60 protein-coding genes (2 of these 60 only partly in view) are annotated in these 57,671 nt (G+C 45.0%); 23 read left to right on the top strand and 37 right to left on the bottom strand.

Annotated features, from left to right (window positions below):
* On the top strand, window positions 1-769 hold the 3' portion of the coding sequence (gene serS, locus ACXAH1_RS04735) for a serine--tRNA ligase (RefSeq protein ID WP_475194317.1). 521 nt of this gene lie to the left of the window's left edge; only the last 769 of its 1,290 coding nucleotides appear in the window; its start codon lies beyond the left edge, outside the window; its stop codon occupies window positions 767-769.
* 516 nt (window positions 770-1,285) lie between these two features.
* Entirely contained in the window at window positions 1,286-1,456 is a 171-nt protein-coding gene (rmf, locus tag ACXAH1_RS04730) for a ribosome modulation factor (protein WP_010384607.1), read from the top strand.
* A gap of 78 nt (window positions 1,457-1,534) precedes the next feature.
* Here rmf and fabA read toward each other — a convergent pair whose 3' ends face one another.
* A complete protein-coding gene (fabA, locus tag ACXAH1_RS04725) occupies window positions 1,535-2,050 on the bottom strand; it encodes a bifunctional 3-hydroxydecanoyl-ACP dehydratase/trans-2-decenoyl-ACP isomerase (RefSeq protein WP_010384707.1) in 516 nt (171 codons plus the stop codon).
* A 360-nt stretch (window positions 2,051-2,410) separates the two neighbouring features.
* On the opposite strand from fabA, the gene ACXAH1_RS04720 reads away from it, so the two are divergent.
* From ACXAH1_RS04720 to ACXAH1_RS04700, 5 genes are all read left to right on the top strand, one after another.
* On the top strand, window positions 2,411-3,265 hold the full coding sequence (locus ACXAH1_RS04720) for a 6-carboxytetrahydropterin synthase (protein ID WP_475194313.1): 855 nt from the start codon (window positions 2,411-2,413) through the stop codon (window positions 3,263-3,265).
* Between the two features lie 31 nt (window positions 3,266-3,296).
* On the top strand, window positions 3,297-4,106 hold the full coding sequence (locus tag ACXAH1_RS04715; RefSeq protein ID WP_475194449.1) for a M23 family metallopeptidase: 810 nt from the start codon (window positions 3,297-3,299) through the stop codon (window positions 4,104-4,106).
* Window positions 4,103-4,534: an acyl-CoA thioesterase gene (locus ACXAH1_RS04710; RefSeq protein WP_049864149.1), complete on the top strand. Its 432-nt coding sequence runs from the start codon at window positions 4,103-4,105 to the stop codon at window positions 4,532-4,534. Before ACXAH1_RS04715 ends, ACXAH1_RS04710 begins: the two co-directional genes overlap by 4 nt.
* 244 nt (window positions 4,535-4,778) lie before the next feature.
* The gene (locus ACXAH1_RS04705) at window positions 4,779-5,291 is read left to right on the top strand and encodes a GNAT family N-acetyltransferase (protein WP_475194310.1); all 513 of its coding nucleotides are present in this window, start codon (window positions 4,779-4,781) and stop codon (window positions 5,289-5,291) included.
* Between the two features lie 8 nt (window positions 5,292-5,299).
* On the top strand, window positions 5,300-6,211 hold the full coding sequence (locus tag ACXAH1_RS04700) for a hypothetical protein (protein WP_475194307.1): 912 nt from the start codon (window positions 5,300-5,302) through the stop codon (window positions 6,209-6,211).
* A gap of 66 nt (window positions 6,212-6,277) precedes the next feature.
* Here ACXAH1_RS04700 and ACXAH1_RS04695 read toward each other — a convergent pair whose 3' ends face one another.
* The 5 genes from ACXAH1_RS04695 to ACXAH1_RS04675 are packed head-to-tail and all read right to left on the bottom strand — an operon-like array spanning window position 6,278 to window position 11,800.
* The gene (locus ACXAH1_RS04695; RefSeq protein ID WP_475194304.1) at window positions 6,278-7,615 is read right to left on the bottom strand and encodes a Na+/H+ antiporter family protein; all 1,338 of its coding nucleotides are present in this window, start codon (window positions 7,613-7,615) and stop codon (window positions 6,278-6,280) included.
* A gap of 4 nt (window positions 7,616-7,619) precedes the next feature.
* Window positions 7,620-9,566, bottom strand: a complete 1,947-nt coding sequence (locus tag ACXAH1_RS04690; RefSeq protein WP_475194301.1) for a transglutaminase TgpA family protein — start codon at window positions 9,564-9,566, stop codon at window positions 7,620-7,622.
* The gene (locus tag ACXAH1_RS04685; RefSeq protein ID WP_475194299.1) at window positions 9,556-10,470 is read right to left on the bottom strand and encodes a DUF58 domain-containing protein; all 915 of its coding nucleotides are present in this window, start codon (window positions 10,468-10,470) and stop codon (window positions 9,556-9,558) included. The genes ACXAH1_RS04690 and ACXAH1_RS04685 overlap by 11 nt, the downstream gene beginning before the upstream one ends.
* 38 nt (window positions 10,471-10,508) lie before the next feature.
* Complete coding sequence (locus ACXAH1_RS04680; protein WP_475194296.1) at window positions 10,509-11,420, bottom strand: AAA family ATPase; 912 nt, start codon at window positions 11,418-11,420, stop codon at window positions 10,509-10,511.
* Window positions 11,417-11,800 (bottom strand): response regulator, encoded by a 384-nt coding sequence (locus tag ACXAH1_RS04675; protein WP_046004429.1) that lies wholly within the window; start codon window positions 11,798-11,800, stop codon window positions 11,417-11,419. Before ACXAH1_RS04675 ends, ACXAH1_RS04680 begins: the two co-directional genes overlap by 4 nt.
* A gap of 495 nt (window positions 11,801-12,295) precedes the next feature.
* On the opposite strand from ACXAH1_RS04675, the gene ACXAH1_RS04670 reads away from it, so the two are divergent.
* Both ACXAH1_RS04670 and ACXAH1_RS04665 read left to right on the top strand, forming a co-directional pair.
* Window positions 12,296-13,099, top strand: coding sequence for a substrate-binding periplasmic protein (locus tag ACXAH1_RS04670; RefSeq protein ID WP_475194293.1), 804 nt, complete (start codon window positions 12,296-12,298; stop codon window positions 13,097-13,099).
* Between the two features lie 106 nt (window positions 13,100-13,205).
* Window positions 13,206-13,988, top strand: coding sequence for a PhzF family phenazine biosynthesis protein (locus ACXAH1_RS04665; RefSeq protein ID WP_475194291.1), 783 nt, complete (start codon window positions 13,206-13,208; stop codon window positions 13,986-13,988).
* A 116-nt stretch (window positions 13,989-14,104) separates the two neighbouring features.
* Here the strand turns inward: ACXAH1_RS04665 and ACXAH1_RS04660 are convergent, their stop codons facing one another.
* The 7 genes from ACXAH1_RS04660 to ggt form a co-directional block, all read right to left on the bottom strand.
* On the bottom strand, window positions 14,105-14,677 hold the full coding sequence (locus tag ACXAH1_RS04660) for a MiaE family protein (protein WP_475194289.1): 573 nt from the start codon (window positions 14,675-14,677) through the stop codon (window positions 14,105-14,107).
* A 137-nt stretch (window positions 14,678-14,814) separates the two neighbouring features.
* Entirely contained in the window at window positions 14,815-15,453 is a 639-nt protein-coding gene (locus ACXAH1_RS04655) for a sulfotransferase (RefSeq protein ID WP_475194288.1), read from the bottom strand.
* Window positions 15,453-15,827 (bottom strand): MAPEG family protein, encoded by a 375-nt coding sequence (locus ACXAH1_RS04650; RefSeq protein WP_475194286.1) that lies wholly within the window; start codon window positions 15,825-15,827, stop codon window positions 15,453-15,455. The genes ACXAH1_RS04655 and ACXAH1_RS04650 overlap by 1 nt, the downstream gene beginning before the upstream one ends.
* A gap of 48 nt (window positions 15,828-15,875) precedes the next feature.
* Window positions 15,876-16,574 carry an SIMPL domain-containing protein gene (locus tag ACXAH1_RS04645; RefSeq protein WP_475194284.1) on the bottom strand — a complete coding sequence of 233 codons (699 nt, stop codon included), beginning with the start codon at window positions 16,572-16,574 and terminating at the stop codon, window positions 15,876-15,878.
* 91 nt (window positions 16,575-16,665) lie between these two features.
* On the bottom strand, window positions 16,666-17,481 hold the full coding sequence (locus tag ACXAH1_RS04640; RefSeq protein WP_475194281.1) for an ABC transporter substrate-binding protein: 816 nt from the start codon (window positions 17,479-17,481) through the stop codon (window positions 16,666-16,668).
* A 316-nt stretch (window positions 17,482-17,797) separates the two neighbouring features.
* Entirely contained in the window at window positions 17,798-19,492 is a 1,695-nt protein-coding gene (locus ACXAH1_RS04635) for an NAD-dependent malic enzyme (RefSeq protein ID WP_475194279.1), read from the bottom strand.
* 173 nt (window positions 19,493-19,665) lie between these two features.
* The gene (ggt, locus tag ACXAH1_RS04630; protein ID WP_475194275.1) at window positions 19,666-21,429 is read right to left on the bottom strand and encodes a gamma-glutamyltransferase; all 1,764 of its coding nucleotides are present in this window, start codon (window positions 21,427-21,429) and stop codon (window positions 19,666-19,668) included.
* An 82-nt stretch (window positions 21,430-21,511) separates the two neighbouring features.
* Between ggt and rrtA the strand changes: the two genes are divergently transcribed.
* Window positions 21,512-22,084 carry a rhombosortase gene (rrtA, locus tag ACXAH1_RS04625; protein WP_475194272.1) on the top strand — a complete coding sequence of 191 codons (573 nt, stop codon included), beginning with the start codon at window positions 21,512-21,514 and terminating at the stop codon, window positions 22,082-22,084.
* A gap of 42 nt (window positions 22,085-22,126) precedes the next feature.
* On the opposite strand, the gene ACXAH1_RS04620 is transcribed toward rrtA, so the two are convergent.
* From ACXAH1_RS04620 to ACXAH1_RS04600, 5 genes are all read right to left on the bottom strand, one after another.
* On the bottom strand, window positions 22,127-24,601 hold the full coding sequence (locus tag ACXAH1_RS04620) for a S9 family peptidase (RefSeq protein WP_475194270.1): 2,475 nt from the start codon (window positions 24,599-24,601) through the stop codon (window positions 22,127-22,129).
* Between the two features lie 305 nt (window positions 24,602-24,906).
* Window positions 24,907-25,848 carry a YeiH family protein gene (locus ACXAH1_RS04615; RefSeq protein WP_475194267.1) on the bottom strand — a complete coding sequence of 314 codons (942 nt, stop codon included), beginning with the start codon at window positions 25,846-25,848 and terminating at the stop codon, window positions 24,907-24,909.
* Between the two features lie 63 nt (window positions 25,849-25,911).
* Window positions 25,912-27,060 (bottom strand): 5-(carboxyamino)imidazole ribonucleotide synthase, encoded by a 1,149-nt coding sequence (locus tag ACXAH1_RS04610; RefSeq protein ID WP_475194265.1) that lies wholly within the window; start codon window positions 27,058-27,060, stop codon window positions 25,912-25,914.
* 2 nt (window positions 27,061-27,062) lie between these two features.
* Window positions 27,063-27,545, bottom strand: coding sequence for a 5-(carboxyamino)imidazole ribonucleotide mutase (gene purE, locus ACXAH1_RS04605; protein ID WP_475194260.1), 483 nt, complete (start codon window positions 27,543-27,545; stop codon window positions 27,063-27,065).
* A gap of 106 nt (window positions 27,546-27,651) precedes the next feature.
* Window positions 27,652-27,861, bottom strand: a complete 210-nt coding sequence (locus tag ACXAH1_RS04600) for a hypothetical protein (RefSeq protein WP_054015139.1) — start codon at window positions 27,859-27,861, stop codon at window positions 27,652-27,654.
* A gap of 194 nt (window positions 27,862-28,055) precedes the next feature.
* On the opposite strand from ACXAH1_RS04600, the gene ACXAH1_RS04595 reads away from it, so the two are divergent.
* Entirely contained in the window at window positions 28,056-28,577 is a 522-nt protein-coding gene (locus ACXAH1_RS04595; protein ID WP_475194258.1) for a TetR/AcrR family transcriptional regulator, read from the top strand.
* An 86-nt stretch (window positions 28,578-28,663) separates the two neighbouring features.
* Here the strand turns inward: ACXAH1_RS04595 and ACXAH1_RS04590 are convergent, their stop codons facing one another.
* From ACXAH1_RS04590 to ACXAH1_RS04580, 3 genes are all read right to left on the bottom strand, one after another.
* Entirely contained in the window at window positions 28,664-30,277 is a 1,614-nt protein-coding gene (locus tag ACXAH1_RS04590; RefSeq protein ID WP_475194256.1) for a PepSY-associated TM helix domain-containing protein, read from the bottom strand.
* Complete coding sequence (locus ACXAH1_RS04585; protein WP_475194253.1) at window positions 30,274-30,585, bottom strand: hypothetical protein; 312 nt, start codon at window positions 30,583-30,585, stop codon at window positions 30,274-30,276. Before ACXAH1_RS04585 ends, ACXAH1_RS04590 begins: the two co-directional genes overlap by 4 nt.
* 352 nt (window positions 30,586-30,937) lie before the next feature.
* Window positions 30,938-31,414: an HPP family protein gene (locus tag ACXAH1_RS04580; protein WP_475194251.1), complete on the bottom strand. Its 477-nt coding sequence runs from the start codon at window positions 31,412-31,414 to the stop codon at window positions 30,938-30,940.
* Window positions 31,415-31,507: 93 nt separating this feature from the next.
* Here ACXAH1_RS04580 and ACXAH1_RS04575 point away from each other — a divergent pair, with 93 nt between their 5' ends.
* From ACXAH1_RS04575 to ACXAH1_RS04560, 4 genes are all read left to right on the top strand, one after another.
* The gene (locus ACXAH1_RS04575; RefSeq protein WP_475194248.1) at window positions 31,508-32,074 is read left to right on the top strand and encodes a TetR/AcrR family transcriptional regulator; all 567 of its coding nucleotides are present in this window, start codon (window positions 31,508-31,510) and stop codon (window positions 32,072-32,074) included.
* An 80-nt stretch (window positions 32,075-32,154) separates the two neighbouring features.
* Window positions 32,155-33,495: an oligosaccharide flippase family protein gene (locus tag ACXAH1_RS04570; protein WP_475194247.1), complete on the top strand. Its 1,341-nt coding sequence runs from the start codon at window positions 32,155-32,157 to the stop codon at window positions 33,493-33,495.
* A gap of 80 nt (window positions 33,496-33,575) precedes the next feature.
* A complete protein-coding gene (locus ACXAH1_RS04565) occupies window positions 33,576-33,794 on the top strand; it encodes a hypothetical protein (protein WP_138552500.1) in 219 nt (72 codons plus the stop codon).
* 193 nt (window positions 33,795-33,987) lie between these two features.
* Window positions 33,988-35,013 (top strand): tetratricopeptide repeat protein, encoded by a 1,026-nt coding sequence (locus ACXAH1_RS04560; protein ID WP_475194245.1) that lies wholly within the window; start codon window positions 33,988-33,990, stop codon window positions 35,011-35,013.
* Window positions 35,014-35,024: 11 nt separating this feature from the next.
* Here the strand turns inward: ACXAH1_RS04560 and ACXAH1_RS04555 are convergent, their stop codons facing one another.
* A complete protein-coding gene (locus ACXAH1_RS04555) occupies window positions 35,025-35,654 on the bottom strand; it encodes a hypothetical protein (protein WP_475194243.1) in 630 nt (209 codons plus the stop codon).
* Between the two features lie 90 nt (window positions 35,655-35,744).
* Between ACXAH1_RS04555 and ACXAH1_RS04550 the strand changes: the two genes are divergently transcribed.
* Window positions 35,745-36,620: a LysR family transcriptional regulator gene (locus ACXAH1_RS04550; RefSeq protein WP_475194240.1), complete on the top strand. Its 876-nt coding sequence runs from the start codon at window positions 35,745-35,747 to the stop codon at window positions 36,618-36,620.
* Window positions 36,621-36,759: 139 nt separating this feature from the next.
* Window positions 36,760-36,945, top strand: a complete 186-nt coding sequence (locus ACXAH1_RS04545) for a hypothetical protein (protein WP_253045144.1) — start codon at window positions 36,760-36,762, stop codon at window positions 36,943-36,945.
* Between the two features lie 69 nt (window positions 36,946-37,014).
* Here ACXAH1_RS04545 and trhO read toward each other — a convergent pair whose 3' ends face one another.
* Entirely contained in the window at window positions 37,015-38,001 is a 987-nt protein-coding gene (gene trhO / locus ACXAH1_RS04540; RefSeq protein ID WP_054015149.1) for an oxygen-dependent tRNA uridine(34) hydroxylase TrhO, read from the bottom strand.
* A 237-nt stretch (window positions 38,002-38,238) separates the two neighbouring features.
* Between trhO and ACXAH1_RS04535 the strand changes: the two genes are divergently transcribed.
* Both ACXAH1_RS04535 and ACXAH1_RS04530 read left to right on the top strand, forming a co-directional pair.
* Complete coding sequence (locus ACXAH1_RS04535) at window positions 38,239-39,570, top strand: DEAD/DEAH box helicase (RefSeq protein ID WP_475194234.1); 1,332 nt, start codon at window positions 38,239-38,241, stop codon at window positions 39,568-39,570.
* A gap of 2 nt (window positions 39,571-39,572) precedes the next feature.
* Entirely contained in the window at window positions 39,573-40,418 is an 846-nt protein-coding gene (locus ACXAH1_RS04530; protein WP_475194231.1) for a CvfB family protein, read from the top strand.
* 107 nt (window positions 40,419-40,525) lie between these two features.
* Here the strand turns inward: ACXAH1_RS04530 and ACXAH1_RS04525 are convergent, their stop codons facing one another.
* From ACXAH1_RS04525 to ACXAH1_RS04515, 3 genes are all read right to left on the bottom strand, one after another.
* Window positions 40,526-41,377, bottom strand: a complete 852-nt coding sequence (locus ACXAH1_RS04525; protein ID WP_475194229.1) for a GNAT family N-acetyltransferase — start codon at window positions 41,375-41,377, stop codon at window positions 40,526-40,528.
* A gap of 117 nt (window positions 41,378-41,494) precedes the next feature.
* Entirely contained in the window at window positions 41,495-42,190 is a 696-nt protein-coding gene (locus ACXAH1_RS04520) for a hypothetical protein (protein ID WP_475194226.1), read from the bottom strand.
* A 75-nt stretch (window positions 42,191-42,265) separates the two neighbouring features.
* Window positions 42,266-42,667, bottom strand: coding sequence for a hypothetical protein (locus ACXAH1_RS04515; protein WP_475194224.1), 402 nt, complete (start codon window positions 42,665-42,667; stop codon window positions 42,266-42,268).
* A 278-nt stretch (window positions 42,668-42,945) separates the two neighbouring features.
* Between ACXAH1_RS04515 and ACXAH1_RS04510 the strand changes: the two genes are divergently transcribed.
* Window positions 42,946-44,757 carry a hypothetical protein gene (locus tag ACXAH1_RS04510; RefSeq protein WP_475194222.1) on the top strand — a complete coding sequence of 604 codons (1,812 nt, stop codon included), beginning with the start codon at window positions 42,946-42,948 and terminating at the stop codon, window positions 44,755-44,757.
* A gap of 69 nt (window positions 44,758-44,826) precedes the next feature.
* Here the strand turns inward: ACXAH1_RS04510 and ACXAH1_RS04505 are convergent, their stop codons facing one another.
* The 6 genes from ACXAH1_RS04505 to ACXAH1_RS04480 form a co-directional block, all read right to left on the bottom strand.
* Window positions 44,827-45,168: a hypothetical protein gene (locus tag ACXAH1_RS04505; RefSeq protein WP_475194220.1), complete on the bottom strand. Its 342-nt coding sequence runs from the start codon at window positions 45,166-45,168 to the stop codon at window positions 44,827-44,829.
* A 178-nt stretch (window positions 45,169-45,346) separates the two neighbouring features.
* Window positions 45,347-45,583: a hypothetical protein gene (locus tag ACXAH1_RS04500; protein WP_475194218.1), complete on the bottom strand. Its 237-nt coding sequence runs from the start codon at window positions 45,581-45,583 to the stop codon at window positions 45,347-45,349.
* Between the two features lie 721 nt (window positions 45,584-46,304).
* Window positions 46,305-46,823: a hypothetical protein gene (locus tag ACXAH1_RS04495; protein WP_475194214.1), complete on the bottom strand. Its 519-nt coding sequence runs from the start codon at window positions 46,821-46,823 to the stop codon at window positions 46,305-46,307.
* Window positions 46,824-47,225, bottom strand: a complete 402-nt coding sequence (locus ACXAH1_RS04490; protein WP_475194212.1) for a VanZ family protein — start codon at window positions 47,223-47,225, stop codon at window positions 46,824-46,826. It abuts the gene before it with no gap.
* Window positions 47,213-47,665, bottom strand: a complete 453-nt coding sequence (locus ACXAH1_RS04485; protein ID WP_475194211.1) for a Coq4 family protein — start codon at window positions 47,663-47,665, stop codon at window positions 47,213-47,215. Before ACXAH1_RS04485 ends, ACXAH1_RS04490 begins: the two co-directional genes overlap by 13 nt.
* A 73-nt stretch (window positions 47,666-47,738) precedes the next feature.
* Window positions 47,739-48,203 (bottom strand): hypothetical protein, encoded by a 465-nt coding sequence (locus ACXAH1_RS04480; protein ID WP_475194210.1) that lies wholly within the window; start codon window positions 48,201-48,203, stop codon window positions 47,739-47,741.
* Window positions 48,204-48,650: 447 nt separating this feature from the next.
* Here ACXAH1_RS04480 and ACXAH1_RS04475 point away from each other — a divergent pair, with 447 nt between their 5' ends.
* From ACXAH1_RS04475 to ACXAH1_RS04465, 3 genes are all read left to right on the top strand, one after another.
* The gene (locus tag ACXAH1_RS04475; protein WP_475194208.1) at window positions 48,651-49,940 is read left to right on the top strand and encodes an EF-hand domain-containing protein; all 1,290 of its coding nucleotides are present in this window, start codon (window positions 48,651-48,653) and stop codon (window positions 49,938-49,940) included.
* Window positions 49,941-50,100: 160 nt separating this feature from the next.
* Window positions 50,101-50,574 carry a redoxin family protein gene (locus tag ACXAH1_RS04470; RefSeq protein WP_475194206.1) on the top strand — a complete coding sequence of 158 codons (474 nt, stop codon included), beginning with the start codon at window positions 50,101-50,103 and terminating at the stop codon, window positions 50,572-50,574.
* A gap of 119 nt (window positions 50,575-50,693) precedes the next feature.
* Window positions 50,694-51,278, top strand: a complete 585-nt coding sequence (locus tag ACXAH1_RS04465; RefSeq protein WP_475194204.1) for a GNAT family N-acetyltransferase — start codon at window positions 50,694-50,696, stop codon at window positions 51,276-51,278.
* 64 nt (window positions 51,279-51,342) lie between these two features.
* Here the strand turns inward: ACXAH1_RS04465 and ACXAH1_RS04460 are convergent, their stop codons facing one another.
* The 5 genes from ACXAH1_RS04460 to ACXAH1_RS04440 form a co-directional block, all read right to left on the bottom strand.
* Complete coding sequence (locus tag ACXAH1_RS04460; RefSeq protein WP_475194203.1) at window positions 51,343-51,630, bottom strand: transcriptional regulator; 288 nt, start codon at window positions 51,628-51,630, stop codon at window positions 51,343-51,345.
* Complete coding sequence (locus tag ACXAH1_RS04455; RefSeq protein ID WP_475194200.1) at window positions 51,623-52,102, bottom strand: hypothetical protein; 480 nt, start codon at window positions 52,100-52,102, stop codon at window positions 51,623-51,625. Before ACXAH1_RS04455 ends, ACXAH1_RS04460 begins: the two co-directional genes overlap by 8 nt.
* A 321-nt stretch (window positions 52,103-52,423) precedes the next feature.
* Window positions 52,424-53,551, bottom strand: coding sequence for a PAS domain-containing protein (locus ACXAH1_RS04450; RefSeq protein ID WP_475194198.1), 1,128 nt, complete (start codon window positions 53,549-53,551; stop codon window positions 52,424-52,426).
* Window positions 53,552-53,743: 192 nt separating this feature from the next.
* Entirely contained in the window at window positions 53,744-55,018 is a 1,275-nt protein-coding gene (locus ACXAH1_RS04445; RefSeq protein WP_475194195.1) for a metallophosphoesterase, read from the bottom strand.
* A gap of 47 nt (window positions 55,019-55,065) precedes the next feature.
* A protein-coding gene (locus ACXAH1_RS04440; RefSeq protein ID WP_475194192.1) for a TonB-dependent receptor crosses the window boundary here: on the bottom strand, window positions 55,066-57,671 show its 3' portion. 184 nt of this gene lie beyond the right edge of the window; only the last 2,606 of its 2,790 coding nucleotides appear in the window; its start codon lies beyond the right edge, outside the window — the gene reads right to left on this strand; it ends in the stop codon at window positions 55,066-55,068.

The following is a 57,671-nucleotide window of genomic DNA, read 5'->3' as shown; positions in this document are numbered from 1 at the left end:
CCGCGCGTTATCACAATTTATGCTGGATACGCACACAGATAAAAATGGTTACACGGAAATGTGTGTGCCTTACCTGGTTAACAAAGCAAGCCTTTTTGGTACCGGTCAGCTGCCTAAGTTTGCAGAAGACTTGTTCCACACTGAGGCACTGAGTGAAGACCAAGACGGCTACAGCCTTATTCCTACTGCTGAAGTACCTTTGACTAACTGTGCTCGAGATGAAATCTTCGATGAAAAAGACTTACCTGTTCGCATGACTGCTTACACGCCTTGTTTCAGAAGTGAAGCAGGCAGCTATGGCCGTGATACCCGTGGTCTTATTCGTCAGCATCAGTTTGACAAGGTAGAATTGGTTCAGCTGGTGAAGCCAGAAGACTCAATGGCTGCGCTGGAAGAGCTTACTGGTCACGCAGAGGGCATTTTGCAGGCGCTGGAGCTACCTTATCGTAAAGTGGTCCTGTGTACAGGTGATATGGGCTTTGGTGCCGCTAAAACCTATGATCTGGAGGTTTGGCTGCCTGCACAAAACACTTATCGGGAAATCTCTTCTTGTTCAAATATGCAGGATTTCCAGGCTCGTCGTATGCAGGCACGTTTTCGTCGTGCAGGTGAGAAGAAGCCAGAATTACTACATACGCTAAACGGATCCGGATTGGCAATTGGCCGCACTTTGGTCGCAATATTAGAAAACTATCAACAAGCAGATGGTTCTATTGTGGTGCCAGACGTGTTAAGACCATACATGGGTGGTCTTGAGAAAATTCAGTAAAGTGCTTAACGCATTGATCTAAGGCCGCATTCCTGCGGCCTTTTTTATTACAAATTAATGAATGTTTTTTTACGCTTAAATTTTAATAAATAAGCCTCAAAAAAGAGTAAAAAAGATAAAATAGCTAAAGAAAAAGGATTTGTTGTATTTATATCTCTTTTCTTTCATTTTCATTATCCTCACTCATCGCCAGCCTGTTGCATGTCAAAACGATATATGATTTATTGTTTTTGAAGGTTTGGCCAATCCTGAATTAGTCGACGTGTGTCTGGCAAAAAAGTGCATTCACAGTCGGCCGTTGTTTAACCATATGCAATAGTAAAAATGTTAGTAGTTAAGTGGAATTCGAGCTATCGGCTGCCAGTCAGCCTGCGGCGAAGCACTGAATCAAATTGTACAGAGGACATTGTCGTGTTTCGTGCGGATTGATATTTACGAATTTATTAACTATTTATTAAATGTGGATGTCGTAACGACGAAAGCAACTTGAAAAATATGAAGGTGAGGAATTTACCTATGAAGAGACAGAAAAGAGACCGTTTAGAAAGAGCACATGCCCAGGGATTCAAAGCAGGTTTAGCGGGCCGGTCCAAAGATTTATGTCCATATCAGCAAGTAGAGCACAGATCAGAATGGTTGGGGGGATGGCGAGAGGCCATAGATAACCGCAACATGTACAAAACCTAAATTCCTATAAATATCTAATGACTAAGCAATGTCGAAAGCCCCTTTAAAGGGGCTTTGTTTTTATAGGCACTTAGGTACTTAGAAGGCGCTAGTGTCTTGGAACAAGCCAACTTTCAAGTCTTTTGCTTCGTAAATAACCCGGCCGTCAACTTCTACTGTGCCGTCCGCCAGACCCATAAACAGCTTACGCTTAATAACACGTTTCATGTCTACACGGTAAGTTACTTTCTTAGCGGTTGGCAAGATCTGGCCTGTGAATTTAACTTCACCCACACCCAGTGCTCGACCAAGGCCCGGACCGCCTGACCAACCCAGGAAGAAACCGACGATTTGCCACATCGCATCCAGACCCAGACAGCCTGGCATGACCGGGTCGCCACGGAAGTGACAGTCAAAGAACCACAGATCAGGGTTAATATCCAGCTCTGCAACGATTTGGCCTTTACCGAATTCACCGCCATCCTCATTAATCTCGATGATCCGATCCATCATGAGCATATTATCGATTGGCAGGCGACAGTTGTTCTCGCCAAACATTTTGCCTTCAGCACAGAGGATCAGTTCTTCTTTTGTATAGCTATTTTTTGGTTCCATAATCTTCAATCTTAGTCTTAAATTGCCGCTACTTTAGCTTACACTTGTACGCCAAACAACTCTGAACAGTTAAAATTTGCTTGCTCTTTAAGCACTTTAACCATTTGGCGCCGAATTCTTTATCAATTACCACTGCTGAGCTTCGTCACTCTAGTACCGCTATTATCCTATATGCGTATATTCACAGAATAATAGCGTTTTTAAAGCGCATCAAACTGGCAGGGTTGAGGTTAATGAATGAAAACCATTCAAATAGACATCTCATATTGATAATTTCTTTGTTTCTCGACCTTTCAGGGCGATTTTTGTGTTAAAAATCTTTATAATTGACTCAGTCGTTTTTAATGTTAACGGAAGTTTATGATCCTTTTTGTAGATGCTTTGACGGTAATTGATTTTTCTTACTTGTGTAGTAAACGCGGCGCCGTCGGCGAGAGCTGGATTGTTGATATGACATTGCATGGCCAGTTAAATGAAGAGTCTATGGTGCTGGACTTTGCCAAGGTAAAGAAACAGATCAAGGCCATTATCGATGACACAATTGATCATAAGCTGGCAATTCCAAGTCAACTGGATTGCAATTTGTCGTCGCAAGACGGCAGAGTGAGGTTTGACGGTGAATTTGGCGGTCATCACCTCGCTATGAGTGCACCTGACGAAGCTGTTTGTATCGTCGAGGGTGACGTTATCAACGAAGACACTGTGATTGCGTTTTTGAAGCAACAAATCTTGCCTAACATGCCTGATAACGTAAAGGACGTCGAAATTGAACTTCGTCCGGAGCCTAGTCGCAGTTTTTACTATCACTACAGTCATGGCCTGAAAAAACATGACGGAAATTGCCAGCGTATTATCCACGGGCATCGTTCCGATCTTGGTATTTATTTAGATGATATCAGTATGCCTCGTTTACAAAAGGAATGGGCTGAGCGCTGGCAGGACATCTACCTGGGCAGTGAAGAGGACCTGATCGACGCAGGTGCGCTGCAATATATCAACGCAAACGATAATGACTATGCCTTTGCTTATACGGCTTCTCAGGGGTATTTCGAATTGGCAATCTGCAAAGCACGGTGTGACTTGATCCCCTGTGATAGTACTGTTGAGTGTATCGCTGAGTACCTTGCAGGGGAGATTAAAGCTCAATATCCAGAGCGCAAAGTGAAAGTGAAGGCATTTGAAGGGGTAGGAAAAGGAGCAATTGCTTATGCCTGATTGGCTGAGTAAAGCAAAAAAAGTGGGCATCATGCTGGCTGGTTTGTTTGTTGGCATGGGCGCGAGTAATGCAGTTGAGCTTAAAGGCTCTCTGACCCAGGGTGGCATGGTAGTTGGCAAGTTGGCAGGTGTGCAATCAGCGCACCTCAACGATAAAGAGCTGGCTATCTCTCCTGACGGTAAGTTCGTATTTGGCTTTGGCCGGGATGCAGACGTGGAGCACACTCTCAGTTGGGTTGATAAAGATGGCAAAACACACACCAAGTCATTACTGATCACGTCCCGAGAGTACGATATTGACCGTATTACTGGCGTAGAGAAAAAGTATGTGTCGCCGCCAAAAGAAGTCCTCGCGCGGATCCGCAAAGAAGGCGCACAGGTTAGCGCTGCCAGAAGTAAACTCAGTACGCTACCGTACTTTGATGACCCTGTGTATAGACCAGCTAAGGGCAGAATATCGGGTGTTTACGGTAGCCAGCGCTATTTTAACGGTAAGCCAAGAAGGCCCCATTTTGGATTGGACATTGCCAATAAAACCGGCACGCCGGTATTGGCCCCTGTATCAGGCAAAGTTGTTTTTGCTAATCCAGATCTCTATTACAGCGGCGGTACCCTGATCCTGGACCACGGATATGGTATTACCTCTACCTATATTCATCTGAACAAGTTACATGTAGAAGAAGGGCAGCTGGTAGAACTTGGCGACCATATTGCCGATATAGGTGCAACCGGCAGGGTAACCGGACCACATTTGGACTGGCGTTTTAATTGGTTTAATGAGCGCTTAGATCCTGAACTTCTAATGATTGATAAACTCGCAACGAAAAGCAGTAAAGAATGACACAAACAGATAAAGACGCAGTAATAGCTCAACGAATTAAAGACTCGCAAACCTCTGTAACTAAGACGGTGTTTCCAGGTCGCACTAACCATCACAATACTTTGTTTGGTGGTGACGCATTAGCCTGGATGGATGAGGTGGCCTTTATTGCTGCAACACGTTTTTGCCGCAAGCCCTTGGTGACCATTTCATCCGACCGGGTAGATTTTAAAGAAGCTATTCCCGCTGGTACATTCGCTGAACTTGTGGCAAAAGTCGCCCATGTTGGTAATACCAGCTTGAAGGTAGAAGTTCACATATATCTTGAAACCATGCATAAAGACGATAAGCATCTTGCTATCTCTGGCAGCTTTACATTTGTAGCCGTTGATGATAACCACAGACCCACGCCAGTAGTTTGTGATCAAATGCTGAATGGCTTTAGCTAACGGACAGTTCGCAATCAGCATCATTTTATATAGGAGTCACAAACACTCCTTTTTATCGTCAAAGAACACATCATACAGTAATTTGAGTTCATATACTTAGCAATGACTGAATAATGTCCCCATTTTTCACCAAACTGCCTTTTATAATCGAGCTGGTTTGCAGTATCATCAATGTGATGGGAAGGCGCTTTTAGCGATGCCCAAAACTTAAAAAGCAGGATAGTGTATTACCTGGAAGGAATTCATGGATTACGACATCTCACCGCATTTAAATCTCACTCCGCTAAACATAAAACAGGCGAGTGTACTACTGGAAGCTGTAGAGTTGAGCAGGGAGAGCCTGGAAACTTACTTGCCCTGGGCAGCGTCTGTTACGGATCTGGATGGCGCCAAAAAGTATATCTCAGAACGTCTAGCTATGTCTGACAGTCGCTATTTTTCTATTATGTATCATCATCAATTTATTGGTGTTTTTGCTGTTAAATCGGTAGAGGCACCCAATACCTGTGAAATCGGGTACTGGCTTTGTGAAAAAGCACGCGGTAATGCAATAATGGATAAAGTTCTCCGCGTGATGTTACCCAGATTACAAGAAGAGCTAGCAATGCGGTATATCGAGTTTCATTGCCTGGATTTTAATGTCGCAAGCATCAAAATCGCACAACGGGCAGGGGCTAAACTGGTCCGGCGCTATGTGGTTCCAATGCAAGATAAACTACCAAAAACTATGTGTATATATACCGCGGACTTGTCATAAAGGGTTGTATGAAAGAGTTACTTAACAAAGGCAAAGTAATGTTGTCTGATATGCCGGAAAAAGTGTCAGCAGAGCTGGCATCAGGCTTTCAGTTTGTAAAAGAAAAAGTGAATGGACTGCCTATTTTCATGTCCGTGGAGAGGACTGCAAGTAACAGCGGCATAAGGTATGATGAGAAGCACTATTTTGTCGTACCCTTTGCCCTCAGTGAACATGGTTTTGCTCTGCATACTCTGAGGAACCTGCCCGAAGCGGTGCCTGAAGTTAATGACCTGCCAAAAAGGCGTGTTTTTCACTTTCCAACCACCCACGCTGAGGCCCAGCTGCGAGAATATATGGTTAACTGTGCTGCACAGCTTGCTATAGAGCGAACCAGCGCAGACCCGGGTTCACTGCATTCCCTGGCTGATCAGATAGACGCATTAGACCGCAAACTAACCTATGGTATGCTTTTGATTGGCGGTGTTGCGGCTTTAACTAACCCCTTGTTGGGGGCTGGGATCGCTGCTAAAGCTTTACTCCCGGGTGTTGCAGGCATAGTCTCAAAATTTACACTCAGGCCAGCTGCGCAGAAGTTGGCCGAGCATAAAGAAGTCGAAGCTATCAGACAAGCAGAAGAAAACATACTTAGAGAGTTCGGCGACGCAAGCACGGTTAAGGTTATCAACCCGATTTTACAACAGCTAGATCTTGCGTTACGTACTACAGAGAATCAGCACGACCCGTTGCTTGATTTTAATTTTAGTACCGCTGAAATAAAGGAGCTTCACGGCGATAAGTGGCAAGTACTAACGGAAATTGCTATGTATCATGTCTACAAAGATGTATATCACGACCCATTATTGTACAAACAAGCACAGCTCGGTCCTGAGGATATTCGTTGGTTTGATGTGCTGTTTAGCGATTTAAAAGACAGCTAAAGGCGTATTGGGCTTTCGCTGATGCCTTAAAAAGAAAAAGTCGACCCAAGGGTCGACTTTTCTTTTTTATAGCACCATTGCCGCAATCCAGCCAAAGATGAGCAAAGGGATGTTAAAGTGAATAAAAGTTGGGACTACTGAATCCCAGATATGGTCGTGTTGACCATCGGCGTTTAAACCGGATGTTGGACCTAAGGTCGAATCAGACGCCGGTGAACCTGCGTCTCCCAACGCTCCTGCAGTTCCAACAAGTGCAACCGTTGCCATAGCAGAAAAGCCCACTTCCATTGATAGAGGTACAAACAGAGTTGCGATGATAGGCACCGTCGAGAAGGAGCTACCAATGCCCATAGTAATGAGCAAACCCACCAGTAAAATCATGGCAGCGGCCAGAGGTTTATTCTCGCCAACAAAATCAGCACACGCACTTACCAGGCTTGCAACATGACCTGTTTCTTTCATTACAGACGCAAAACCTTGTGCAGAGATCATAATAAAGCCAATCATCGCCATCATAGCCACGCCTTTACTAAATACATCCGAACTCTGATCCCACCTAACAATACCGAACAGGCTGAACATCATAACGCCAACCAGACCGCCCAAAATCATCGAGCCACTGACGTTCTGTGCTAGTAAAGAACAGACAATCGCCAGTGTGCCGGCAATGATAACCTTGCGTTTTTCCTGAGCATCATGAGTCATGATACCGGACTGAGACATGTCTGGCTTAACTTCATCATGTGTATATTGACGTTTTTTACGGTAACTGATGAACACTGCAACGATCAGACCAATAAGCATCCCTAATGCAGGGATCACCATTGCATAAGGGACTTGTGTATTGACTATTTCAAGGCCGTTATCAACCAGGTTTTTATGCAGGATTGAGTAAAGGTAGATACCACCAAATCCGTAAGGCAATACCATATAGGATGTTGCCAGACCAAAAGTCAGAATACAGGCAATGGCCCGGCGGTCGATATTCAGCTGATTAAATATCACTAACAGTGGCGGTATAAGAATTGGGATGAAAGCTATATGCACCGGAATAAGGTTTTGTGATGCAACAGAGCAGCCCAGAATAATAACCATAATCAGCATACTTAACAGCTGACTGGAACTTTGCTGATTGCCGTGGACCAGTGACAGCAGCTTGTCGGCCAGGATCTGGGTTAACCCAGATTTAGAAATGGCAACAGCAAACGCACCTAACATCGCATAGCTCAGCGCAATTTCTGCGCCACCGGAGAGGCCGGAATTAAAGGCATTGAGTGTATCGGATAACCCAAGGCCGGCACTTAGCCCGGCAACCATAGCACTGATCGTCATTGCAACAATCACGTTTACTCTAAATAGTGTCAGGCCGAGCATCAGCAAAACACCAATAATGACAGCATTCATAATGTTATTTTTTCGCCTTTTTTATTATTAAACGACCCAGCGCCTTCATCCTTGCAGCTTCCGCCCTGGTTAACGGCGCTCGGGAAAATCTCGATTTTACAAAGTATTGGTTAAACTCTTCCAGCTCCTGCGATAAAGCGGGATATTGAGATTGCAATGCAGACACAGCTTGTGCGGGGGTGACTTTGTGCAGCCCATCTCCTCCAAGACGACACACTGCGTGATGCAGCCTGACAGCCTCAGGTAATTTTACAATTTGTTGTCGTTGTAGGTACCAAAAACGTACAACAAATATTGTGATCAATAGTAAGAACACACTCAGTCCCGGTAATATTTTATGGTATTGCCCGAATAAGTCTCTCAGCAGTCGTGATTGCTTCTGGTGATCAAAATTTAGCACCCAGCGAGTCCATTGGTAATCGAGTTGCTCAATCTGAAGTCTGAGCCAATTTACCAGAGCCAGATTGGAATAAGACATCAAACTCAGACCCAGGTTGTCCTTAAACTCCTCTTCAAGTGCTGTCAATTCAGACAAAGAGCCAGTGAGTCTGTCTGGTGCTACCCAGGCAGTCGGGTCCAGGCGGTACCAGCCTTTTTGTGGCACATAGTACTCAACCCAGGCATGGGCGTCATACTGATAGACGCTATAGTAGCCGCGCTCTTCGTTATATTCACCACCTAAATATCCAGAAACCAGTCGAGCAGGAATTCCCGCTGCACGTAACATAAAGGCGGCCGTTGCGGCGTAGTGGCCACAAAACCCTTCCCGAGTCTGGGTTAAAAACACGTCAATGCTATCTGTAGCATTAATTGCCGGAGGCTTAAGAGAATAACTAAAACTGTTCTGAACAAAGTACTGCTTCATTTGTGCAATAAACTCTGCGGTGTTGTCGGCGCGATTATCCCACTGCTGAGATAGCTCTGTAGCAAGCGGGTTTAATTCGTCTGGCAAGGCGGTATTGACTCGATATTGCCAGTTGACTAGCCCCGAACTTGTTATGTGGATAGGCATAACCTGATATTCAATGCTGCTACTGAGGTGCTTTTGCATAAACAAAGTACCAAAGTGGTTGGTATTAACCCCCCGCGTTGCTGATTTGGCCTGGCCCAGGCTATATAGCCAGGTTTTACCCGATGCTCTGGCGATCACGGTATAGCTTTCACCGACTGCTCTGTAGGGCGCTTGTAGCGGCACATCATGGTGCGGTGATACCCGCCATCGTGTGCCGTCGAATTTATCATGTACTAAAGTGCGCCAGTAAAACGGCGGCTGCATCTGTGTATTATTAGGCAGGATGGCCCTGAACACCAGCTCGTCTGAGCGAGACAGTTCAGAGATCTGAAAAGGATCTATATCCTCAGACAAACCAGTTTGTGTTTTTTTTGCACCGGGAAGTTGCCAAAATGGTGAAACTTTCGGGAGTAAAACAACCATGATGGCAGCCAAAGGGAGGGCAAGTAACAGGTGTTTAGTCGCTTGTTTTGAGGCGCTGCGAAGCTCAATATCATGCTCTATCCAAAGCATTTGAGCCAGGTTCACCACCAGAAGCGCAAGTACGAACAACAGTGACAAAACATTCTGAGAAAAGATAAAAAAACAGGGATAAACAAAAAAGTTGAGCAACTGTACAGACATTGCCTGTTTTTTGCTCTTTGCCTGGATAGTCTTCAGTGCGCACGCGCCTAGTAGCAAGGATACGAACATTTCGACCAGATTTGAAAAACCTATCGCTACAAATACGACCAGTATGATAGTAAAAGCCAGGAGGTTGATCATTGTTTCAGAGGGCCCTTTAACCAGGTCCCGATAGATTGCTACCTTAAACAGCACGATAAGCAGCATGGCACTGGTAAATACAACCCCAAAACTGTTAAACAGCAAGAGGCTGACTAGCCCATACATTACTGTTGTCATTAAGGTTTGTGCACCCAGAAGTTTGTCAGAAGTCACTTAGTGCCTCCAAACACATTTCCCGATGTTTGTCGCCACGATCGACGCCGAGCTGAACCGCATTACTCAGACGTAACGCAAACACATCCCCTTGCTTGTCTGCTTCAAGGATCTGGTAACACAGCTTCGATAACCGGATTTCTTTGTTGCCATCGTGTGCAGCATAATCAAAGGTGTGCTGGGAATAATAACTGTCGCCGCTGTACTGTTTGACCAGCAGTTGCTGGTTTTTAGCAAAGTGTCGCCAGGATATTCTGTTTTTGCTTATGCCCGGTCTAAAGCGCTCCAGGCCGTCAAAGTTTTCATGGCTTTGTGTACTCTGGTGTAAGTATTGCCCTTGAGATTCAGTTGCTTCCTGGGTACTGAATGTCAGTTGGCAGGTGAGTGGAGCAGGGTAGATACAAAATGTTCTGTCTACATTCAGATAGGTCCAGACGCGCACCAAACCGAACGGATAGCGACTGGATAATTTAATTCTGCCAAGCTGATATCGTCCCCTTTGCTCTGGATGTAAAAAAAGTGAGGCGACTGTTGCCCCTTGCTGATAGTTGTTGTTGCTGGTGCTGAAGTCATACTCCTGACTTGCGATATCCAGGGAAAAACAATCATGGGGCGTAGCAAGTTTAATGAGTACTTCAACAGGCTTTGAAGCAAAATTGTTCTTAATATCCAGCACCTGTATCGTCAGGCCATGTAAATTTAGGTACCCATATATCAGTGCAAGTACCAGGATCAGAAGCATAATGTATGCGACGCCGAGTATCAGATTATTCTGGTAATTGCTGCCCAAGATAAAATTAAGGATCACCATACATAGAAAGAACGCGCCTTGCCTTGACGGAACAATATAAATGTTATGATGAGAGAGTGTGATTTGCGCAGCGCTGTGTTTGCGCTTAATCATGTCAGCCAGCCAGGACTGCAGCCAGTCACTGCGCATTGTTACAATACAACCGCGACGTTATCAAAGACGCTCATGATCACATCGTCCAACTCATGTGTAGCGAGATTAAGACGATGACCGGCAACGGCTCCAAATACGGCTTGCACATCATCAGGTAATGCATAATCTCGCCCCAGAGTTAGTGCATAAGCACGAGTTGCCAGCCCTAAAGCGATACTGGCACGTGGTGATAGGGGATCACTAAACTGCCCGCTAAAGCGCGTGAAATTCACCAGGTTGATAATGTATTGCACAACGGAGTCTGACAGGTTGATGGAAAGTACAGCTTGCTGAAGTGCGGCAAGCGCACTCATGTCTAACACGCATGGTATCTCGCTCAAAGCCTGCCTTTGCAAATTGTTGCCCAAAATAAGGCTTTTTTCGGCTTGCTCATCCGGATAACCTAAGCTGATCCGCAAAAAAAATCGGTCGAGCTGCGACTCCGGGAGTGGATGAGTCCCCGATTGATGCAACGGGTTTTGTGTGGCAATGACAAAAAACGGGTCCGGCAAAGGATGTGTCTTACCATCAACCGTGACCTGGCGCTCTTCCATGGCTTCGAGCAATGCGCTTTGTGTTTTTGGACTGGCTCGATTTATTTCATCGGCGAGCAATACCTGACTAAATATAGGCCCAGGGTGAAAGTCAAAGCTTTGTTGTGAGGTATTAAACACACTGGAACCGGTAATATCGGCCGGCAACAGATCACTGGTGAACTGAACTCGTTGGTAACTCAATCCAAGTACGTTCGCAAGACCGTGGGAGAGGGTGGTTTTGCCCATGCCGGGCAAGTCCTCAATTAACAGGTGACCTTTACAAAGCAGGCAAACAACAGCGAGCCTGATCTGCTCTTCTTTTCCCAGTATCAACTCCGAGAGCTGACTGATTATTTCTTCGGTGGTTTTATTCATGCAATCATTTCGAGTCTTTTCATAACTGAATCGACTTTTTTAGCGTTAAAAGGTTTCGCAATAAAGCCTTTTGCGCCCAACTCCCAGGTATTTTGCACGTTTTCGAGGCTATTATGTCCAGAACACATAATGACATGGACATTGGGGTAATTGTCATTGATATATTCCAGAATTTGCGTGCCATCGGTATCGGGTAACTCGATATCCAGGAAAATTACATTGGGAGATTTTTCGGCCATCAAGGGCATTGCAGATTTGAAGTCTTCAGATTCATAGACTTCTTCAAAACCCAGGTTTTCAAGAATGTCTATCAGGTAACTACGTACATCTTCGACGTCATCAATGATCAAAATTGGCTCTAGGGGTCTGACAAGTTCCATATTGTATTTACTTCTTTTGAACGACAAGGCTAATACTAAGACAAGCGTAAAGTGAGCTCAATGGCAATTTATCAATTAACTGTAAATTCATCTTAACGATAAGTTGGCTAGCACATTAATCAGCGTATACGTACTGAAAAATATGACAGGAAATAAGGTGGTAAGTTGAAACGTTATATATCTATATAAATTAAATTCAAGAGTAAAATGTCCGATACCGTCTAGTATAGGACATTAAGAGCTCAAAAGGCACATTCAGTACCACCCTAAGTCCTTCCAAATTTAACATCCTATAATTTACGTTATGTTAAATGAGTTATCTGTGACAAGTTTAGAGTTAATGACTAAGCTTATGCTAAGAAATCTGAGAGTCTGTTAGCAATGGCGTGTGCTTTGTTCTTATATCTTTGTTTTATATTGCTCTATCCACTAAAGAGCCTGGCTAATACACAAGAAGTCAGTGTTACATATCGTGATTATAAAGGCACTCATACCGTGTCTGGTAAAAAAGTCAATGACCACACCTTTCGCTATAATATTCAAGCTGAAAAACAAATTCAGGTAACCACTTTAGAATGGCAACCCTATATTGGTTTGAGCTTATGCAAACAAGGTTGGGTTATGCAGGCCACAATCGCTTTACTGCATAGCCAAGGCTATGGTGCAACAGTGACTTTCTATCCGTGGGCACGTGCCGTCGCGTATGCCGAAAATGGAAAAGTAGATTTGCTGGTGCCAGAGTATTTCATTGAACCTGAGTCGCCTTCGGATACATTTCCTGGCACACGTCGATTGGATCATCTCACTCTCACCGAGGCATTTGGCTGGGGTCCGATCGCACTATACAAACGCAAGGATTATAACACAGATCACTTTACCAGCCTGGCTGCACTTGCTGATGAACGTATTGGCGTTGTCCGTGGCTATCAGAATACACCCGAGTTTGACCGACTCATGGACGCCGGCAAATTTAATGTCATGGAAGCCGTTGATGATGCGCACAATATCAGGTTACTTATGGCTGGTCGTGTCAACCTAATCGTTGGCGATCCTGAAGTTATCAAGATGGAGATAGATTCTTTTGCACAGCATAATGAGACTGAATTGGCGACGATGGCCACCAACTTGGTGATGGTAGAACCTATTTTACAAATGAATGGTCTGTTCTTCGCCGTCTCAAAGCATAATAAATATGGCAAAACTCTGTTGTTTGAACTGAATCAGGCTATAGCTGAATTTAAAAAGCACGGTATCCTGGACGAGATAAAGTACAACACAGCCAATAGTTGCAAGCAGTAGTGATTACCTAACTTTTACAGAAAATTGTAAGCCCCCTGCTGCTCTCTGGCCGATTTCAAACTCCCGTGTTATGTTGAAGCCAAATGATCAATACAGGGAGCATCATGTGAAATTAGATATTTATCAGGTTGATGCATTTGCATCTGCTGTGTTTGAAGGTAATCCAGCCGCCGTATGTCCTCTGCAAAGTTGGCTGTCAGACGACTTACTACAAAAAATAGCGGAAGAAAATAATTTATCGGAAACCGCGTTTTTCGTGCCTGCAGAAAATACTTTTCAGCTACGCTGGTTTACGCCAAAAGGAGAAGTGGACTTGTGCGGTCATGCAACCCTGGCTGCGGCACACGTTTTATTCACAAATTTGAATTTTGATGGTCAGACAATTCAATTCCAAACGCGAAGCGGCTTACTCTCGGTAACAAAGGGGCCACAGGGATACAGTATGGACTTCCCCGCTACACTCCCGCAGCCTGCTGTAACCCCTGAAAATCTGCTGATCGGTTTAGGGATTTCCAGCTTTGAATGTGTATTAGCTGGGTTCGACTACATCGTTGTGCTTAGCAATGAGTCCGAAGTGAGCGCGATTGTGCCTGAATTCGAGAAGCTAGCCCAGCTTGATCTACGAGGCGTTGTTGTTACTGCGCCCGGAGACTCCGTTGATTTTGTCAGTCGCTGTTTTTACCCTAAACTGCGTGTAAATGAAGATCCCGTAACGGGATCGGCTCATTGCCAGCTGGCGCCTTATTGGTGTGAGCGATTAGATAAGAACGAAGTCATAGCACAGCAGCTATCTGAACGAACAGGGACAATACGGTGTACACTTGTCGAAGGCAGAGTCATACTCGAAGGTAATGCTGTAGATTATTTACGGGGTCAGATTTTTATCTAACGATTAATAACGACGGTTCAAGTAAACAAAAAAGGGAGGTCTATCCCCTCCCTTTTAAACTTTGCATTTAATTTAACATAATGAAAGAATGAGGCTTTTTGCCTTGTTTTATACAATTAATGCAATGCGGCGGTAAATGGGATACCTTCGCAGATCTCGGCTTCTGCAATCAGTATTTCTTCCAGGCGTGCGTCGATAACTGCTTTGTCAAAGTACTCGTAGCCCAGCTCGACAAACAGGTTTTTGTGTTTTTCTTCCGACTTGGCAATAGTCACGTAAAAGTCTTTTTCTTTGCCTTCTGGTAAGGCTTCCGCAACCAACGAAAAGCGCTCATGGCCTCGCGCTTCAATCACAGCTGCTACCAACAAGCGATCAATTAAAAATTCATCTGAGCCCTGACGAAATAGCGCACGCATTTTTTTAATATAGGGATCGGCTTTGTCATTGCCCAAAGTCACCTGGCGATCAGTCAGTAATTTAAGCACTTGCTTGAAGTGGATCATCTCTTCAATAGCGAGATCTGCCATCGCTTTAACGAGTTTGATTCGATCTGGGTAGTGGCTCAACATTGACATAGCCATGCCGGAGGCTTTTTTCTCTGCGGCAGCATGATCCTGCAAAAATGTATCAAACTCTGCCATGACTCTATGTGTCCATTCAAAGGGGGTGTGAAATTTTAGCTCAAACATCGGTAATTTATTCTGTTGTCAGTTTGCGGAGTATTTTACCTAAGTACGAAGCTAATATCCAAAATTGCTGCGTGCCCCCTATTCTTGTGTTTACTTAGTCCAGATTAGTTGGTATCGGACATTTTATTCATGCAGAACTAAGATGAGCTATAAAGAAGGCTATCTTTGTCTGCTTTTCCGTATCTGGTAGATTCTACTTTCAGTGGATGATCAATTTGCTTCCACGCTGTCACTTTTCCTCCCTGATTAAGGTTTGGCATGGAACTCACCAAATCAGTTTGAACACCAAGAAAGCCTGTCAGTGTTTGCAAGCTACCGGGTTTCGCTACGTCTAACATCAGGTATGTGTGCTGCTTGCGTTCTAAAAAGCTAAGGCAATCATTGCGATGTTTTAGGTAGATATCTATCAGGTATTGATCGCTTGCGATATTATCTGCGCTTAAGTGTTCAAAGGTATCAAAGTAACAACGTTTTAATGTGTCATTGAATCCACCCTGTTGAGTTTCCAGCCTTGGTAACATACGGGTTAGTAAGCGTCGTATTGAGGGAACCCAGCTTGACATGGCTCTGTCCAGATAGACAAAGCGGCTGTTTGGGTACAACTCTGACAGAGTTTCGTAGTCATTGAAGACAGGGGTATCAGCGATGACCTGAGCTTGAGAAAATGTTTCTCGGGTATAAGCTGTATGTGCCGTTTTAAAACCTAGTTCTAAAAAAGCAGCACATACACTGGTAGTACCGGTTCTTGGTAATCCGGTAATAAAAATTTTTTCCATTAAACAAAATAACAATAAATATTAATAATCGACAGTGCCAGCAGCGATAAAAAGCTTAATGCCATGCCCAAAACGCGTAGCTTTAGATTGGCTTTGTTCAGCGCAAATGAGTGCAAAACCCGACCTGTCAGGTAGGTGCTGCCCGTGATGTATAACCAAATTGCCTGTCCGCCTTGAAATTCCAAAGCAAATAGGAGGATTAAAAGTAATGGCGTGTACTCCATGAAGTTGCCATGGGCGCGGATCGCTCTTTCTAAGGCGGGGTTTCCACCATCACCAAGCGCAACTTTATGTTTGTGACGTAAACCTATGATATCAAAACTGAGTTTGATATAAAAAAGAGTAAATATGGCAGCAAAAAATCCTGTTATCATGACGCAGACCTACTTGTTAGTATTATAAGTAGGTCCAGTATAGAGAGTTTACTCGATAAAATATACCGCATACACTTCAGCACTGAGTGTTGTGTCTCCAGTGTTATAAGCTTGACTGACATCCATGGACTCTGCCGCCATCATCTTGCCGCGAGCATAAGGCTGAACAGGTACGTTCATGGGTGAAAACGACACGGAATATAATCGACCAAGCTCTACGTCAAAGTCATCTGCAAGCTCTCTGGCTGCCGCCTTAGCTTCCTCAATGGCTGATTTTTTAAGCTTTTTCATGTACTCGGCTTTGTCTTCAACGACAAATTCAGTGTTATTAAATTGATTAATGCCACTGTCTACAAAGGCCTGTAGCAGATTTGGGTATTGTGCAAGATCTTTTAGTTTGACGGTAAGACTACGGCTGACTCTGAAGCCGTCGAACTCTTCTTCGTTGTTGGTACGATTGTAACGTGTCTGGCGATGCACATTAAGCTGCTCCGCATGGATATCATTGGTTTTTATATCGAAATCTCTGGCTATCTGAATCGCTTTGGCCATGATTTGATCAACATTTGCTTTTGCATCTGGTAATGACTTGTGTTTTTCAGTTATCGCGACACGAATAATGGCTGCGTCAGGCTGTACTTCCAAAGAAGACATTCCTTTGACATACAAGTGTGGACCTTCGGGCAAACTACCTGCTTGTGCGCTGGTACTGATCGCAAAAATTGCGGCGGCTAAAAGTGAGCGCATGGACGCCTCCTTACTTTAATCAAATGGGATAACGTGGTGTTGAAATTATAAAACCACAACAGGTGCGCCAATTAAAGCACAACTTTGTTAATCAGTGCTGAATGTTATACGCTTTGTGTAAAGAGCGAAGAATAAAGGGTTCCTCTTGCTCAAAGAACAACCCTGTGTGGGCGGTGAGTATCGCTTGCTGTAAATCTGGCCTTTCAAGTGCTGACTGTAATAGCTCGATTGCTTTCTTTCCTTCGTTTGATTTGGCACACGTTATGTAGCCAAAAATAGTCAACCCAGCCTCTTCAATAGCATGGAAACTATAACTGTTGAGTGCCTGTGCTGAAGGATGTTCAGTAATAAAAACCGAGCTGTACTCAATTATTCCGTCCAGCTTGCCCTGGCTCAGCATCGTTCTGAGACGATAAGCACTTTGATTACCTTGTGCTACCCAAAAAGCTGATTGGTTTGCTGCGATAAAATTGTCAATGTCCAGGCCATAAGAACGGCCCTCCGATACTCCAATATTCAGGCCCATTCTGACAACGGTGCCCAGAGAAATGGTATCGGGAATATTAGGTTGATCTTTGAGTATTAAACGATTGGCAGGAAATGACATCAAGGGATAAGGCGTAAATAAAGCCATAGCTTCTCGCTCGGGCGTCTTAACCTTATTGTACAAGCACGCTCTTGGATTACGAACGAGCTCTCGCCACTCTCTTTTGCGACTGGCAGGCATAAAGGCAAGAACTAACTTTCCCTGAAGGGTGTGCTCTAATTTAAGGAGTAGCTGGGTCGCTAGATCGGTGGGGGCTTTATTTGAATCTGGAGAGTAGTCTGAAATAATATCTACGTAGATAGGTTCACTTCTTACAAAAACAGAAGCGAGCAAAAAAACAGCTACGATAGTACAGCGCATTCAGTTCACCTAATTCGAACATCTATGCAAAGCCGGTTTTGCTGGGTTCCTGATTGCAAGCAAAAGGGAGCCGGACCTACACAGACTTTCTATCAGTGCTCCATGCACACCCTAACGCTGAACGAGCAGCGCTGATACTAGTGTGGCTCAAAAAGAAAGAATGTGCCATGGTGGTTTTATCTTTGTTGCTGACTGCACAGGCACGAAGAACAGTTTGCAAGTGACATTCATCACCGATGGAAAACCTGTTCACAATCACTATTGGGGCTGAGTCATAGAAAAAAGGCGCGAATCAGATTCTCGCGCCTCAATTTAATCACACACTACAACGTTTGTAGTTGCGGTACTCTGGTAACCAGTAATTTTTCTCAATGGCTGCCCAGATTAGGTCTTCCGGCATCTCCAGCGCAACGCCTTCTTCCATCGCTTTCTTGGCCACAGCAAATGCGATCCGTTTGCTCAAAGGTTCAATTTCAACCAGCGAGGGAAGCAAACTGCCTTTACCTGTATTAGCCCAGGGTGAAGACTCTGCAAGCGTTTCACTGGCAATCATCAGCATAGACTCTGTGATGCGTGAGGCCTTAGCAGCCAATACACCCAGTCCAATGCCCGGGAAAATGTAGCTGTTGTTACATTGCGGAATCGTAAAGGTTTGGCCGTTAAACTCGACAGGTTCAAACGGACTACCTGTTGCGACGATTGCCTGACCTTCTGTCCATTCAATCACATCTTTTGGATGTGCTTCAACCTGACGCGATGGGTTGCTCAGTGGGAAGATAATTGGACGTTCACAACCGGCATTCATCGCTTTAATAACCTGCTCAGTGAATAAACCAGGCTGACCGGATACGCCAATCAGGATATCTGGTTGAGCGCAGTGCATCACATCAAGTAAAGAAGCAAATTCACCACTGAAGTTCCAGGTTTCAAGCGCCGATTTCGATTGAACCAATGCCGCCTGGAAATCGCGTAACCCTTCCATACCTTCGGTCAGCAGACCATAACGATCGACCATGAATATCTGGCTACGAGCTTGTTCGTCAGAAATCCCTTCGGATACCATCTGTGCAATGATTTGCTCCGCAATGCCACATCCGGCAGAACCTGCTCCAACAAAGACGACCTTTTGCTCAGACAGCTTTGTACCTTTAACACGGCATGCCGCCAACAAAGAGCCAACTGTAACGGAGGCGGTACCTTGTATATCGTCGTTGAAACAGCAAATTTCATCACGATAGCGACTCAGCAAAGGCATTGCATTGGGTTGAGCAAAATCTTCAAACTGGAGTAAAACGTTTGGCCAGCGACGTTTAACGGCTTTGATAAATAGATCCAAGAACTCGTCGTATTCGTCCTGAGAGATACGCTTATGACGTGCGCCCATATACATGGGGTCATTCAGTAATTTTTCGTTGTTCGTGCCTACATCGAGCATAACAGGTAAGGTGTATGCTGGGCTGATCCCGCCACATACTGTGTATAATGCTAGCTTACCAATTGGGATACCCATTCCACCGATCCCCTGGTCACCCAGACCCAGAATACGCTCACCGTCGGTCACCACGATAACCTTAACCTTATTTTTAGTCGCGTTACGTAGAATATCGTCAATTTGATGGCGTTCTTCGTAAGAAATGAATAAACCACGCGAGCTGCGGTAAATGTCGGAAAACTTTTCGCATGCATCACCTACCGTTGGCGTGTAAATGATAGGCATCATTTCTTCGAGGTGATCACGCACTAGACGATAATACAGGGTTTCGTTGTTGTCCTGTATAGCACGCAAATAAATATGCTTGTTAAGGTTGTCGCTGAAACTTGAGAACTGCTGATAACAGCGTTCGACCTGCTCTTCTATGGTTTCAAAACGTGGAGGAACGAGACCCGTCAGGTTAAAGTTTTCTCGTTCGCGCTGACTAAATGCACTGCCCTTATTTAATAGCGGAGTTTCTAAAAGCGTTGGGCCAGAGTATGGAATGTAGAGATAATTGGGATCGGATTGTTTAGTCATATTTACAAGCTGTGACTCGTTAAATTAAGTACAAGGAATTATTATTGCGCAAATGCATTAAAATTCAATGAATTTTAAGCATGTCAGACCAATAAAAAACGGCTCTGTTCAGACATGGTCAATGCGTAAACAGAGCCGTACATTATACGATAAATCGATCTTAAGCGCCAAACTTACTCGCTGGATTCTCCCATTGCCGCGCCTTCCCTACGTGGATCAGCCCCCCCTAATAACAGATCCTCTGTCACTGCGATGGCGTGAATGCCAGAATTCAGGTCTCGGACTCTGACAGTATGTCCCTTTGCTTCCAAAAGTGGCTTTAACTTTGCCACCTCAGTACCTTTTTCAAGCGTGGTGTATTGGTTGCGGTTAGTTACCCTCGGCAGGTCAATAGCTTGCTGCGGTGACATGCCCCAATCCAGTACGCCAATCACTGTTTGTGCCACATAATTGATGATGCGACTGCCTCCCGGTGAGCCAACAACAAGTTTTAATGAACCGTCCTTGTTGAATACCATGACAGGTGACATCGAGCTACGTGGACGCTTGCTGGCTTCCACTCTGTTTGCAACCCAGAGGTCACCAATTTTTGGAGACAGCGCGAAGTCCGTAAGTTGATTGTTTAACAAGTACCCGTTAACCATGACGGTTGAGCCAAAGGCCATTTCAATAGAAGACGTCATAGAAACCGCATTGCCCTGTGCATCCACTATCGACAAATGTGTGGTTGATGGCAACTCGTAGCTGTTGTCCTGTGCGTAAGCCAGCTTGCCCATACTAGGATCGCCAATGGGAACATCTTTATTGTCTTTATCTGTGATAAGTGCCGCTCTTTGCTTCAGGTAAGCGGGGTTCAGCAAGCCCTGAGTTGGCACTTCTACAAAGTCAGGGTCGGCAATATAATAGTTACGATCAGCAAAAGCCAATCGAGAAGCCTGAGTAAATAAATGCAGGGCTTCAGGGTCATTTGGTTTATATTGACTAAGCTTCTTACCCTCGAGTAGTTTCAGGATTTGCAAAACGGCAATCCCGCCACTGCTTGGTGGGGCCATTGAGCACACCCTGTAACTGTGGTAGGTGGTACAAATGGGGGCACGTTCTTTACTGTGGTAATTTTTAAGGTCAGATAATGACAGTACGCCTGGCGCAATCGCTGATTTTTGGACAGCGCGCACTATATCATCGGCATTTTTACCTTCGTAAAACCCTTTCAAACCAAACTCTGCAATTTCTCGGTATAGTCTCGCAAGCTCTGGGTTCTTTAACAAAGTACCCGCTTCCAGCGCTTTGCCTTGGGGATAGAAATATTCTTTGGCTGGAGATAATTTGGTCAACCCCGGGTTGAGCTCTTTTTCTAACAACATATGGAGTCGTGGAGAAACCAAAAAGCCCTTTTCAGCAAGCTCTATTGCAGGCTTAAACAGATGGCGCCACTTCAATTTTCCATACTTATCATGCGCTTGCTTCATTGCGTGTAACACACCGGGTGTGCCTACAGAGCGTCCTCCAACTACCGCTTCTATCCAACGTACGGGTTTACCTTCCTTATCCAAGAACAATGAGGGGGTTGCTGCTTTAGGTGCTGTTTCTCGGCCATCGAACGTAGTCAGATATTCATTTTCTTTGTCGTAGTGAAGAATAAAGGCGCCTCCCCCGATCCCCGAAGATTGGGGTTCAACAAGCGTTAGCACCAGTTGCGCTGCAATGGCGGCATCAATAGCACTGCCACCCTGTTGTAACATAAGCTGGCCGGCTTTGCTCGCATGCGCATTGGCTGCAACGACCATATACTTTTTGGCCGTCTTCTCTTTCTTTAACTGTAATCCGGTTGCAGCTTCGGGCTCTCTGACTTCTCTGGTGTTATTGTCTAGGGCTAAAGAAGTGAATGGTATGGCGGCGCCAAGCGCCAGTGCGGCAAGTGATAGGCGATATTTCATAGAGTCTGGAAATTCTTCTGATAGATGATTGGCATCATAAAAGTAAACAGGCACAATATGCAAAAAAATTCTAAGAAATATTATGTTTGATCTCCCTTTAGCGCCTCGTTACCTTCTTCCCCCGCTCGTTTTAATGTTCTTGTGTACTTTACTGATGATCCCATCAGTCAGGGAAATACTGGTTTTTAACCGAGATCTGATTGATCAGGGCGAGCTATGGCGGATCTGGACCAGTCAGTATGTTCATACCAACTGGATGCATTGGTTACTGAACGTAGTTGGCGTTGTGTTTATCTGGGTACTCCATGCAGAGTACCGCACTCCTAAAGTTTATGCACTTCACCTGTTGATACTTGGATTGTGGACCGGAGTCGGTATCTGGTTATTTTGCCCGGATATTCGTATTTACACGGGGCTCAGTGGCCTGTTACACGGCGTTATAGTCTGGGGAGCAGTAAAGGATATAAAAGTGGGAGAAAGAACCGGTATTCTGCTATTTCTCGGTATTGCAGGCAAGCTGGTGTGGGAGCAATACGCTGGCCCCAGTGAAGATGTAGGTCAACTCATTTCGTCGCGTGTTGCCATAGAGTCACACTTAATTGGTGCCCTCGGTGGGTTGGTATTGGCAGTGCCTCTGTTGTGGCAGAAAAAGTAAATAGTTAACAGCGCAGATCGACTGATCTGCGCTGAACATTAACTATAGATTTTCTTTAAACAATTTGTAGATACGACGGTATTCATCTAACCAACTCGAAGGCTGAATGAATCCGTGTGGCTCTACAGGGTAAATAGCCGTTTCGAAGTTCTCTTTCTCAAGCTCTATCAATCTCTGTACCAGACGCACAACGTCCTGGAAAAAGACATTGTCATCAATCATAGGCGCATTGATCAACATAGGTTTGTTTAGCCCCTCAGCAAAGTAAATTGGTGAGCTACGACGATACGCAATGGGATCATCCGCTGGACGGTTCAGAATATTCGAGGTATAGGGGTCGTTATAATAGGCCCAGTCAGTAACTGGTCTAAGCGCAGCACCCGCCTGGAAGAGCTCTGGCTGAGTAAATAAGGCCATGAAAGTCATAAACCCACCATAAGAGCCACCATAGGTACCAACAGAGTTTTTGTCTACGTTGACGTTTTCGACCATCCAGTTAACACCATCTGCTAAATCTTCTATCTCTGGTTTACCCATATGGCGGTAAATAGCTGTACGCCAGTCTCGACCGTACCCTTTTGAGGCTCGGTAGTCCATATCCATCACGACGTAGCCTTCGCTGGCAAGCAAGGAGTGGAACATAAATTCACGAAAATATACAGACCAGCCCATATGTGAATTTTGTAGGTAGCCGGCGCCATGGTTAAAGATCACGGCTTTGCGTGTTTTGCCCTGCTCCCCTTCCTGATAGTCAGCTGGATAGTATACCTTGGCATAAATCGGTTGCTCGGTATTGCTCGATGGAACAGCCACCACTTTTGGTGCTATCAGTTTTTTATTCAGAAATTCCTGAGACACAGTATGGGTGATTTGTTTTGGCGTGCTGCCTGGTTTAGCATCAGCGATAAATAATTCAGGTGGCATGACAATTTTTGAATGCGTCAGTAGCAGTTTGCTTTCATCAGGGCTCAACACATAATCTGTCATACCATCAAGGTTTGTCAGCGTTTCAACTTCACCTGATTGCAGCGCAACTCGGTAAATTTCATAGATACCAGGGTGCTTGATGTTTGCCTTAAAGTAGATGGACTTGTTATCTTTTGTCGGCGTAAGCTCTGATACCTCATATTTTCCTGAAGTCAGTTGCTTCGCCTCGCCTTCCAACGCTTTGGTATACAAATGACTGTAGCCTGACTCCTCAGACAGGTAATACAGAGTATCTTGATTATTAAGCCAGCCAAAATCATTGTGCGTGTAATTTATCCATGCTTCATCGTGCAAACGATGCTGAGAAACCAGTTTGTTGCTATTAAAGTTAACAGTCGCAATCCAGCGGTCTTTATTGTCCCAGGACTCTAGCATGACAGCTACCTCAGAGCCTTGTGTATTCCATTGAATTGCCGACTGATCCCACGCCCAGTCAAGCATCAGAGTAATATGACGAGGGGATTTCTTGCTGGTATACGTTTTACCAAGTGCCAGCGCATTCTCTTTCCTGACCTGTGCCAATACATCTTCATCGAAACCTGGCAATGTGTCATAAGGCAGCATGCTTTGCTGCTTGCCATTGAGATCTATATAAACAAGGCTGTGCTTGACAGGTTTGTTATCCGCTACGCGGCTGCGTGCTTTAACCGGGTCAATATTACCATCCTGTGACACATAGTTAGGCATGATGTCCTGTTCACTACGCTCAGGAACGTCTTCGGTAAGTGCGACGAGCAATTTATCCCCTGCCGGAGATAAACTGGCTTCAACAATACGCTGGCCTTTACCCAGGTAAAACTGGTTGTTGTCGAGGGTGGCGTTTTGCTCGACTAGCGCTTCTTGGCGGCTCTGTGCGTCTTTTGCGTTTTTATGTTGCAAGGCCACATAGTTAATTAATTTGTGCTGTTCCTGAGCGATATAAGTTTTTGGCTCAGCAATGCCTTCAGGAGCGTCGCTAAGCACCAGCTTAGCCAACTCGGTCGTGAGTCCTGACTCCAAATCAATTTCATAAAAGGTATTACCCGCTAAGTAGGCTAGATTGCCGGATGTCAGAAATTGCAATTGCTTTGCCGTTTGACTGGAGCGTGTTAACTGATGAACCGAATTGGAAGCGACGTCTTTGACAAACACATTGCCCGCAAAGGTATAGGCTTGTCGTTTGCCATCTTGTGAATATACCGCGTTTACAGCACCAATTTGATGCTTGTCAGATAACGCGATTTGTTTAAGCCCGTGCTGACCATATTTGAAAGTATCTCTTAGCTCACTACCCGCTTGTTTTTGTTGAAACAAAACGGATTGACTATCGGCACTCCAAAACTCCTTCTCAGGTTTTCGACCTAGCCAGTCAGGATGAGCCATAGCCTGCTCTAGCGTAATCGATTCAGACCCCGTTACCGCTTTGGTCGTAATCACCTTTGCGGGTTGGGTTTCGTATGAAGTCGATTTGTTTTGACTTGATTGGGTGACCTGACATCCGGCGAGGAACAGCGCTGATGCCACGGCAAGAGAAGTAAGAGATTGTTTCATTATATGAATTGTCTAAGGTTGTTATTGTGGGCTAATTTAAGCAGAAGAATACGGATAATTCGAACAATTTAAGATAAACGACCTAATAGAACGATTATTGCAAAAAAAAGGCCAGTAAAGATACTGGCCAAATACTCTCTGCGCTCACATAGTCGTTGATGGACAACGAGTATGAAATGAGGCCTATCCACGCCTCATAAAAGTAGACCCGACGCTTGCGCAATAAGTTCCAAAAAAAATTCATTTATTTTATTTTTTTGTAATGCATTGATGTCTATATAGAGAGCTCGTTAGGCTTACTTATCTTATAACGAGATCAAACCATCCAGGATCAGTAGTAGCATCACACCGCTGACGATAAACCACAATAAAGAAGCCATCGCAAAGGGTCGCCAGCCACTTTGGCGTAACATTGTCATTGAGACACCACTGCCTATTAAAAACAAGCTCGCTACCAACACTGACTTTGCGCCGCTGTAAAGTACAGCCCACACAGGCTGGTAGTCAGGTAACCAGGTATTTATCATAGCCGCCGCAATAAACCCAACAATGAATAAAGGGATACTGGCCTTTTCGGAAGAGCGCCAAAATACGCCGGCAATGGCAGCATAAGGGACAATCCACATTGCCCGGGTCAGCTTAATCGTTGTAGCCATTGTGAGTGCAACCGGGCCGTAAACTGCGGCGGCAGCCACTACACTGCTGGTATCATGAATCGCCAGCGCACTCCATAATGCGAATTGACTTTCTGTCAGAGAAAAGTAGTGCCCAAGCCAGGGGAAGATAAGTAAACCAAGTGCGTTTAGGGCGAAAATTACACTTAACGAAATGGCGATTTCTTCTTGTTTTGCTTTGATCACAGGCGCCATAGCGGCAATAGCGCTACCACCACAGATAGCCGTGCCAAATGAGATGAGTGTACCCGTATTACGGTTTAGCCGGAATACCTGGCTCAGTATTTCACCCAAGCCAATCGTCGCTGTAATACTGATAATAGTTAATACCACAGAACTGCGACCTACACTCAACACCTCCTCAATATTAACGTTAAACCCCAAACCAATGACAGCCAACTTTAATAACCATTTTGAGCCAGAGTTGGATAAATCAGGACAAGGGTTGCCCAGTAACAGCGCAAACCCAAGGCCAATGAACAGTGCCAAAGAGGCGCTTGCAAAAGGAGATAACGCAAACAAGAAAGCAAACAGAAATAAGGTTCGGTGTAAACCAGGTCGTTCTAATAACATGTTATTGCTCCCCAGCAGTCATCAGGCAAAAAAACGCCGGGTAAACCCGGCGTGATGATAGCCCTAATTGAGGATCAGGGCATGACTTGTCTGAGTAATGCCGGGATAATCCGCTTCGGGGAGGAACTCAGCAAGCTCAGCCAGCCGCTCGCCCAATTCGTGCAGACTATTGGCAGAGACGTTAATATGTCCCATCTTTCTGCCAGGCTTTGCGGTTTTACCATACCAGTGACTGGTAACGCCAGTGACGCTTAACACTTCTGTCGGTATACCACCCTGACCTAGCACGTTAATCATGGCTGTCGGTCTTAGCAAGCTAGTATCACCCGTGGGTAAGCCGGTCACTGCGCGCATATGGTTCTCAAACTGGCTGACATGACAGCCTTGCTGAGTCCAGTGTCCTGAATTGTGCACCCGCGGTGCAATCTCATTAACCAGCAAAGTACCGTTAACGTCAAAAAACTCTATCGCCAGCACACCAACATAATCGAGCTCATCAGCAATAGCAGCAAAAGCGGTCTCTGCTTGTGACTGGATTGCAGACTTCTCTTTGCCTGCTACAGATAACGTCAGTACGCCGTTAGTATGCTGATTCTCTGTCAAAGGATAAATACGGCATTGACCATTGTGGTCCCTGACACCAATTATGGATACTTCGCGGTCAAATGGGATCATTTTTTCGGCAATAATCGCATGTGGTGCAGTGTTCGTACCCGCAGCAAGAAACTCAGACATTTCTTGCCAAATCGCTTCTACTTCGTCATCGTGTTTGACACGCCATTGACCCTTACCGTCATATCCTGCCTGACAGGTTTTAACGACAAGTGGTTTGCCTAGTTTTTCGATAGACGCCAGGAAATGGGCTTTTTCAGTGATCAATGCATAGGGAGCACAGGCCACTTTCGCTTTTTCCAACAGTGCCTTTTCTTTGGCACGATCTCCGCCTGTCAGTATGGCTTCAGCACCGGGGTAAAACCTACCAGTTTTTTGGCATACTGACAGTATATCTGCAGGGATATGTTCAAACTCTGCAGTAATAGCGTCTACATCTGCAATGGCTTGTTCCAGAGTGGCACTATGTGCTTCGAATGTTACTGGATTTATGACCTGCTGGGTCGCCACATCGTAGGCTGAAACCTGAATATCTAAGTGCGTCGCAGACAAGCTCATCATACGAGCTAACTGGCCTGCGCCTAATACTAATACTTTCATTACTACTCTGCTGGGTTAGGGTTTGCCAGAACTGTGTCGGTTTGTGCCTTACGGAACGCCTCTACTTTCTCAAAAATTTCAGACTGCTGACAGCCCAGAATTTGTGCTGCTAGCAAACCAGCATTGGCTGCACCTGCATCGCCGATAGCAAGGGTACCAACAGCTACGCCTTTAGGCATCTGACAGATAGATAATAGAGAGTCTACGCCATTTAAGGTTTTGGATTTAACTGGTACGCCTAGTACTGGCAGGCTGGTAAATGCTGCAGCCATGCCAGGCAAATGGGCGGCACCGCCAGCACCAGCAATGATGACCTTAATACCACGTTCTGCCGCTGAGGAAGCATATTCTGCTAACAAATGAGGAGTACGGTGTGCCGAAACAACTTTGGTCTCGTAATCAATACCGAATTTCTCCAACATTTCCGCTGCATGTTGCATTGTAGGCCAATCGGACTTAGAGCCCATTATGATGCCAACCGTCATAATTATTCCTCAGTTAAAATTGAACGATTTAGGCGCATAGTTATGGGGTGTGCGCCAACTTCATGCGTATTATACCCAAGTGGCGCTTCAAAGCGAATCGACATTTTCATCCTGGCTGGATGCCTTTCTCTTTTGTCGTTTCGGTATTACTTTTAGCATTGCGCCAGTGATGGAAAAAAGCATCAGGTCCCAGAATAAAAAAGAATATAACCAGCCCACCGGGTACCAGCACTGCCTTAAGTGCTGGGCCCAAGACATAGCTGTAGAACACAATGAATGGAATAAACAAGAGATAACCTATCAACCGCTGCAACATAAAGCCTCCTTAACTCATAATTGAGCGCGCTCACATTTTTAAATGAGCACGCTCAATTGTCAATGATTTTTATGACTACAATAAGTTTCGACTAACCTTTTGCTTTTAACAGAACCTTGAACGACTTGATATGTTGTGTGTTACGGTCCCCTACAGACGTGATATAATGACGAAAAGTTTTTAGCTTAGCACTGATGAAAAAAAGAGAAAAAACAAGGCAGTTGATACTAGACGAAAGTTGGCAGCTGTTTATTGCACAAGGCTACAAAGATACCTCAACCCGACAGATAGCCACTGCTGCAGGTGTTGCCGCCGGAACTGTATTTAGTCATTTCCCTAACAAAATCGACATTCTTAAAACAGCCATGCATCAGCAAATAGACAGTGTTATTGCATTAGCCCAAGGCACAGATCAACATCATTCCGCAAGGCTGAAACTCAGACATTACGCCAGTCATTTATTTGCTTTTTATTTGCAACACAGAGAATTTAGTAAAGCTTTGCTGGGAGATCTTCTTTGGCATCAGTCTTACTTTGCAGCGCAACTTGATGCATTCAAACAGCTGCTTTTTGCCGAGCAGGAATACAATGAAACGAAAGCAACAGTGATGATGGATTGTTATTTCATGACCCTGATACAAGGACTATCAGATCCCTCTTCGTGTGAAGAATCGATGCTGCGAGTTCTTACTAATAAGCTGACATTATTATATTAGAGTCACAGTATGATGTGTTCTTAACCAGATATTAAAAGACAGAGTTTATAACTCTGCCTTTTAAAAACTGGCCTTATCTTTCTACATTAAACTGAATGCCTAATCGATATTTCTGAGGTTATAGTGAAGTCCTTTAAATACCAGATACTACCAGGTTCATTTAGTAAGGCTCGGTGCATAACCTGTTTAGAAAGTAACCAAAAGAATACGCCAAACAGTGCCGATATCACCTCCAGCATAAGCGCTTCAAGGCTATTAGGTGCCCAAAGTGCTGTGTCCGGAATAACTGTTGCTATGAATGACGTTGCAGGCACGAATACACACAACAACGACAGGAGTTTAAGTCCGTAAATTGCCGTTCGTGTCGGGCCGTAAGCAAATGCAGATAGCACGACACTAAAAAAGCTCGCATAATAGAGGAACAGATAAGCCTGATTTATGTTCACGGACGTCAAAGTCAGCCACTTATTGCAGGCAAATACGGCGGCAATGCCCGTTAGCGCGCCAAGGCTGACACCGACTGTAAGCGCCCCCATCACTTTATAACTCCGGCTCTGCTGAATTCCTTTCTTACGCCTTTTCTCAAGCCACAAAATATTCCCAGAATAAAATAAACCAGCGCCGGCCAACCCCATTAAAAAGTAAGCCCAGCGACCCAGATCCCCACCGTAACTACCAAAATGCAGACTAAAAAAAGTAGATACGATTTTTGCCCATACATTTTGCTCCGGATGTGCCGCGCTGGAAGAGGCAATTTCGAATGTATAAGGGTTTATAAATACGTAGTCATTTAACGCGCCTCGCATCAGCTGGTCTTCATTCACTACACCTACGCTGGCTGATGCGGCTGGTTTAGTCAGGTTTCCATACCTGATATACGAAACAGTATAACCCGGTGCGTGTGCCTCTACTTGCGCAACTAATTCAGAAACTCTTGGCAAATCCGCTAACTTCCGCTCAACTTTTGAAGGTTCAGTTCCTGGGAACAAAGGCTTATCACCATAAAGTTGCGACAAGCCGCCATAAAACACGTCATGATACGCAAAAACGGTCACGGTAATCGCAATCACAATGTGAAACGGTAAACTCGCAATACCAAGCAAATTATGACCATCCAGCCAAAAACGCTTTCTTTCTCCGTCCCGACGCAGCGCTTGAAAACGCTTAACCAGGGTTGGGAGCAGAAATATCACACCAGAAACTAACGCGATAAAATATGCAAATGCAGCAATACCGAGTACAAAAATCCCAGCCTGATGATGATCGATTTCTCCAATAATACCCGCGGTGCGGTGCAACATATCCAGCATAGCCGAAAGCGTATTTACAGGCACAAGTTGGGTAACCAGCTCACCGTCACTATTCAATGTACCGTGCCACTTAACCTCATCCAGGGCAAGCCCTCTTCCATTACCCTGCTCGTACCAACTTACAGGCGATAACGACTTATCAAAATACAGGGTTACGCTGTCAGCGGCTTTTGGATACGCCTGTAGCACTTTTTGCAGCAACTCATCATAGCGTTCGGCAGCTATTGCAGGCATATGTTTCTCCGGAGATGTCGCCCATCGGTCGATCTCCGGGGCAAACATCACCAATGCACCGGCAAAGAAACCGATAAACAAAAGTAAGCTGGTCGTTATGCCAGTCCAGGTATGTAGTGTTTGATAGGTGCGCAGAATGTCCGCTCTCACTTTCATAACGCATTCCTTAAAACCGCTTGCATCGCGAAACATACCGCACTTGCCAATAACAAATAGCACCAGGCTTGCTTTCCCGTTTTAAACAAAAAAGTCATGCTAAGTATCAGTAGCCAGATAGGCGCAATGATCCACATGTTGAACTGAGTTTTCCATAATAACTCAGAGCTTGTGAGCGTCCCCTTGAGGCCATCCGGACCGAACCATACGATCAGGCCAACAAACGCAAAACTCAGCAGTCCCCCGGCTATAATGCCAGCCAGAGATTTGCTCATCCAATGTGGTTGAATACGTGCCTCGCTGTTCATGACTTCCCCCTTTTGTTACTCATTAATAACGTAACAAAAGGAGCAATCATTAACCCCAGCATGACCACGATAATACTTTGGAAAATCACTGAAGGCCCTTTCATTTGTGAGAAAATAAAGCCATATGCACAGAGCAGTGTCAAATAAGACGCCACTCGGAAGCGGTTACTTAGCTTATTCGGCAGTAGTTGCTGGTTTTTATTGCTGAGGTAAAATAACAAGGTACCTGCAATCAAGAGCAGTACCTGAAATGAATTGAGCACTATCCCTCCCTGTATTTATTTTTACGATAACCCGCGCATTATACACAAACAGAATTGATAATCACTATTATTTACCTTGACAAAATAAACTAACCGCTACGCTCGACCTTTTTGTTTTTATACAGCCCATGAGCACAGATCAGGTGGTAGCCACGGCCAAACAAAACCAGACAAATCGCACCAGTCAATACCGGGAATAGCAAAAATGTCCATCCCTGACCGGTGAGCATAATAAATAATGGATTTGCACCTGCTGGCGGGTGCACCGTTTTCGTATACATCATTAGCATTACTGCTAATCCTGTTGCAGTCCCCAGCGAGAATGCATTTAGTGGGGCAAGTTCAACAAAAACGACCCCTACCAGTGCAGTAATACAATGACCTGCAATCACATTGCGCGCTTGGGCCAGTGGACTTTCGGGCAAGACAAAGATCAGCACGCAAGACGCGCCAAAGGCTGCCATTAAAAGCCAGTACTCTTGCTCATGCTGCCCAACCAGAGCAAGAGCAGTAATTGCCAGCATAGAACCTAATCCAGCAGAAAAATAGACAATCCAGTTTGACACAACATCTCCTTAGGTAGACCAGTCGTTCTATCCAACATGGTAGACAGCTTTGTCTACCCGTGTCAAGATAGACACAAATAATGGGAGGCTGATATGTCAGATAAACGAGAGTTGTTATTAAGCAAAGCACTGGAGCTGTTCTATCAAAAAGGGATCTGTGGCGTTGGAATAAACGAGATCATCTCACACAGTGGGGTTGCGAAGAAAACCCTCTATCATCACTTTAGCTCCAAAGACGACCTGGTGCTTGCCGCATTGTCACTTCGAGATCAACAATATTTGCAGTGGCTAAGAAGCAAATTGTTGGGCGCTGAAAGTAATGCAGCACTCATCGAGATACTGTTTCATGCATTAAGTGACTGGTTTCACGATCGTGCACCTGAGCTTGGTCCATTCAGAGGGTGCTTTTTCATTAACACCGCCAGTGAATCAGCGTCACTGAACACGCAAATCATGAATAGCTGTGCCAGACATAAAACAGCGGTGAGACACCTGATCACACAAAGCTTGCCCCAGCCGGATGACAGGTTGGTTGATGTCTTGTGTTTACTCAAAGAAGGAGCGACGGTGTCAGCCTTTGTCCAGGGTGACAAGCAGGCTGCTTCGCGTTGTATCGATATTGCATTAGCGTACGACGCTCAGTCGGCATTCGGGGTGTAATCTGGTGAAATTTAACCATTATGCCCAGTGCACTATAATGCCTTTATCATTACTTACTGCATGCTTTGGTCAGATATACCATGCAACAAGATAACTACCTTAAACATGGCGCCCTGACACTCAGTGTCTCGGTTATAATCGGCTTTATCGTGGATTACGCATTTAACCTCAGCCTGAGTCGCAACCTCAGCGCTCATGAATACGGCGACTATAAAGTCGCCTATGCTTATGCCACAATTTGCGGCGTATTGGTACTTTTAGGAGGTGATCGCGTCGCCCCAAAGGTTTTGGCTAAACCGCTTGCTGACAATGCAACCAGTCAGGTCGGCGGGTTCGTCCTGTTCTTCGCTAAAATTGCAGTCGGCTTGTCTTTAGCCCTCTTTATCTGTACTTATTTAAGTGGCTATTGGCACTTAGGTAGCTGGTCGATGGAAGAGCATCATGCATTACTGTGGATATCTGCTGCCATACCACTTATTGCCATCGGAGCAATATTGAGCCGTGTATTGCAAAGCGCAAAGCTGCTGGTTTATGCCAACCTACCCTGGCGGATTGGCTTGCCGCTTGGCAAAACAATCGCCGTCATAACACTGGCGGCTTTGCTGGAACAAGTGCACCTTTGGCAGGTAATTGCCGCAGGTATTGGTCTGTTGCTTATAATAACTTTCTGGCAATTAAGTGTTTTACGAAAACAAAATTTAATGTCTTTCATTCCTTTAACACCCGTCAATGATGGTACAAAACTCCTGATGACGTCCGTTCCCATGATGCTCGCCATGTTAGTCACAATCGCGATTTCTCAGTTAGACCTTTATATGCTGGAGCTACTGGCTTTGGAACATGAAGTTGGTCACTATGCCGGTGCAGTGACAACAGCTCATATGCTTCCAGTCGCTCAGGTTAGCATCATTGCTTTATTTGTCCCCTTGCTCGGCCAGGCCTTAGAGAAAGGCGAAGAACATGCCGAGCATGTGCTTTGGCAAGCTCAACGCGTTATGGTTGTGATCGTTGTATTGCTCTCCGTTGTTTTAATGGTATCTGGTTCGCACCTATTACAATTGTTTGGTGAAGACTTTTTTACGGCGAATGGGGCACTGAGGTACTTGATACTAGGCTCTTGTTTCTGGGCGGTGACAGCATTTATCTCAACCTGGCTTCAATACACAGGCAAAGGAAAATATGTCGTATTTATTGGGCTTTTAACATTAGTTACTGACGCGATATTGAATTGGCTACTTATTCCGGATCATGGCATTACTGGCGCAGCGATTTCCACCTGTACGGCGCTGTTCCTGGCTTCTCTACTTACCTGGATAACCTTCTTAACACATAGAAAACCGCGTCATGCTGGTGGGAAAGTAACGACATCACAATCGGAAAGACAGAGAAACACTATCACCAATAATAGCCTGTTAAAATAATTGACACATTCATTAGCGTTTTGTAATTTATAGCCGTGCTAGTTTGCACCATCAAAAAAATAAGAATAATAAGGAAAATTATGAAACAAAGAGTAAAACAAAGTGGTTTGTTTATTCTGATGCTGTGCCTGGGTTTAAGTTTAGGCGTAGCACTTAAACATGCTTATACCAAACTATCTTTTCACACCGAGGAAGTTACACAAGGCTCCACAGTGCTTCATTTAGCCCAACCAGAGCCGCACCAAACACCTCACTTTAATTTTCGGATCGGCTTTTCTTCAAATTTGCGCTTATCTTAATCCAGATAATGCGCATCAGTAAGCCACTCAAATAGCGCCCGGAAATACCGATTACAGGCAGCCCTGTCTCACAGCTTTATCCGGTCGCTACCTCTTCCCATTACTTTATACGAATACCTGATATGTAGACGCACTTTCATTGTTGCGCTATCTTAAAAAGTATTACAGGGTATGCTCAACAACGGGAGATAATTTGCGATACACCTTATTCGTACTTCTCTGCATTTTGTATATCATGCCCGCAATTGCAATACCTCAGTTCACCTCCAGGTCTTCCGCTGACATTCTAAGAGAAGCCGAGGATTACATCATTGTTGAACCCTCTCACTCTTATCGCCTGCTCTGGCAAGTTGCGACAATCACCAATCTCTCTCCATCGCAACAGATCCGCTGGCATTTAATCAAGGTACGCTCAGCAATAGCGACGAATAATTTTGATGATATAGAAGCAGAACTCATTGCGCTGTTGAAACTTCAGCATCAAGAATACTTCCAAAAACGCCTTGCAAGCATAATAAGTGCAATGGGTATAGCTTTGAGGCGTCTGGGCTACTTTCATCAGGCCAAATCTTTTTATACCTGCGCTCTCGGGCTTGATGTGCCCGACAAGAAGCGAATGGCCCTGCTGATTAATCTGGCTGTCCTTTCGCGCCATATGAATGACTACCCTTTAGCTAAACAATCCTATAAGGAGGCGCGAGACATTGCGCTTAGGCTCCATCATGAACGTGCACTAGCAAACGTAAACAACAACCTTGGCACCTTAGCATTGGACGAAGGTGATATAGAACTAGCAGAAAAATATTATCGGCGGGCGCTAATCGGCTACCAGTCCAGCGATAAGCGCAGCGGAAACATTACCGCAGGCACTAATCTATTGCTCATTTTTGCAATCCAGGGCCATACGCTCAACTTCCAGCGCCTGATAAGTCCAATTTCAGCTTTAATAGACGCTTACCCTGACGAATCAAAAAAAGCCCTGTTGCTGTGGTTAGTCAACGCCAATGAAACAAACTTGGGCAACTCACTGCCTCAAGCGACAAAAGACGAGTTAGTATTAGCATTTGACCGCCTGGAAAGCGTCAAGCTGCAATTTTTAATCAAGCACCATCTTGCGCCCAAAGTACAAGTAAATGTGACCCCAGGTAAAAGCCCCGCCCAGCTCACTAAGCCCGCTCCAGCTTGGTTAAAGGCTCGCAAGTTTTGTATCAAGCCTTGAGCATCTTTATTTTATTCGTCGAAATTCTGAGTTTCCAGATAAAGTGCGTTGACAAACTTATAGGGCACCGGAACTTGCCCGGTCAGAGGTAATCCTGCACCACCATGTATTAAGGCTGGTAATGCATTTTGATGGTGACACTTCACCTGAACCAATTGGTCAAAACTGGGTAAATGACCAATTCTATGAATAAGTAAACAGTGTCCCCGAGTAACGGGTCTGACATAAAAGTACCCATTTTTTACAGGTGTCACAGGCTCATCTAAAATAATTTTACCCACCTCAAGTGTTACATTTTTTCCTGCTAACTTTCCACCACGCTCAAAATGACCCTGATACACACTTCCAGACAGAACAGGGATGTCTCCAAGGCGCAATTTGGTTAGCTCAAAGGCTCTGGGCGCAAACGTGACCAAAGCTTGAGACTTAAAAAGCCTCTCAAAAATAGGGGCCAGCGCTGGTGTAGGTTTGACCTCAAATACAAATTGTCTGGCATGCATTCCCCGGGGCATAGGCAAATGCGAGGCGATTACCTTACTGTCTACTTGCATTATTACCAAACCATGAACACCGAATGTACTGTGCTCCTGATGTGCCAGTACAACTGGGCTTAGAAACAACAACACCAACCATCTAATCATTAAATACTCCAAAAATAGGGCAACGTAGTTACGCAATCTAAGGTATATTCGATTCCATATCATCAACTATTGGCGTATATAAATTCCAATATGGAAATATTAGAACTAAAAAGATTTGTTGCGATAGCAAATTTACAGAGTCTACAGTTGGCTGCAATTGACTTAAATACAACACCCAGTGCGCTCTCAAAGTCATTAAAAAAGCTAGAGTCATCATTAGGTGTCTTGTTATTCGACCGAGTTGGTAAGCAGCTTGTCTTAAACAAAAATGGCGCTCGTTTACTTCCTGAAGCGATAAAAATTCTTGATATCACACGCAGTACACAAATTGCACTGGCGCCCACAAACACAGTATTCACATGTCGAGTGTCAGCGCCAGCAATCCTTCAATATCGCTGGATCAGCCGTTTCGGTGCCGCAGCCTCCGGGATCCTAATTGAGTATGAGTCTGACTTCGAAATGGAGGCACTCAATAAGGTCAAACAGGGCCTGGTCGATGTAGCACTGACAACCAGCCTGGTCCGGCCCCACCTGAATGAAGAGCTCGAAGCTATGCCAATTGGAGAGTTAACCCTCGAACTGGCCGTTGGCAAAACTCATCCGCTTGCATGCAAGCATAGCGTAACCCCCTTAGAGTTATCGAGTTACCCCTTCGCGGTGCCTAATACGTCACCGTTTTGTGGTGAATTTCGCGGGTCAAGTTGTGATGGCTGGTATGATGATACGATGAACAGACAAATAAAATGGATAGTCAATGATTACGCTGCGTTATGCGAGCTGGTCAAAAGCGGGCTTGCAATCGCTTACCTGCCCGATTACATGCTCTCAGCCTGGCAGCTACGTAAATTAACGCTCCAATATGATAAAAAAAATCATACTGAGCAAGTATGCGCTATATATCGACGGAATGTACCATCTTGGATAAAATCTTTGGTTGAAGAAATACGTTTAGATAGTGGTAAGTAGGTGTATTGGTTTATCAATGCGCTTCTACAACTGAATATACGAAACCATGGATACATCAGCTTTTGCAACTTTTTACTTGATACTCGAGAACAATACTGTTACTTTTCAATGGCTTTGTATCTATAAAAGGAAATTAAAAATGAAAATCAAGTTAAAAGCAAAAAAAATGAAACAACTTTCAAAGTCATCACAGTCACTTAATGCGGCGGTAACACCTCAGGTAGCAGGCGGAACCGCAAATTGTGCATCAGATGGTATCACTTGTGGCTCACAGTTTTGCTATTCTCGCGAAGCTTACACTGTATGTAGCGACCTGCTGCACTAATAGCTCAACGAACACGAGTTAAAATAAAAAAGCCAGCGTTATGCTGGCTTTTTTATTTAGCTCGATTCACTAAGCTGATTTGGCTCGCTGTGCATCTTTCTTTGCTTGTTTCTGCTCTTTGCGGGCACGCAACGTTTCCTGCGCCTCATGACCAATGTGTCCTTCGCCGCGCTGTTTCGCTAACTCAATTTGCTTTTGACGCTCAGCAAAGCGGGCTTTTTGCTCTTCAGTCACATTTTCATGACAGTGGTGGCAAGAAACACCTTCCATATATTCCGGACGTTGCATTTCTTCTTCGGTGATCGGCATGCGACATGCGTGACACTGATCGTAAGAGCCCTTGTTTAGATCGTGGTCCACTGCAACACGGTTATCAAAGACAAAACACTCGCCTTCCCACATTGTTTCCTCTTTTGGCACATCTTCCAAATACTTAAGAATGCCGCCTTCCAGATGATATACCTCTTCGAAACCCTGCTCTTTCATGTACGCTGTTGATTTTTCACAACGAATACCACCAGTACAGAACATAGCTACTTTCTTATGTTTTGCAGGATCCAGGTTTTTCTCAGCCCACGCCGGGAACTCACGGAAAGTTTTTGTATTAGGGTCAATGGCGTTTTTGAATGTGCCGATCTCGATTTCATAATCGTTACGGGTATCAACCAGTACCACGTCAGGATCAGAAATCAGTGCATTCCAGTCCTGCGGCTTAACATAAGTACCCACCACTTCTTTAGGATCTATACCCTGAACACCCATGGTGACGATTTCTTTTTTCAGCTTGACCTTAGTGCGATAAAACGGACAGGTTTCGTCGTATGACTCTTTATATACAATGTTGTCCAGGCCTGGCTGCTTGTCCAGCCACGCTAGCAAGGCGTCAATGCCTTCACGTTTACCCGCAACCGTGCCATTTATACCTTCTTCTGCAAGCAATAAAGTACCGCGCACTTCATTGGCTTCCATCACATCTAGCAAAGGCTGACGGATCGCTTGATAATTTGGCAAGGACACAAACTTGTACATTGCACATACAACAAAATGGTTATTCATAACTTTCTCTTCGATAAGCTTTAAAACAGCCTACACTTAAGCACGACGTGTAAGCACATAACCGGATCGTAAATCCGGCGCCAGGCGCGATATTTTACGGATTTTATGGATAATTGCAAAACCGTTTGTCAGCAACCAAAGCAGAACTGACACAAAGCGCGGTAAAGTTATGGTGGTAGGTAGACTTAGTTTGTTATAATACTGCGTTTTAGAAAATAATTACTGGAGAAAAGTACCTTGAGATTTTCCGAACTGGGTCTTGACCTGCGCTTTGAAAAACAATTAGAACACCAGGGGATCACAACCCCAACCGAGATCCAGGCTCAGGCCATTCCCACTGCCCTTGCCGGGCACGATACCTTTGCACAGTCAAAGACAGGTTCAGGAAAAACTCTGGCTTTTCTGCTGCCCGCTGTTCAGCGCGTGATGAAACAAAAAGCGCTCAGTAAACGCGATCCTCGTGTACTCATCGTAGCACCAACTCGTGAGCTTGCCACGCAGGTGTTTAACCAATGTCGCCTATTAATTGCCGGTGCTGCCATGTCTTGCACTAAAGTGCTAGGTGGTGAGAACTTTAACGATCAGGTCAAAGCCCTGCGTAAAGATCCTCACTTTGTGATCGGCACGCCCGGACGTATTACCGACCATATAGAACAACGCAGCTTACAACTTCATGGCCTTGAATTACTGATTTTTGATGAAGCCGACCGTATGCTGGACTTAGGCTTTGAAAAGCAACTTGCGACCATTAACCAGGCAGCCGATCACCGACTTCGTCAGACGTTATTATTTTCAGCAACGCTTGAGCATGCTCAGATTGAAATCACCTCCAGAGATCTGCTCAAATCACCCAAGCGAATTCTGCTCAGCGGCAGTAACGAGAAGCACGACGATATTTGTCAGGCGATGTATTTTGCCGATCACCTGGATCACAAAGAGGCGTTGTTAAAGCACTTCGTACAACAGGATAACGTGAAGCAATGCATTATTTTCACGGCAACGCGGCAGGACACGACTCGGTTCAGTGACATGCTTAATGAACTTGGCATCAAAGCTGTTGCACTGGCAGGTGATTTGCCACAAAGCAAACGCCTGGAGATTATGGATGCGTTTAGCCGCGGCCTTTATAAGGTGTTAGTTACCACAGACGTTGCGTCTCGTGGTCTTGACTTGCTTAATGTTTCTCACGTCATCAATTTCGACTTGCCAAAACAAGCAGAAGAATATGTGCATCGAATTGGCCGTACTGGCCGGGCTGGGTTTAAAGGCGATGCGATTTCATTTGTCGGGCCTAAAGACTGGAAGAGCTACGAAGCCATTGCAGCCTATCTTAAGGAGTCAGTGCAGTTTCAGTCAGTTGAAGGGCTTGAAGCAAAGTTTAAAGGCTTTAAAGCCAAGGTGGCTAAACCTAAACCTGGTGCCAAGCGCAAACCTACAGAAACAAAAGCAAAGGCAAAACGTCCAGTTAAACGTAAGCCACAGCAAGCGAAAAAAGCCATTCCGGCACCGTTTGATGTCGACGGACACGCACCACTAAGAAGAAAACCTAAAAAGCCAACCGAGGAATAAATATGCTAGGTACTACTCAGTTTTTAATGATCGAAGAGATCTGTGCCGAAGGCGCTTACCTGGATGGCAAGGAGCATGGTGACGTTTTCCTGCCGCTTAAAGAGCTGCCCGATCACCTGGAAGCAGGTGATAACGTTGAAGTGTTTGTCTTCAGTGATAATCAGGGCCACCCCTGTGCCACCACCCAAAAGCCACTCGCTCAATTGGGTGAGTTTGCCCTGCTTCGTGCTAAACAAATCAATAAGGTCGGTGCTTTTTTAGATCTTGGGATCAGCAAAGATGTATTGGCCCCCTATAACGAGCAAAAGCCAAAAATGCGCGAAGGCTACAGCTACCTGGTTAAGCTGTATCTGGACAACGCCAGCAAGCGTTTATGTGCCTCCAGTAACCTTGGAAAGTTTTTGAACAAGACGCCTGCACAGTACAAAAAGTTTGAGCAGGTTGAGTTAATTGTCGCCGCTAAAACCGACCTGGGCTATAAGGTCATCGTCAACGAGCAACACTTTGGTATGGTGTTTTTTAATACCGTATTTAAACGTATGTACATAGGCCAGCGTATGACTGGCTACATAAAGCAGGTTCACGAAGACGACAAAATTGACGTGTTACTCGAAAAACCTGGCATGGATAAGATCTCAGACTTGGGTGAACAGATCCTTAAAAAGCTTGAGGAAAACAACGGCTTTTTACCACTGGGCGATAAGTCAGATCCGGAGCTTATTAAAAAAACCTTCTCCACCAGTAAAGCCAACTTTAAAAAGGCCATTGGTGGTTTGTTCAAACAGGAAAAGATCCAGATTGAAGCAACATCAATTTCGCTTTTAAGTACTAAAAAGAAAAGCAGATAAAGCTTTAATTAGACATTAAACATAAGTTTCCCTAATATGAAAACGCGCTTGTCATTTGAATACAAGCGCGTTTGACATTACTGATGTGTGCCATTTTTGCTTTTTGGCTAACCAATTTCAAACGATGTTACGCCAAACGTTTTGTCTATACCAATATCAGGCGCCAATTGCGTATACATTCGTGCCGTATCAAACACCGGCGTCATGTTGAGTTTTTCTGCAAGTTCAACCGCCGATGAATTACATGCCGGCACATCCAGATAAACGGCACAATCACACTCAACTTTTGAGCTCAATGCACCAATTATAGCCTCAGCCTGCTGCGCGTTTTGGGCAAACAAGGGGCCTATTTTATAGCCGTCGCGGCACTGTCTGATAACCCCGATCCCCTGTAATTCGCCTCCAATCAGAACACCAAGAGATTTTGCATTGCTCTGTGCCTGCCAGGCATGCCAAAACCCGGTTCTTTGTACCGGGAAAAACGGCTTAAGAAATCGCTCTATTGTTTTGTGTGGTAACGCGTTCAGATCTGTCATTTCTGTCGTACCTCGAACGGCCAGCATCTGACTGCTACCCTGATAGCGACGATTGGAATAAGCCAAAGTAAAGCCTGACTTCTTGTAGTTCTCCTGCTGCTCAACTACACCATCCAGACCAATGTTACACCCCGCCAGCCTGGCCATAGCTGCCTGCCAGATTTTCAAACCAAAACCCTGTCCTCTATATTCAGGTTTTACTATGTAAAATCCGATAAACCCGAATGTATCATCATATTTGACCGCGGAGATGACTGCGATTGGTTCATCGTCCAAAACCCCCACAAGAAACCCATCCGGATCAGCCTGATAGTAGCATTGCGCATCTTCCAGCCCCGGATTCCAGCCTTCCTGTGCAGCCCAGTCAACCGCGAGATCAACTTCGGCACGAGTCATAGTGCGGATTGTATAGGTGTTACTCATAAATTAGCTCCTTGATGTGAACCCACATCTGACTTTCTTATATACCCGCACTATAACTGGCTTAGCAGGAAAAGGAAGTCCGATTAGCTCGGCGCATACTCTGCCCTTGCACCCTGTTTACATGCCCTTTCTTTTGCAGGCCTCTGTAATCAGCGTGTTTATCATGGCTTTTTTATCTTGGCTATTTTCGATGACTGGGATGGCCCATGAACAGCCCGAAAGTTCAAAGTGAATTTTCCAGTTCTGCCAGGTTAACAGCTCCTCCAGTGTATAACTTTGTCCGCCCCCGGTGTCTGCGATCCCTCCTCCTATTGACTGGCTGACAGCAAAGAGCTTTTCGCTGAAAGGCGCTATAGACACAGAAAAAACATGATGGGTAGAATGACGATCCGTCGGTGCTTGATTTCTGCGGCAAAGCCCGAGCCACTGTCTTGCTAACAATTCAGGTTCTATTCGCTTTGAATTAAGAAACAGATAGTCCGCATCCAGCTCACCGCCAAATTCTAAGGATACTTTTTCTGGCGTAAACGTAAATCTCTTGGCGTTACAGGGATGGGCAAGCGCTTGCCAGCCAAAAGCCTTCCTGGGGATACTTAAACAAAGCAAGCGATACTCATTATCTGGAAATTGTATAATCAACTCCCCTGACTCATTGGGTGTTATACTCACAATGCGTTTGGTTATCGTTCTAGAAGCAACAGACAGGGGCGTAAGTTCATTGTTTGGCTTTGGCTGAGACTGCCTGGAAAACCCCTTTTCCATGACCAATAAGATGACTAACCCCGCCATAGCGATAACAAATGCGACTAACAAATTTTCTCCTTATGAGATTCCACTGGCAGCACCTTAGCCCAAGCTGGCCATTGCCGGTGCAGGAGATAATTCGATCTACTTATACCGCTCAGGAAACATTTTTCTTAATATGATGCCTGACCATAGATTTGCGTCGATTTCTCTGTGCCTGATTGCGTGGCGATTTACAACATCCATAATATCCATAACAAGCGCAGAAAAAGCCCCTGGATCTTTGAAAAACTCTGTCTGAGCTTTTTCACAGTCGCTATACACAGACAGAAATAATGGATTATGTTCTAGCTCTCTTGCAAGACTCTCATCATAGTCCAACATGATAGCTGGCTTGTTGTTCTCGCACTTGGGTGTCTGAACATTGTCTTCATTAGCATTGTCTTCAGATTTATGTCGCAGAGCTCGCTTCTTAAAAAATGAGACCACAAAGCAGACTGTAAATGCACAGAACATAACCAACATATAGACTTGTATATAGCTCACAACTCGTCCTTAGTACTGCACAAAAGCTTTAACCATGACAATGAAGAGCGAGAACAGTACCATTTAGCCTCGCAATCATCAATCACTGACAATTTATTCCAATCATATTACAGCGCGCAGGACTTGTGAGCGATATGTCACAGCCAATTATTATAAATAAAAGCTACCCAGCCTCGAACGTGGTCAGTAACTGTAATCAACTGTAATACAGCAAATGGCTAACCTTGACTATGTTTTAGCGCGACGAGCGGTAGAATACAAATCAAAGAGGAATTGAGATGAGCCAACAAATCCCAACCAGTCAAACCAAAGTTGATCCGGCATGGCGTAAACGTAAATGGTCTGACGTTCAGATCAGTGGTACTTGGTTAGCAACCCAGACCTGTAACAAAACCACTGATTTCATTACTCAGGGTGACACACCTGGCAACGTCGGAATTTGTTTTTCCGGTGGCGGTTCCATTGCCATGATTGCTGCACTCGGTCAGATGCGAGCACTCAACGATATGGGTGTACTCGGTCAGGCGCGGGCAATTTCAACGGTATCTGGTGGTAGCTGGGCTGTTGTACCTTTTACTTATCTGCCGGATCACATCGACGATGCAACTTTTCTCGGCCCTTTTGTGGAAGATCCTTCCACGCTGACATTGAGTACTTTAGATTACGCACCATCGGGCTATCTCGGCACAACCGTCACTCTGGATGGCATTAAGTGGGATAACATGGCGTATTCGGCTGGAAAGTTATTTGTTAACCCATACTTTCCAAATAACCGGATCTGGAATTATCAAATAGCAAAGAACATTCTGGAACCATCGGGATTGTCTTCCACTCATTTCGACGGACTTATGACGCCAGTCATCGAAACCGCATGGTTTGCATATAGTCGGGAAGACGCGGCGCATATAAAAGCACATTACCCGGGGTTACCTGACACAGTGCACACATATCAGCAAAGTGAGGGGCGTATAAAACGACCGTTCCATTTGTGCAATACAGCCGCATTTATTACGCCTAATACAAACCCGCAAACCGGTGATATGCTGGCGCCCGTCCAGTGCACCGCTATCGCAACAGGCATCTTTGCTGACGACTTAGGAACTGTGGAAACGACGGCTACTGATTTACAACAGGTTGGTGGCGGTTTAGTGTCAAGTTATTGTTTTGACACTCAACTCACCTCCTCGGCTAAGTCCAACATCAATGCCAAACTGCCCCTGAATAATGATAATCAGGTCTCAGCGTTTTCGCTTGCTGATGTTACCGCCAATAGCAGCGCGTTTTTTGCAACGGCCATTCAAGGAATGGATGGCATAGATCCTAAATATAATTACTGGTCAGCGGCAGATGTTGCTGAGGAAAAGCCGGGGGTGGCTGCACGCTTTGCGGATGGCGGTGGCATTGAAGACAATGGTATCGCTAATCTACTTGCTTTTGACGACATTGATCAGGTGCTGTCGTTCTCAAACGCCCTGCAAAGTGTTTACCGTGACCCGGATAACTCAGACAACAGCTGGAATATTGTGGTTGATATGTGGTTACCCACCTTGTTTGGATATACTCCTTACCAGCACACAGGCAATAAAGCAGGGTTGTCGGTTGGCTATCATCAATATGCAAATCTCACTGAAGCTCAGTTGCAGGGGCAAGGCATTCGTTACTTCAGACACAACCAGATATTTGACTCAGCACTTTTCCTGCCTTTTTTACAACAGCTATGGGACAGCATGGACAACTACACCAGACCTGCCGTTTATTTCAACGACGCCATCGAGGTGATGGCAAATAGCTGGTTCAACATTAAACCTCGCACCATTAAATGGCTGCTGATCCACTACGGTCCGAATAAAACATTTGAAGCAACGCTAAAACCCGATGTAAGAGCCAAACTCGACTCATACACAGCGCACTTTTCGGACGTACGGAAAAAGCATCCAAAACTCTACCCGCCCACACCTCTAGCTAATCAGTTCCCCAATATGGTTTTATTCGCAACTCATATGGAAGCGCCCTTAATGAACCTGTTTGCTCACTTCACCAGCTATGCGACAAACACGGAGCGTGAACGGATCCAGACCATGTTTAAATAGCCCTGAGACTTTTTGGCGGCCGACAGGCCGCTTTGTTTCTATGCAGCTGCTGAGTTTAAGGCGTGTTTCTTACAATGCTCTTAGCCTTAAAGCCAGCATATACACGCCAAAGTAAACCAACCAGAATAGTAAAAAAGGTATAAATGCGAAGGCAAGTGTTCCCACCAGAAGCCTTGATGGCTCAGCAGTGAAAAGACTTATCACGCTTAATACCATTGCAATGATTGCAGGGGCAGGAAAAGAAAACGGGAATACCCAAATAAATGCCGGGCTAAAAAAACAGGCTAACAGGCCACTTCGCAACGCCATTTTTTTCTTTAAGCTGAGATTTTCGGACTTACTGTAGCCAAATAAAACAATCAGGCCAGCAATAATCACATAGACTAAAGGCAGAAGTATCAGCATCCACATACAGACTCATCCATGTTTGTCCCTGACCTTTCGTATTACAGGATTCACTCTTTGGCATCAGAGACTAAAATTATTGTGTAACTCTTCAAGAATTAGAACTGTCGACAATAAGCTTTAGCTTAGACCCTAATAATGACACAACAATACCATCACACAAAAAGTAATCTGTACTAAATAACTAACTGCGAAAGGCAACGTATTCCCATAATCCAGGATACAGCCAGCCTAAAACAAGCAAAAAAGCACTTAAACTGATTGCTATAAAAATCACCCATTTTGGATGTAACTCATCACCTTCGAGGTTATCAATACCACCTGGCAACTCTTCTGGTAAATGAATGAGCTGCGAATGAGTAAGAAACAGGCAAAGGCAGATAGCAGAAAAGAGCAAGCTCAGCTCAAAGAAATAAGACAAAGTACTCGCTATACAAGGCAATATGATTGAAGCATTTAAAATACTGTGCCAGTATCTGAACATTTTTCTTGTTATGGCCCTATATCTTATGCAGAAGATAGTATAAAACCTTTTCTAGCAAAGCAATGATAAACACACCGATATCTTCCAGCTGAAATGAGAAATTTTTAACACTGTTAGCGTCATATTTGCTCCTTCAAATTGACATAGCAAAGCCAAACAAAATTAGAGCCGTGAAATATCCTCAAACTTCAAATATCTGCCGCAAATACTTCAAGATCAGGCACACCTCTTAGCTTATGGGAAGATATTAGGCCGCTAGATCCGGCTCTATCGCTTATCTGAATCAAACTTGAAGGTGACATCAAAACATCGGTGAGCGTGTTCTGACGCGTTAAACTGCCAACTTTTTAAAGCCCTAATTGACTCGCGGCTGAAGACTCGGCTCTTTTTAGAATCATTAATGTGATAACCAACTAACTTACCGCTATTGTCAACCGCCGCCCGAATATGGACAAAAGCGACCCCCTCAAGGTGTTCAGTATGTAATGGCCAGACGGGAATTACATGCTCCACCAACTGAAATGGCTCACCTATGCAAGATTCAACCACATATGTTTCAGTTTCAATAAAACTGACTAATGCCGAGGTTAAAAACAATCCAATCATTTTTTATAATAGTATTGGTGGAAAATGCATCAACAAATAGCTGTTCGTAACTTTATTCATGGTCTTCAACCCACTCCCTGTGTTGTTCCATGAAGTATTCCCAGTACTCTGTTTCACCCGAAATAGTTTGCAATTGACGCTCGATAATAGCGAGCTCTCTGGGGTCTGTAATTGTATTCTCATCGGGGCTAACTTGAGCAAAGCTCTGCTTACTGAGTTTGTTTAGATACAAGAGCGACTCCAAGAAAGAATTCAATGAAGTTGAAACTTGCTCTGGAACCCATTCCCCCTCACCATGCATAGCTGTATAAACCGGCATCAGAGGGTCACTTGTATCAACAAAAAACGGGTCGCCCAGTAGACTGTCAGTAGCTATGACGACCCAGCTTTGATACCAACTTCCCTCTTCTGTCCCTGTTAAATCTGAGCCATCAGGGTGAATGCTAAAGCCTATTTGTAGCCTGGCCAAAGTTGACTCATCGGCTACGCTAATGCCGGATGCACCAAAGAACGCCTCACTTATAGCGTGAGAAGTTAATGCCGTACTTATTTTCGTTATTGAACGGTCCACTTAAGAGTGCCCTCTTGTTTCGATTAAACTTCTATTCGACAAAATCCTTGATAACCACGTGAAGAAAATAATCCCACCCATATCAGCGATATAGTCATGCATATCTAACGTTCTTGTAGGTATAAGATACTGACTTAATTCTTCCACTGTGACAAAAACGAACACAGCAGCTGTGCCCCAAAAGACATCAATCGTACCGAGCTGGAAAACTTTAAATTTGCTGGCAACGTTAACGCATAAAGTGAGGGTACCAAACAATACAAAATGGCCAACTTTATCTCCATACGGAATCATTTTCACCAATTCAAAAAAAAGGCTTGGCTGAGCGGTGTTCGCCAAATAAATTATCCAGATGATAAAAAGAAAAAAGCAACAGGATATTATCGCGGTTAGTTTATACATAGCTCCTTCCTGAGAGAGTGTATGTTCTCAGAAATCATTTCTGTTACATCACAACTTTTTACCGGTTTGGCCACCCTCCCTCGCAGAATTTCCTTTTTTAAGAGTTTAAGTTTACTTGGAAATACCATGATTCCAAAAGTAAACAGAACTCTACCTGCAAATGTGGAGTGTTTATTGCCCCACATGAACGCCTGGAGCTTTAGCTCTTCTGTTACTGATGTTCCATAGCCCAAGAGCGTGTGATATGCATCATGCACTTCATATTTAGGAAGGTAGCCTAGATTTCTTGCGTCAAGGAATTCAAAAAGGCACCTTCCTAATGTATCGCGCTCCATCCTTTCAAGTTCTGCTAATGTAAATGGCCAAGCGGGTGGATTTCTAAACATGTTCAGGGTCGGAACACTTGTCTCAATACATTTAGCGAAGATTCTATATTTCATAACAATGCAACTCGGTTATATTAGCCCTTGCAGCCACTGGGCGTAAAGCCTGTATATTTTCATCGCTAAAATCTTACTTTACTTGTACGGCTGAGATTCTGAGTTGCAAAAACACAGATACCTCACTTGTATTAGTATGGTATTCAGATAAGTTAGATGCTGCTTTATAAAAGACATTCAACATATCGTGCACTTCTTCTTCGCCAGTCGTATGCAACTTAATCTCTGGGGGTGAAGACGGCTTTAGTATGAGCTGAGCCAGCACATTAAATGAGGTTTTACTTTCTTTGAATGAACTATCAGATATGTCGCTCAATGCTTTCTGAAGCTTTGTTATATTCTCTACAGAAATCTCATCAGCAACATTTCCAAATTCTTTCTGGTAAACAAATTTTTCTATGCGAATATTTGGTGCCGGGTACCTTTTGACTTCAGGTAAAAACACTTCCATTGCACTCATATGGCAAGGCTGATGATCTTCGCAAGCATAAGCCAGGTTAAAAGTTGACGCTAACAAAATAAATACGGCTAAACGCAATTCATACCTCCCAATACGATTAACTGCTTGGTCATGAGAACACCTTGATAAGTAATTTACTAAAGTAACAGACAAACGCCCACCTTAAAATTACTTTTCAGGAACAACAAGCTAACACTGTGACTCAAACAGCTCAAGTGCCACTTTGCGCCTTTTAACATAAACTCTCACTATACATACATGAAAGTAGCTATTTAAAACCTGTATCAAATGAACGATTAATAATATACCCTCCCAAAATAGAAAACATAGCTTATGCGTTCAAGCACCTCCACAGATAACTGTTCTGCTGGCCCTGCCACCGAGGCTTCTCACAAGATAACCACCTCTAAGTACTTCGAAATAACGGGTAATCAGCTGCGTTTAATGTGTAATACCCGGTAATGGTAACTTCTTAAAATTGCTCTAGAGTTAAGGTGACCGTCTCGATATTGAAAGGAATTTGTTATGGCCCCCCTCAAGCATTCTCTGCTCAGTGCTGCACTCACGACCTTGCTTGCATGCTCTACTGAGCCTTCAGGTTCAGCGGCTGACTCTGACAATACAACCAGCCAGGATCCCTTGTTTTGTCCTGCAAATATTAACTGGGTAACGAACCCCAATAACCCACCAAACGACATTCCGGGTGGTGGGCAGAATCTGTGTCAGTTTTATCAGTTTTCCTGGCAATGGTTTATCTCTTTAATCAACGCGCCAAATGGCAAGGACCGGACTTTCTTAAATGAAGACCGCTATGCCATCTATCTCGGTAGCGATCAGGACTCTTGTGCGCCCAATACACTGGAATCCAAACTGTTTGTCCGAGGAGATAAAGATCCACACACCACCAGTGAAGACTTCACAGCGCCCCATGAGATGAACCAGGCGCTGAATAACGCCGTATTGTATGACCAAAATGGGAATATCGTACTTTACGAGACTCGTTTTGATCGGGATATGTGCAATGTTGCCCGAGGCTCTGCAACTTTACCTGCAGGTACTACTGAGATTAAAACTTCGTGGCGTAAAATCACCGAAAAAGACATGTTAAACTATGTGTGGGTTCGCTCGGACACCAACAATGATGGCAAAATCGATGCCGATGAGTTGTACGGCATGGTGGGTTTTCACCTTGTGATTAGCACCAAAGATCACCCTGAGTTTATTTGGGCGACCTTTGAGCATAAATACAATGCACCCGATTGCCAAAAAGCAAATCAGCCAACCTCTGACTGGAGTTTTGCCAGTGAGCAATGTACAGCTGGCCTGCCAAATCCGGATGCAAATTGTGAGTTTAACAAAACGATCGACCCCACCAAGACCGGCGATTCTCCTTTGACAGGTACACCGACGGAAGTCTGTCAGGTTTATGCTCAGGGTACGGCCGAGGGAGACAACCAGGCAGAGCATAATCGGGCTAATATCATTTCTCTTAACGAGCAGTTAAACAAAGTATTTAAGCGTATGCCAACCTATAACTCTTTACGAGTACTGGCTAAGTACGAACTTGTTGGCGGGCTGTGGTTAAATGATGTGAGTCAACCTTCTAAGAATCGCGACAACCAGCGTGGGTCCATACAATTGGCAAACACGACGATGGAAACCAATGCTCAGCAAGGGTTTGCTGAGGTTGTCTATACAGGCCCGAGCAATCTGCAACCAGCAGCAAACTGTTTTAATTGTCATGGCTATTCTGGTCCAACTGAAAATGCGAAAGTAAGTCATATCTTTAGTTCTATCCATGGATCAAGTAATTAGCTTGTCTATACCGGTGATAACTCGCGGCGACAGGGTTATCACCAACTCCTTGCTCTCCTTTTCTCAGAAATTAGTTTAACCTTATTTTTTGTCCGTGTTTAGACACCGCTTTTACGTCTAGAATAGAGCTAATCTCCATAACATCCGATGAGGAAAAACCATGATTGAACAAGGACACGCCTTGCCCCAAGCCACTTTGAGTGAACTGACAGCTGATGGCATGGTCACGCACCAGAGTGACACCCTGTTTGCTGACAAAAAAGTCGTTGTGTTTGCCGTGCCAGGCGCTTTTACTCCGACCTGCTCTGCAGCTCACTTGCCAGGTTATGTCACCCTGGCTGACAAAATCAAAGCCAAAGGAGTCGATGCCATTGTCTGTGTTTCAGTGAACGACGCCTTTGTGATGAAAGCCTGGGGTGACGCGCACAATGCAAGCGAAATTATGATGCTAGGTGACGGTGATGCCAGCTTTACCAAAGCGCTTGGTCTGGATATGGATACAGACCGCTTCGGTGGGATCCGCTCTCAACGCTACGCTATGATTGTTGATAACGGGGTTGTCACCACTTTATTGGTTGAAGCACCGAAGACATTTGAAGTCAGTAAAGCAGAAGTGATCCTGGAAAAACTGTAAGTTTCGTTAACTCAGGGAGCGCTTAGCTCCCTTCCATGCGGCGCCAGACGTGTTTTACTTCATATTGGTATGTCATAAAAGAAATTGACAAACAAGTGTGCATTGATTGGAGAAATACCGTGACAATAAAAATACAACATGGATGGGATAGAAAGTATAGTCACTCGATTGCTCGCCTTTATGACCAGGCATTCGGAAACAAGTTTGCCAATGCAATCCCCTGTCGGGCAAAGCGACTTGCAGTCCTGGAAAGCTGTTTCTTACCAGAATACTCGTTCGTTGCACTGAAAAACGATGAACCGGTAGGGATTGCAGGTTTTAGTGAAGTCAGTGGCTCGTTAACAGCAGGCCTTGATACAAGCGGACTGTTCGAGCATTTAGGGATATTGGGCGGCATACGTGCCTGTTTGTTGTTTAGTCTCTATGAACGTCAGCCTGGAAAGAATGAAATGATGATGGACGGTATAGCCGTGCAAGAATCCTGTCGGGGACAGGGCGTAGGCTCCTGGTTATTGGACAGCATCATCTCTCATGCTCAGGCACGCGGTTACACCTCAGTGCGGCTGGATGTGATTGACAGTAATGCCAGAGCAAAAAAACTCTACACGCGCAAAGGCTTTGTTGTCACGAAAACAGAGCACTTTCCTTATTTGCACTGGCTGCTCGGCTTTTCAGGTTCAACAACCATGCTGTTGAACCTGTAACCTGATGAGTGTCAGTCAAACACCTCAATAAAGGTCGGAACAGAATTATTTTTGGCTGATGCCCTTACAAGCCAACAATCTCTTTCAGCGCCGCAACATGGCCAAGATAAGCTGTTTCACCTAGCTCGGTTAAGGACAGCCAGGTGCGCGGGCGAGATAAGCTGGCTCGTTTTGCCACTGAGATGTAGTTAGCCTGCTCGAGTGCCTTGACGTGTTTAGATAGCACTGAATCACTGACTTCAAGCTGCGCTTTAACCACAGAAAACTCAAGCTCTGAAACGGGGTGAAGTAACGCACAGATCTGTAGCCGATTATGAGCATGAATAAGCGAATCAAAGCAGGATTTACTCATTGCCAGAATCCTTTGTCAGCCATTCTCCCGCCGGCAGCTTGTAAAAAGCAAAGCTGCTAAACAGGAAAATCATCGCACCTGCGACATAAGCGGACTGCCAGATCCCCTGTTTGGTCAGATAGAATGCGAGCAATACAATAAAGGCACTCAAGAACGCTAGAGTAACAGTAGTTAGCGTTTTTCTTGATACACCTTTCAGGGTTTTTGCTTTTACGCCTGACACCCGCAGATAGTGAGACCAGCCCAGTGCCAATGCAATAACACTCAGTGCTGCGCCTATCGCTATCAAAGTCCAGAAACTACTTTGACTTGCCTGAGCGCTTGCCGTTGTAGCCAATGCAGCAAGCAAGCTAATAAGTACGTTTAACCAAACTGGCGGCCTTAAAAGCAGATTAGCCTGACGTTTGGCGGCATTCGCCGTAATAAGAGACGCACGTGCTACCTCTGCCCCGATATTTGAATTTTTGTTCATAGTCATTCCTTTACTTTCCATTGTGGAAACTAAAGATTAGCAGTGACTTTCCAATATGGCAAGTAATAATATAAAAGCGCCCAGGCACAAAGCTATGCAGGATCATACTGCTTCCAAATAGCTTAAGGTCGCTTACAGGTTCTTATAGACAACGAGTAACCCGCTCTGTCAGCCTGGTAGATTATGTACTGTCGGGAGCAGTCGGAAGAGCTTTTGAAACTTGTCCAGAGAGCACGGTAGGGACATTCATTTAGTGTGCAGTATTCCCAGGGTCCCTTGGAGCGCACATCAACAACCGCCCCAGCGGCAACAACGAGCCAATTAGTTTTCACCGATAAGAGATAACAACTGCTCACCGGCCATTATCGCATTGCTCTCGCCACCAAATACGTTGTCAGTTTCTTTTTCGACAAACACATCGTTAAGCCAGCAGTTTATGTCTTTATTAAACATTAGCAAAAACTCGATTGGAAAGGTGGGATCCGCAGCCTGAGACTCAAGACGATCCGCTACCTCATCGATCATCAATGCCCCATCGTTGAACTCAATACAAAAGTACAAGGTGTTGGCCAGTTCTTTGTAGAGTCTTGCAACATTTTTAAACCGAGTTTCAGAATAACCGTTCAGCTCTATTAAACCCGTTTCTGATTCGAGCTCGTTCAGAGCCCCAACAATGGATTCAACATCATCCTCTTCGATTGGGCTGTCGGTCCAGAACGCTTCAGCAGACATGGCTTGTTTGTTCAGGCGCTGATCAGCGCCATTATCTGAATCTTCATCTAGATCAAAAAACAGTTCATCGAAGCTGTTTTCATCTGGCTCCTGATACGGAAACGCTTCCTGAAAAAGCTCGACGTTGTCTTTGAGGTGCAATCGGCCATTGAGTAGCTTGGCACTTCTTTTCAAAGCACTCAGGACAGAATCAGCCCCTTTACCAAAGCGGCTGCCCTGGCGAGCCGATTCCTGATAAAACTGCTTAAACACGTCTGTCGATTCTCTGATCTGCCGCACCAGACGGCGCATGTTAGTGAGATCTTTCTGCAGGGAAATGTAATGTGTCACCTCCCCCGCTTCATTTGTTATCGCTGAGATATTCCACTCAACCGGATACATAGAGCCGTCTTTTCTGTAATTGACCGAAGAACCGTAAAAATAGCCGTTTTTTTCCAGTGCCGGGCTTAACCTGGCCAATACTCTGCGATTGCTCTTGGGCCCCTGTAATATGGCAGTTGACTGGCCAACTAACTCGGCAAGCTCGTAGCCGGTATGGCGACAAAATACCCTGTTTGCATACACAATACGGTAACCCTCATCACGATTCGCGTCAGTGACGACTATGGCGTGCTGCGAGCGCATTAACACTTGTTTGAGTAACTCAATTGGAGAGGAGTTTTCCAATAACTGGCCGAAAAATAAGGTTTCTTCCATGGAAGGATCATTGGTATTCATTGGCAGCTCAACTCATATTCGACAATAACAGTACCTAGCTAGCCTGACGGCAGTAAGTGGCGTACGCATGTCTGTTTGCGTGAGTTTAACTATAGTGCAAATTACCGAATACCATGAATTTATTGCTCTGAAACACTGACAGCTTGAGTGGGATAGCCCCAGCACTGACCTGCCGTGCTATCCCTTTGCTTATCAGTCACTACGTTTTGCAAAACTAAATGACTGTTCAGCCTCAAGCTTGCCACTTTGGTCATGTGGCGTCGTGTAAAAAGACACATTCAGTTTGTTCAGATTGTTATCCAGCTCAATATGGGCAAAGCCCCAGATGAAGCTTTTAGACCATACCAGATCGTATTCTGCATAGCGCTTCTCCTGCTGCTGTGCAAACGGTGTGTGTGTTCCGCGCATTTTTGCCGCAGCTCCACTGATAATCAAGGGCAGCTTAGGTTTAGAGTTATCTGGTATTACACGACTACAATCGTCCGTTAGCAGCTCCAGATCATGTTCATGCCCTGCGATATAGGCATCAGCATACTGACAGAGTTCAGGCAAAATGAGTCTTCTCAGTACGTGACCCTCGTCATATTTGGAACCACCGATTGACCACAGAATATGATGCCCGTACACCAGCTTCCACTTAGCCTTTGAGTGCTTTAATCCTTCCGCCAGCCAGGCAAGCTGCCGATGATCTTCGCCGTTGACTGGTACCTCATGACGTTCGATATCTTCAACCTCTGCCTGACCGGATGCAAGCGCGCTGGCTAAGCCCTGCTCACTACCATCGGGGCGAAGCGGCACCTCGTAATAGTGCTGACCTGAGAGCAACATATTGGTATCCAGTACAAACAGCTCTACATCGTTGCCAGCTTCACCTATGGTGTAGCTGTAGTAGCCTTTGGGCGACATATAAAAATTTGGTTGTTTTGCCATCCATTCTGTTTGAAGCTTCACGCCTTTTCGTGACGTTTTCCAGTCATGGTTGCCCAATGCGGAATATACGACCAGATCCGGTTGCTGCTCAAATAACGGACGCAGCGGTTTTAGGATCAGGTCGTTCATGCGCTGTTGATCATCTTTGCCATCGTTGGCACCGGCACCATCCGGATATATGTTGTCGCCCAACTGAATAGCAAAGTCGCATTTTTTCTGCTCGCACAAACTAGCCATCGCTTTGCCAGTTGCAAGTGCACCAGTTTGCTCAGTGGCGATGTCTGTGCCCGGATAAACGTAAACCGGCGCGTGATTGAACTCCTCAACTGGTCGATGCTCCGCTATCCAGTCTGCACGCTCTGCAGCAATGAATTGTGCTTTGTTCTTTGGCTTGTGGATGTGTTTTAACTTGGGGTAGTCCGGGTGATAGCCGCCGTCACCAAATGCCAGGAAGGACACCGAATTATTTGACTGGGCTGCAAAAGAGGCCAGAGCAGACACACTCAGGCAGGAAACAACAAATCGCTTTAAAGTCATAAATAGAACACAGTGCCGGGTTTCCCCGGCATGCTCCGCTAAACAGGTTAGAAAGAAGTGTATGTAAAGCCCAGCTCGAAAGAGCGGCCATATTGTTCATACTGGAAGTTGTACTTTTGCTCGCCGTGATAAATGTATAGTGGCTCATCGGTCAGATTTATGGCATTAAAGTACACCTGCATTTGCTCAGTGAAAAAGTATTTAACGCTTAAGTCCAGCTGCATATGGTCGTCCTGATATACACGGGCATCGTTTTCTGTGCTCAGGTAAGCTTTACTTTTGTAGTTGCCGCTCAGACGCGCACTCACGGAGTCATCTTCATATCCCACCATCAGGTTCGCCACGGTATCTGACTGGCGGGTCAGCTTGTCATCGGCATCAATTAAGGTGGTATTGGCAGAAAGCATCAACCCGTTTTTAAAGTTTTTGCTGTAAGCCAGCTCAATACCTGTCAGATCTGCCTCGCCACCATTAACGTACTGCATGACTTTCTTATAACCTGACCATTGGGCCTGATCCTGCACTTCCTGTTCAGTAATGAAGTTATCGATTTGCTTGTAGAACAAACCCGCTGACATAACCCCAATGCTGCCAGTGTAGTATTCAACAGATAAATCTAAGTTGTGAGACTCGTAAGGATCCAGATCGGGATTGCCTACCTCACCCTCTCGCTCAGTCACGACCTGTCCGTCGTCTTCATCCGTTTCGCTTTCCAGTAGTTGATAAGCCGCGGCTTCCTCAAACCCTGGACGGGCAATCGTTTGTGTATAAGCAAACCGGGAAATCACATCGTCAGCCAGCTCGTAACGCAGAGTCAGATTTGGCATCAGGTGATCATATGACTTATCTACTTCCCAGGAACTGATATTGACCTGTTCGCTGTCGGTTAGTTTGTCTTTTTCGAGTGAAACCCGATAGCCACGGGTAGTGTAGTCGGTGTCTTCATATCGCACACCCGTGATCAAATTAAGTTTACCAAAATCTATGTTAATCATGGCATATAGCGCACTGACCGTTTCTTCAGAGCGATAGCTGCGTCCTTTAGACTCTATACTGGTTTCCTGGTCATTACGCTCGAAGGTACTTTTATTATTTACAAAATAGCTATGTAGAGCCTGTTCTGACAGGCCCGGACCAAAGTCACCCAGGTTATATTCAGGAGCAATAGTCTTGAACTGCTCTGCCATCACATCATCAAATCCGCCGTCATAGACGACAGCATTGACTGAGTTAAGCTTTTCACGGTCGCGAAATTTAACTCCAAATTTAAGCTCTGCATTATGACCTGAAATCACTAAATCTTTTGTCAGGTCCAGCTTAAAACTGATCGCTTCGTCTTCACTCAGGTTATTTTCATGAACGATTTCATCCAGTTCGAAGCCATTTAATTGATGAGCGCCTTCACTGCGAGACAAAGTAGGCGTATCACCCAGGCTGGCATACCCTAACGTCAAATCCTCAGCCGCAAATGCCATATCTAAACGGTCAGGCTCCTGCTCATCTGACTTTGAGTACACCAGGCTGTACTCTATAAACCAATCGCTGACCAAATGCTCACCACCGGCCACCACAGACAAGATGCTTTGCTCTTCATACCTGTCTTTGCTGTCCCGGTCCATTTCGGCACCACTGAAGTAGGCCATAGTATCGCCAGATTGATCGCTCAGATACTCGCCTTTGTCGAATTTGTATTCGTTACGCAGACGGAATTCGTTATCCGAGAATTCACTGTACATGGTTCTAAGATAATACTTATTGAACAGGCCCTGATGCAGATCCAGGTTCAGTGCAGCCCCCAGACGTTCACGCGTGATGGTATACAGACGCTGCTCAATTTCTTCGGCACCAAAAAATGCCACTTCCTCACCGGTATTGGCATCGTCCATTTCCAGTTCCATCCAGCCACCATCGGTTTCCATATTATGCGAGCCAAACTTGCGCTCGAACCAGGAAACCGCGGTTGCAACACCCAGCTGTGTCTGGCTGCTTATCTCATAGATATCACTGTAACTTGCCGACAATTTAGGGCTGCTCTTCTCGACCTGCTCATTGTAGGCTCCCTGCACCGTAAAGCTATAGCTTTCCCCTTCGCGGTCAAAGGCACTTAAGCTTTTCACTTCAATACTGCCACCAATCGCATTAGCATCCATATCAGGGGTGACTGTTTTGCTGACTTCCAGACTCTGAATAATTTCGCTCGGAAGTACGTCCATGGCTACACTGCGAACACCTCCTTCCGGTGAAGGCACAGCAGCCCCATTGATGGTGACATTATTGAGGTTCGGATCTATCCCCCGAATACCCACAAAGCGACCTTCACCCTGGTCGCGCTCGATAAACAATCCCGGTAAGCGTTGCAGCGCTTCTGCTGCATTCTGATCCGGTAACTGACCAATGCTGTCTGCACTGACAATAGATTTGATACCATCGGCATTTTTCTGTCTGTTCAGGGCTCCGGCCTGTCCGGCACGCTGTCCTTTGACAATAATGTTATCCATTTCACCCTGATGGGCGCTCAGCACAACTCGTGCCTGAGTAACCTCACTGTCTTTAATTACGACTTGCTGAGTGACAGATTGTGCGCCAATGTAGCGAACTTCCAGCGTGTAAGTCCCGGCAGGCAGATTGATGAATCTAAACTCACCATTTCGCT

It is taken from the genome of Pseudoalteromonas sp. AWH4_217, assembly GCF_056161105.1.
The sequence above is the reverse complement of the archived record's forward strand: the minus strand, read 5'-3'. Positions and strand labels throughout refer to the sequence as shown.

Bases quoted from the DNA above. Each gene is read 5' to 3' on its own strand.
- ACXAH1_RS04545 (WP_253045144.1), top strand. From the start codon at position 36,760: ATGAAAATCAAGTTAAAAGCAAAAAAAATGAAACAACTTTCAAAGTCA.
- rmf (WP_010384607.1), top strand. From the start codon at position 1,286: ATGAAGAGACAGAAAAGAGACCGTTTAGAAAGAGCACATGCCCAGGGA.
- ACXAH1_RS04640 (WP_475194281.1), bottom strand. From the start codon at position 17,481: ATGCGCTGTACTATCGTAGCTGTTTTTTTGCTCGCTTCTGTTTTTGTA.
- ACXAH1_RS04470 (WP_475194206.1), top strand. From the start codon at position 50,101: ATGATTGAACAAGGACACGCCTTGCCCCAAGCCACTTTGAGTGAACTG.
- ACXAH1_RS04620 (WP_475194270.1), bottom strand. From the start codon at position 24,601: ATGAAACAATCTCTTACTTCTCTTGCCGTGGCATCAGCGCTGTTCCTC.
- ACXAH1_RS04460 (WP_475194203.1), bottom strand. From the start codon at position 51,630: ATGAGTAAATCCTGCTTTGATTCGCTTATTCATGCTCATAATCGGCTA.
- fabA (WP_010384707.1), bottom strand. From the start codon at position 2,050: ATGGAACCAAAAAATAGCTATACAAAAGAAGAACTGATCCTCTGTGCT.
- ACXAH1_RS04610 (WP_475194265.1), bottom strand. From the start codon at position 27,060: ATGAAAGTATTAGTATTAGGCGCAGGCCAGTTAGCTCGTATGATGAGC.
- trhO (WP_054015149.1), bottom strand. From the start codon at position 38,001: ATGAATAACCATTTTGTTGTATGTGCAATGTACAAGTTTGTGTCCTTG.
- ACXAH1_RS04575 (WP_475194248.1), top strand. From the start codon at position 31,508: ATGTCAGATAAACGAGAGTTGTTATTAAGCAAAGCACTGGAGCTGTTC.
- ACXAH1_RS04595 (WP_475194258.1), top strand. From the start codon at position 28,056: ATGAAAAAAAGAGAAAAAACAAGGCAGTTGATACTAGACGAAAGTTGG.
- ACXAH1_RS04695 (WP_475194304.1), bottom strand. From the start codon at position 7,615: ATGAATGCTGTCATTATTGGTGTTTTGCTGATGCTCGGCCTGACACTA.
- ACXAH1_RS04650 (WP_475194286.1), bottom strand. From the start codon at position 15,827: ATGATAACAGGATTTTTTGCTGCCATATTTACTCTTTTTTATATCAAA.
- ACXAH1_RS04490 (WP_475194212.1), bottom strand. From the start codon at position 47,225: ATGTATAAACTAACCGCGATAATATCCTGTTGCTTTTTTCTTTTTATC.
- ACXAH1_RS04715 (WP_475194449.1), top strand. From the start codon at position 3,297: ATGCTGGCTGGTTTGTTTGTTGGCATGGGCGCGAGTAATGCAGTTGAG.
- ACXAH1_RS04445 (WP_475194195.1), bottom strand. From the start codon at position 55,018: ATGACTTTAAAGCGATTTGTTGTTTCCTGCCTGAGTGTGTCTGCTCTG.
- ACXAH1_RS04680 (WP_475194296.1), bottom strand. From the start codon at position 11,420: ATGAATAAAACCACCGAAGAAATAATCAGTCAGCTCTCGGAGTTGATA.
- ACXAH1_RS04655 (WP_475194288.1), bottom strand. From the start codon at position 15,453: ATGGAAAAAATTTTTATTACCGGATTACCAAGAACCGGTACTACCAGT.
- ACXAH1_RS04585 (WP_475194253.1), bottom strand. From the start codon at position 30,585: ATGAACAGCGAGGCACGTATTCAACCACATTGGATGAGCAAATCTCTG.
- ACXAH1_RS04685 (WP_475194299.1), bottom strand. From the start codon at position 10,470: ATGATTAAGCGCAAACACAGCGCTGCGCAAATCACACTCTCTCATCAT.
- ACXAH1_RS04485 (WP_475194211.1), bottom strand. From the start codon at position 47,665: ATGAAATATAGAATCTTCGCTAAATGTATTGAGACAAGTGTTCCGACC.
- ACXAH1_RS04675 (WP_046004429.1), bottom strand. From the start codon at position 11,800: ATGGAACTTGTCAGACCCCTAGAGCCAATTTTGATCATTGATGACGTC.
- ACXAH1_RS04590 (WP_475194256.1), bottom strand. From the start codon at position 30,277: ATGAAAGTGAGAGCGGACATTCTGCGCACCTATCAAACACTACATACC.
- ACXAH1_RS04615 (WP_475194267.1), bottom strand. From the start codon at position 25,848: ATGTTATTAGAACGACCTGGTTTACACCGAACCTTATTTCTGTTTGCT.
- ACXAH1_RS04705 (WP_475194310.1), top strand. From the start codon at position 4,779: ATGGATTACGACATCTCACCGCATTTAAATCTCACTCCGCTAAACATA.
- ACXAH1_RS04600 (WP_054015139.1), bottom strand. From the start codon at position 27,861: ATGTTGCAGCGGTTGATAGGTTATCTCTTGTTTATTCCATTCATTGTG.
- ACXAH1_RS04555 (WP_475194243.1), bottom strand. From the start codon at position 35,654: ATGATTAGATGGTTGGTGTTGTTGTTTCTAAGCCCAGTTGTACTGGCA.
- ACXAH1_RS04510 (WP_475194222.1), top strand. From the start codon at position 42,946: ATGAGCCAACAAATCCCAACCAGTCAAACCAAAGTTGATCCGGCATGG.
- ACXAH1_RS04525 (WP_475194229.1), bottom strand. From the start codon at position 41,377: ATGAGTAACACCTATACAATCCGCACTATGACTCGTGCCGAAGTTGAT.
- ACXAH1_RS04635 (WP_475194279.1), bottom strand. From the start codon at position 19,492: ATGACTAAACAATCCGATCCCAATTATCTCTACATTCCATACTCTGGC.
- ACXAH1_RS04450 (WP_475194198.1), bottom strand. From the start codon at position 53,551: ATGAATACCAATGATCCTTCCATGGAAGAAACCTTATTTTTCGGCCAG.
- ACXAH1_RS04710 (WP_049864149.1), top strand. From the start codon at position 4,103: ATGACACAAACAGATAAAGACGCAGTAATAGCTCAACGAATTAAAGAC.
- ACXAH1_RS04475 (WP_475194208.1), top strand. From the start codon at position 48,651: ATGGCCCCCCTCAAGCATTCTCTGCTCAGTGCTGCACTCACGACCTTG.
- ACXAH1_RS04565 (WP_138552500.1), top strand. From the start codon at position 33,576: ATGAAACAAAGAGTAAAACAAAGTGGTTTGTTTATTCTGATGCTGTGC.
- ACXAH1_RS04720 (WP_475194313.1), top strand. From the start codon at position 2,411: ATGATCCTTTTTGTAGATGCTTTGACGGTAATTGATTTTTCTTACTTG.
- purE (WP_475194260.1), bottom strand. From the start codon at position 27,545: ATGACGGTTGGCATCATAATGGGCTCTAAGTCCGATTGGCCTACAATG.
- ACXAH1_RS04700 (WP_475194307.1), top strand. From the start codon at position 5,300: ATGAAAGAGTTACTTAACAAAGGCAAAGTAATGTTGTCTGATATGCCG.
- ACXAH1_RS04505 (WP_475194220.1), bottom strand. From the start codon at position 45,168: ATGTGGATGCTGATACTTCTGCCTTTAGTCTATGTGATTATTGCTGGC.
- ggt (WP_475194275.1), bottom strand. From the start codon at position 21,429: ATGAAATATCGCCTATCACTTGCCGCACTGGCGCTTGGCGCCGCCATA.
- ACXAH1_RS04645 (WP_475194284.1), bottom strand. From the start codon at position 16,574: ATGCGCTCACTTTTAGCCGCCGCAATTTTTGCGATCAGTACCAGCGCA.
- ACXAH1_RS04570 (WP_475194247.1), top strand. From the start codon at position 32,155: ATGCAACAAGATAACTACCTTAAACATGGCGCCCTGACACTCAGTGTC.
- rrtA (WP_475194272.1), top strand. From the start codon at position 21,512: ATGTTTGATCTCCCTTTAGCGCCTCGTTACCTTCTTCCCCCGCTCGTT.
- ACXAH1_RS04530 (WP_475194231.1), top strand. From the start codon at position 39,573: ATGCTAGGTACTACTCAGTTTTTAATGATCGAAGAGATCTGTGCCGAA.
- ACXAH1_RS04455 (WP_475194200.1), bottom strand. From the start codon at position 52,102: ATGAACAAAAATTCAAATATCGGGGCAGAGGTAGCACGTGCGTCTCTT.
- ACXAH1_RS04660 (WP_475194289.1), bottom strand. From the start codon at position 14,677: ATGTTTGAGCTAAAATTTCACACCCCCTTTGAATGGACACATAGAGTC.
- ACXAH1_RS04550 (WP_475194240.1), top strand. From the start codon at position 35,745: ATGGAAATATTAGAACTAAAAAGATTTGTTGCGATAGCAAATTTACAG.